Raw genomic sequence first — 57671 nt, 5'->3', positions numbered from 1 at the left:
CCAACTCTTTATTTCAACCTTTACGGTAAAGGCAGCCACCGAGTTAAAAGAACGCTTGGAAAAGAAAATCAGCCAACAAATCCAAGAGACTCAAAATTTGGAGCTAAAAAAACATCTTGGAAGACAATTAGCTGATTTACCAAACGCTGCCATCGGAACTATGGACTCTTTTACTCAGAAGTTCCTGGCTAAACATGGTTATCTGATTGACCTCGCCCCAAACTTTCGGATTCTTGAGAATGAAAGTGAACAACTTCTCTTAAAAAATGAGGTTTTTCGCCAAGTTTTTGAACAGCACTACCAAGGCAAGGATAAAGATAATTTTAGTCGATTGGTCAAAAACTTTGCAGGTAGAAGCAAAGACGCACGTGGACTACGTAAACAGGTCTATATGATTTATGACTTTTTGCAATCTACTAGCAATCCTCAGACTTGGCTACAGGATTCTTTCCTAAAAGGTTTTGAAAAGGCTGATTTTACGGTTGCTAAAGAAAAACTTGCAGAGGAAATAAAAGAAAGACTTTGGGATTTAGAAAGCTTTTTCCGTTACCATTTGGATAATGATGCCAAGGAATTTGGTAAAGCAGCTTACCTAGAATCTGTCCAACAAGTCCTTGATGAAATCGGTGCTTTAACGACTGAATCGAATTTTAATCAATGTCAGGAAGTTCTTGATAGAATAGTAAATAATATTGGTAATGGTCTTGTCAATCGTAATCGTAATGCCGACCTTAAAATTTTAAGAGAGGCCTATAATGAAGAAAGAAAAGCAAAATTTAAAAAACTAAACTCTCTTCAAAACGAAATTACGTTACTAAAATTCCAAGAAGATTATCATCAAGAGTCTTGGGACTTGGCTAAGACTTTCCAAGTTTTCATGAGTGATTTTGTTGATGCTTATCGACAACGGAAGCGCGAAGAAAATGCCTTTGAATTTGCGGATATTAGTCACTATACCATTGAGATATTGGAAAACTACCCTCAGGTTCGTCAAGAGTATCAGGAACGTTTCCACGAAGTCATGGTCGATGAGTACCAAGATACCAACCATATCCAGGAGAGGATGTTAGAACTCCTCTCAAACGGTCATAATCGTTTTATGGTAGGAGATATTAAGCAGTCTATTTATCGTTTTAGACAGGCCGACCCACAAATTTTCAACGAAAAATTCCACAGCTTCGCTCAAGATGACAAAGAAGGTCAGTTAATTCTGCTTAAAGAAAATTTCCGGAGCAGTTCAGAGGTTCTTGATGCTACGAACGATGTCTTTAAACACCTCATGGACGAGGAAGTAGGAGAGATATCTTATGACGGTATGCATCAACTTGTTTTTGGAAATACTGATATTCAATCAAATCCAGAAAACAAGGCAGAAGTTCTCTTGTACGATAAGGATGATGATAGCGATTCTGATGATGAGGAGGAATTTGCAACTAATAAACTGACTGGTGAAATGCGAATGGTCATTAAGGAGATATTGCATCTTCATCATGATAAAGGTGTCCCTTTCAATGACATTGCTCTATTAACTGCTAGCAGAACCCGCAATGATCAAGTTTTACTTGCCTTGTCAGAATATGGGATACCAGTTAAAACGGATGACGCTCAAAATAATTATTTGCAATCTTTAGAAGTGCAGGTTATGTTGGATACTCTTCGTGTCATCCATAATCCTTTGCAAGACTTCGCTTTGGTAGCTCTGATGAAGTCTCCGATGTTTAGCTTTGATGAGGATGAATTAGCTCGTCTCGCACTTCAAAAATCTGAGAATAAGATTCAAGAAAACTTTTATGAAAAACTAGTCAACGCTCAAGCTCAAACTAGTCCTCAAAAATATTTGATAAAATCTGAACTCCATAAAAAACTCAACCTTTTCATGGAAACTGTTAATTCTTGGCGTTTGTTCTCAAAAACGCATTCGCTTTATGACCTTATTTGGAAAATTTATAGCGAACGTTTCTACTATGATTATGTTGGTGCCTTGCCAAATGGTCAGGCTAGACAGGCCAATCTCTATGCACTAGCTCTACGAGCTGACCAGTTTGAAAAGAGTAATTTTAAGGGCTTATCTCGTTTCATTGCTATGATTGATCAAGTCTTAGAAGCTAAGCATGACCTTGCCAGTGTCGCTGTAGCTCCACCTAAGGATGCTGTAGAGCTGATGAGTATTCACAAGAGTAAGGGGCTTGAGTTCCCTTATGTCTTTATCCTCAATATTGATCAGCAATTTAACAAGCAAGATTCCATGTCTGAAGTTATCCTAAGTCGTAAAAATGGCCTTGGTCTTAAATACGTAGCTAGAGTAGCTACAAATGCAAAAGAGGAATATCTTCCATCTACTATTAAGTTATCCATCCCAAGCTTGACTTATAGTCAAAATGAGGAGGAGCTCCAATTAGCAAGCTATTCTGAGTTGATGCGTTTACTTTATGTAGCCATGACTCGTGCTGAGAAAAAACTCTATCTAGTCGGAAAGGGATCAAGAGAAAAGTTAGAGTCTAAAGAATACCCGACAAATGGGCAAGGTCTCCTAACTCGTCAAACCAGGTTAGATGCTCAAAATTTCCAAGACTGGATTTGGGCCATCTATCAAGCTTTTTCTAAAGAGGACTTACACTTTAGTGTTCGTTTCAAGGGTGAAGAACAACTAACAGAAGAAGCTATCGGAAAATTGGAACATAAAAGTCAACTTCAAGATCTATCCCAAGCAGACAACCGTCAGTCAGAAACCATCAAAGATGCGTTGGAAATGCTAAAAGAAGTGGAAGTGTATAACGAGATCCACCGTGCAGCAATCAATCTTCCAAGTGTTCAGACACCGAGTCAGATTAAAAAGTTCTATGAACCGGTCATGGATATGGAAGGAGTTGTAGTAGCTGGTCAAAGTAAACCAAAAGAGACGACTGTTCAGTTTGAGCTTCCAGATTTTTCAAAAACTGAAAAAGTTACAGGGGCTGAGATTGGTAGTGCAACCCACGAACTCATGCAACGAATTAACCTCAATAAGAAGCCTACTTTGAAAACTCTATCAGAAGCCTTAGATCAAGTGCAAGCAAGTCCTACCGTTAAGGAGAAAGTCAATCTAGAAAAAATCCTATCCTTCTTTGATACAATTCTTGGTCAAGAGATTATTGCTAATCAAGATAAACTATACCGAGAACAACCCTTCTCTATGTTAAAAAGAGATGCTAAGAGTCAGGAAGACTTTGTTGTCCGTGGTATTTTAGATGGTTATCTCCTCTACGATGATAAGATTGTTCTATTTGACTATAAGACAGACCGATACGATTACGCTAGTCAACTGATTGATCGTTATCGTTGTCAATTAGAATTATATGCTGAGGCTCTATCTCGTTCTTATCAGATAGATAGAATTGAGAAACATCTAATTTTACTTGGCAAGGATACTGTAGAAGTAGTCGAGGTTAACTAACCTATTAAAACTATTGCCTTTTTGGCAGTAGTTTTTATTTGTTTTCAGTTATGGTATACTAGTTTCAGAAAAGGATGTAAAAGAATTAATGCCAAAAGAAATCGATATTGAATACTATCATCAATTAGCGCTACAAAAACAAAAGGAACACAGAAAATTTCTAGGAAACCTAAAGAAGAAAGCTCCTAAAAATTTGGATAAGATTGCACTTGAGATTCACCAAGAGGTTTTTGAGGAAATTGATTGTACAGCCTGTGCTAACTGTTGCAAGAGCCTTGGACCTGACTTTAAGGAAGCAGATATCACTCGCATTGCCAAGTACTTTAAAATGAAATTACCAGCCTTCGAAGACGAATTTCTCCAAGTGGATGAAGACGGTGATAAGGTCTTTAAATCTATGCCTTGTCCATTTCTAGGTGGCGATAATCTATGTTCTATATATGATGTTCGTCCTAAGGCTTGTAGAGAATTTCCACATACCGACCGAAAAAAGATTTATCAAATCAATAATCTGACTATCAAAAACACTTTAACCTGTCCTGCGGCCTATCTCTTCGTTGAGAAATTAAGAGAAAAAACCGAATGAAGGAGTCTTAATTAGGTAATTGCTTGTAAACTAAGCGCTTACATAGTATAATGTATGTGATAAAATTATCAATCTATCGGATTTTGTTAATGCATGATCCCTTTCATATAAGGAGAAAAAGTGTATGAAAAAACTCACTAAATTTGGCATTATCACAATGTCTGTTTTTGTTCTAAATCTGGTATCACAGTCAGTGGTTCAAGCTGATGAAACTAATAGCGAACCAGCAAATGTTTCAGTGACACCAGGTATTACTAATTCAACTGATGCTGAGAACACTTCTTCAGTAGACAATATGGTTGCACCAGACCCTACTAGTGACACCTCACTAAAATCAGACGAAGAGGGTGCCAATGCTTCCTCACCAAAAACTATGGTTGCACCAGACCCTACTAGTGACACCTCACTAAAATCAGACGAAGAGGGTGCCAATGCTTCCTCACCAAAAACTGAAGAAATCTCAACTAATAGCGAAGCTACAACTGGCGGGAAAGAAGATTCAACTTCTCCTTCTGGGACTTCAACAGGCTCTGTCCCAGGCGCTAGTTGGGAACCAGATGGTAGCAATATCATTGATGAAGGTGGTTACGTCAATGTTGAAGGACTTCCAGCACATTTTAGTGAAGATGGTAAAAGTGTAGTCTACAATTACACTGTATCCTTCAAAGGAATGCACTCAAGTGATCGTGGCCAAACAGTCCGTGACATTCGTGTTCGTATTCCTAAAATTGCAGGTGCAAAGGCTGATTTCACTTTGATTGGAACACGTGATGCTAATGAAAATCCTGTAGATGTCAATGTTCCAATGAAAGAGCTTAAGTATGATGAATATGATGCGTATTCTGATTGGGATGCGATTGTTCCAACTGCTGAGGAACTAGCAGCGGGTAAGAAACCATCTATTGTAGATATGCAAGATTATGATTTCGGTGATGGAACTGTTAATTTATATGCTGTCAGTTCAAAAACATTGAGATCAACTGCTCTTCGAGTATCTGTAACCGTACCCTTGGAGGAAGCCAAGAAGATCAAGTACTTACCAATCGACGCGAGATTTGCTTGGAAATGTTCTCAAGAAGGTGGGATTGGTTCATTTGAAGAAGGTTGCCAAAGTCTAGAAGAATATCATCGAATTCAACCATATTATCCAGATAGCAATGGGAAAATGACTTATGGCGCCCTAGCTAATCCAAGCTTAGTAGATGATACTTATGTTCAGAATGACCATCTAGTTAGGTCAGTTTCAAACCCAACTACTCATATCACACCAAATAACGGTGACTGGAAAACTATTCCTCATGATGTTAATATTAATCCTGAGACCTTCTTTAATTATGTTAAAACTTTTACTTTGAAATACAATCCTGCTGTTAAATACTATGCTTCAGAATTTGAAGATATGGCTGACCAGGATGTTTCTACGCTTCACTATGGAGATGTAGTGGTGGATTATGTGATCAAAGGAACAAATCAATCTATCAAGGAAACATATAAAGACACACCATTAACTTCTATTTATGGATCTGATGGAAATCTTGTGACCTACAATGCTGCTGAAAACGCAGATGAGCGTCCGTCTTCTATCACTGTAGATGGTAAAAAATACAATCTAGTTGGTGTTTCTTCAACATCTGCACCAGAAACAGGTGAGCTAAAAGAAGGAACAACTCATGTTATCTATGAGTATGAGAAAGAACCAGATTCAGAGCCGACTCCAGATCCGAAACCAACCCCAGATCCAGAGCCAACTCCAGATCCAGAGCCAACTCCAGATCCGAAACCAACTCCAGATCCAGAGCCGACTCCAGATCCAGAGCCAACTCCAGATCCGAAACCAACCCCAGATCCAGAGCCAACTCCAGATCCAGAACCAATTCCAGATCCAGAGCCAACTCCAGATCCAGAACCAACTCCAGATCCGAAACCAACCCCAGATCCAGAGCCAACTCCAGATCCGAAACCAACCCCAGATCCAGAGCCAACTCCAGATCCAGAGCCAACTCCAGATCCAGAGCCAACTCCAGATCCGAAACCAACTCCAGATCCGAAACCAACTCCAGATCCGAAACCAACTCCAGATCCGAAACCAACTCCAGATCCAGAGCCAACTCCAGATCCGAAACCAACTCCAGATCCAGAGCCAACTCCAGATCCAGAGCCAACTCCAGATCCAGAGCCAACTCCAGATCCGAAACCAACTCCAGATCCAGAGCCAACTCCAGATCCGAAACCAACTCCAGATCCAGAGCCAACTCCAGATCCGAAACCAACCCCAGATCCAGAGCCAACTCCAGATCCAGAGCCAACTCCAGATCCAGAGCCAACTCCAGATCCGAAACCAACTCCAGATCCAGGAAGCAAATCAGAAGAAACACCGAAACCTATTCAACAAGATAAAGTTCAATCTTCTGAGCAAAAAGTAGCTCATGAAAAAGCTCAGTTACCAAATACAGGTACTTCTGATTCGTCATTAACTATGAATCTTCTTGCTATTATAGCTGGAATCTTCGGTATTTCACTTTTCAAAAAAAGTAAAAAAAAAACAAAGAATTAAGTGAATAGTTCTATAAAAAGCCATCTAAATTGGATGGCTTTTTAGCATAGTCTACTATTTTTCTATAGTTAAAGTCTGTATTTAACAGGCTTTAATTTTTTGATTTTTGTATATTTATCAATCTTATCTAATCAAAAATCGTCTACTTGTCTTAAAGTTTCTTTAACTTTTTCTTAAAGAAAACTGATATAAGGTATCTTTAAGCGATATTCTGTATAGTTATGCCATTACTAAGAAAGGAGTGCCGGTATGAACTATATAGTAATTCCAGCTTATCAACCTGATAATAAACTTATCAAACTCATCGAAAAAATCAATGAAAAGAGTGATTTTCATATTCTAGTTATCGACGACGGCAGTTCAACAAAGTGTCAAAATATCTTTGATAAAGCCGAGCAATATGCTACGGTACTCCGTCACGAAGTGAATCAAGGTAAAGGGCAGGCGCTTAAAACAGCCTTTTCTTATATCCAAGAGCAAAACATTTATGGAACTGTCGTAACAGCAGATGCGGATGGGCAACACAAAATTTGGGATATTTTCCGTGCGGCTAACAAAGCTTCTGAAAATCCTAACAAGCTAATCTTGGGTGTGCGTGCCTTTACAGGTAAGGTTCCACTCCGTAGTCGTTTTGGGAATAGCTTGACAAAAGTACTCTTTAAATTACAAACAGGAGTAGGAGTAACAGATACTCAGACAGGCCTTCGCGCCTTTACAACAAATCTCATTCCTTTTATGCTAAAGATCGAAGGTCAACGTTATGAATACGAAATGAACATGCTTCTGGAAGCAAGCAAAGAATATGAAATCTTAGAAGTACCAATCGAAACGGTCTATATCAATGATAATGAGGATTCACACTTCCGACCAATAAAAGATGGGCTCATGATTTATAAAAATATCTTTAAATTTGCCTTGTCATCTCTCAGTAGTTTTGTTGTAGACTATATCGTTTATGCTATTGCAATCTTGTTTTTACCAACAACGCCAACAAGTTTCCGAATTTTCCTAGCTAACGGACTAGCCCGTGTGACCAGCTCGATTTTTAACTATTCAACCAATAAAAAACTAGTCTTTAAAAACGAAGATAGCCTTGTGAAAACAGGGATGGGATACTTCGGTCTGGCAGTAGGACTCTTTGTCTTAGACACGCTACTGATTCGTCTCTTCTTTACAGTCTTTGGTATCAACCTTCTGATTGCTAAAGTTATCGTCGGCATCCTTCTCTTCGCTGTCTCTTGGACAGTGCAGAAGAAATTCATCTTTAAGGAAAGGACATCAACTGTATTATGAAATTTTTAAAGAAACGCTATGCTTACGCCTCAGTTCTTGGTTTACTCTTGACAGGATCCTTTAGCTACTCCATGCTGAAGACTTTTGTCCTTGCTGAGACTATTTCGACAGTTGCCACAACTAGCACAAGCTCCAATGCTGCAGCAGCAAGCCAAGCTGCTAAGACAGCTACTGTCACTGACTCTAGTTATAAAGATGACAATATTTCTGTTAATTTGTCTGAAACGACGGTTAATCATACCCAAGTGTATGTTGCAGATATTAGGGTAAGTTCATCAGAATATCTAAAAACAGCATTCGCTCAAAATGCCTTTGGGACCAACGTAACTGCAAAAACTTCTGAAACAGCTGCTGATAACAATGCTATTCTAGCAGTCAATGGAGACTACTACGGTGCCAACTCAACAGGATATGTTATCCGTAATGGAGTCGTCTATCGTGATAGTGTACGAGAAGATTCTAGCAATGGTGATTTAGCTATTTATAAGGATGGTTCTTTCAAGATTATTTACGAGGATCAGATTTCAGCTGAGAAACTAGTTAAAGATGGTGTTGTCAATCTCTTGGCTTTTGGACCAACTTTAGTTGAAAATGGTGAGATTGCAGTAGGAACAAATGAAGAAGTTGGACAAGCTATGGCATCAAATCCTCGTACTGCGATTGGAATTATTGATGAAAACCACTATATTATCGTAGTTTCAGATGGACGTACTACTGAAAGCAAGGGTCTCTCACTATACCAAATGGCTGAAGTTATGAAATCATACGGTGTAAAAACGGCCTACAACCTTGATGGTGGTGGATCATCTACGCTTTACTTCAACGGTCAGGTTATTAACAAGCCAACGACTGGAGGAAATAGAATTTCAGAAAGGGCGGTGAGTGATATTGTCTACATCGGTTATTAATCCTAACAAAAAACGCTTTAAAAAAACTGTCATCTCTTATACTCTAATTACGATTTTCTTCTTTGCTTTTTCTAGAATTTATGAAGCATTTAGTTTTGGAGAGACATCAGTTCATATGCATTACTTGTTTGCTGTTCCTCTGGTGGGTGGGATAATACTAGCAATTTTGCTCAAAGTCCTTCCGTATTTGTCCAGAATTAGCCTTAATTTATGGAATTCTGCAGTAGCTATTGTTACAACAGGCACACTATTCCGAGGTATTGTCAATCTATCTGGTCGTTCAACCACACTCGATGCACCATATTGGTATGTAGGTATTAGTTTTGCAATCATAGCTATTCTATCTATATTTATAAATCCGCTTCTAACTAATAAACGTACCAAAGTAATAGAAGGTTAATTATTAGAATAAAATAAGTAGTCGTTCAGATATTGTTCGACTGCTTTTTGTTGACTTTTATTTCTAAATTGTTTTAACAATATTACAACTTTCTTTCTTCTTAAAGATGTTACTTTTATATTTGAAATTATATTGTATAATAAAATGGATAATTCTCGTCTGTAATAGAGATAAGCAAGAAATAAAGAATATGAATTTATAAAATTGAAAGGATAAAATAATGAAAAAGTTATTGCTGGCTAGTACAGTTGTTCTTTCCATAGCAGGGATTTCAAAAAACAACGTCCTGGCTGAAGAAAACCAAGCTACAAACAAAGTACAAAGTTCAGAAAAAACTGTAGCAAATGGAACGAGTAAGGAAGCTAAAGAGAAAAAGCAAGCTCAAGGTCAAGAGCAGAACGATAAGCAGAATCAAAACTCAAATCAACAGAATCCTGAAAAAGAATCTTCTCATACCACACAGAAACCGGAAACAGCTGTTACTAAGGATAACTCTTCAACAGAAGAAATTACTGAAGAAGTCAACAAAGAAGGTTGGCAAAAAGAGAATGGTCAATGGCGTTATTATGAAAATAAAAAGGCTGTTACGAATTGGAAAAAAATAGCTGGTCACTGGTATTATTTTAACCAAGACGGTACCATGCTTAGCAATAAAGTTTATGATGACTATCTCTTTAACAAAAGCGGAGCTATGGTTGAAACTTCTTGGGTAAAAATGGATGAAAAATGGTATTATGCCACAGAATCAGGAAAGATTATCCGCAACAAATGGGAAAAAATTAACGGTTTTTGGTATCGTTTCGACGAAACTGGTGCCATGTTAACCAAAACCATTTATAACGACTACCTTCTTCAAAGTAGCGGTGCTATGCATGAGAAGGGTTGGGTAAAGATGGATGATAAGTGGTATTATGCTACAGAATCAGGAAAGATTATCCGCAACAAATGGGAAAAAATTAACGGTTCATGGTATCGTTTTGATGAAACTGGTATCATGTTAAGCAAAACCATTTATAATGACTATCTTCTTCAGACTAGCGGTGCTATGGCTGAAAAGAACTGGGTAAAAATGGATGAAAAGTGGTACTATGCTACTGATTCAGGAAAAGTCGTTCGTAATAAATGGGAAAAGATTAATAGCTCTTGGTACCTATTTGATAAAGACGGGGTCATGTTGAGTAGTCAATGGAAAGATAAATACTACCTAAAAGATAGTGGCGCCATGGCTCAAAATGAATGGTTCTTTGATAAAAAATACAATAGTTGGTTCTACTTAAAATCAGATGGTTCTTATGCTGAAAATCAATGGCAAGGGTCCTACTATCTCAAATCATATGGTTATATGGCCAAGAATGAGTGGATCTTTGATAAGAGTTACAATGCTTGGTATTATCTAAAAGAAGATGGACTATATGCTACTGGAACACTCAAAATCAATGGTAAAAATTATAGCTTTGAAAATAACGGGAAGTGGATCTCTAACCCATCTAGTTATTATAAAGTAAAACCAATAACAGCCTATGTTTATAGTGCTTCTGGAGCTAGACTTAGCTATATTTCTCAAGGTACTATAGTTGCTGTTTCTGACACAGAGTCTCAAGGTGACCGACTCCCAGTCCAAATTTCTGGACTTTCAGGCTTTATGAATAAGAGTGACCTTGCAGCTGTTAACACTAATAATGAGTTTATCCCTCATTACACAAGTGATGGTCGTTACGTTTATCACGAGTTATCACCTTATACAAGTATTCGTGTAGCACCTCATAGTTCATCGATGGCTATTGGTACAAAATACTATTCAGCAGATGGCGTTAACTTCGATAACTTTAAAGTTGAGAATCCATTCTTATATAGAGATCTAAGGAAGCCAACAAATTATACAGCAGCTGAACTAGATAAAGTTTATTCTCTTATGAATATTCAGGGGAGCCGACTTGCAGGTAAAGGAGAGGTCTTCAAAGAAGCGGAGAAACGTTATCAGGTCAACGCACTCTATCTAATGGCCCACAGTGCTCTGGAAAGTGCATGGGGACGTAGTCAAATTGCTAAAGATAAGAATAACTTCTTTGGTATTGCCGCCTATGATACAACTCCATATGATTCTGCAAAGAGTTTTGACAATGTTGATAAGGGAATCTTGGGTGCAGCTAAATGGATTCGAGAAAATTATATTGATGAAGGTAGAACCTATCTTGGTAACAAATCATCTGGTATGAACGTTCTTTACGCTTCCGATCCATATTGGGGTGAAAAGATTGCTAGCATTATGATGACAATCAATAGTAAACTTGGTGAAAAAGATTAAAATATTTTAAAATCGATAACTTTAAAATGGTTATCGATTTTCTCTATTATAAATCATAAAAAATAAAGGGTTTACTTTTTTAGTAAACCCTTTTTTGGCTGTGAACTTAAATCATATAAAATTAGACCACTTTAATTGTGTTCATTAAAATTAGTTATTTTTAGATTTAAGTGAGTTTCTAACAACTAGAATTGATGAAACAAGGATGATAGTACCAAGAATTGTTACAAATGTTCCTTTTCTTTCACCAGTTTTTGGAAGCCCTGGCTTATCTTCAGTTGTAGTTGTTGTAGTTGAAGTAGCCTTAGGTTCTACAGTTGTAGTTGTTGTAGTTGAAGTAGTCTTAGGTTCTACAGTTGTAGTTGTAGGCTCTTCAGTTGTAGTTGTAGTTGAAGTAGTCTTAGGCTCTTCAGTTGTAGTTGTTGTGCTTGAAGTAGTCTTAGGCTCTTCAGTTGTAGTTGTAGTTGAAGTAGTCTTAGGCTCTTCAGTTGTAGTTGTTGTGCTTGAAGTAGTCTTAGGCTCTTCAGTTGTAGTTGTAGTTGAAGTAGTCTTAGGCTCTTCAGTTGTAGTTGTTGTAGTTGAAGTAGTCTTAGGCTCTTCAGTCGTAGTTGTTGTAGTTGAAGTAGTCTTAGGCTCTTCAGTTGTTGTTGTAGTTGAAGTAGTTGTAGACTCTTCAGTTGTTGTTGTAGTTGAAGTAGTTGTAGGCTCTTCAGTTGTTGTTGTAGTTGAAGTAGTTGTAGGCTCTTCAGTTGTTGTTGTAGTTGTTGAAGTAGTTGTAGGCTCTTCAGTCGTAGTTGTAGTTGAAGTAGTTGTAGGCTCTTCAGTTGTTGTTGTAGTTGTTGAAGTAGTTGTAGGCTCTTCAGTCGTAGTTGTAGTTGAAGTAGTTGTAGGCTCTTCAGTTGTAGTTGTAGTTGAAGTAGTTGTAGGCTCTTCAGTTGTAGTTGTGGTTGTGGTTGTAGTTGTGGTTGTAGTAGTTGAAGTTTGATCGCCATCCACACCACCGTTTGCATTGATGTTTGCCACAGATGCGTTTACTTCTTTGGCCACAACCGCAGTTTCACCTTTGACTTGGTACCAAACTTTTGTGTTGTTCTTGAAGTCTTTTTGCTTTTCATTTTCTAATTTTGTACGATAGAAAATTAGAACGCCAGTCTTGTTGATCAAGTCTTTTGGAATTGTAACAGTGATTTTTCCAGAAGCATCAATTGTGAATGTTGATCCAGGAAAGGCCGCTAAGAAATCGTCGATAGCAGTTGCACCACCGTAATATCCAGGTTTATTACCTGTTGTAGTAATACTGAAGCTATCTTTTACAAGTGAATGACCACCTTGGATTTCATCTTCCACACGAACGTCGCCGTCCACTTCTAAGTTCATTGCGTTGATTGTCAATGTCCAAAGAATGTGTTCAGGATCATTAGCGTGCATATCCCCAGCTTTTAAGTAGAATGGAGCGTGGTTTTCGCCAGTCGCCTCTTTCTTAACGCTTAGATCTACTGTCTTATCTCCACTGATGATAGTAAATTTACCAACATGTTCTTTATCAGTTGCTGTATCATTATGAACTTCAATCTCAAATTCACCCCAACCACGGATGTTTTGAAGGTTTTTGATAGCTTCGTTAAAAGTAACAGTAGCAGAGCCATCAGTAATGACCATGTCTCCAACGTAAGTTCCGTCGATGTTTAGAGGAATAGTCTTTTTAAAACCTACCCCATAGACTGTACCAGAACTAGTCCAATTAACTTTTAATGTATCACCTGGTTGGATTTTTTGTGCGTGCTCGTCAAATGTAAACTTAACAGTTGTTTGTCCACCATTTGTGAGTTCATTTGATGAAACAGTCAGTGAGCTAATATTATTACTGACATCTCCAGCTTTTACCACATCAGACTGCGAAAATACTATGAACAATAAGGGTAAAAATACAAGAAAGAAGACTTTTGCAAGTCTACTTAGATTATTTTTTTTCATTTCCTTCTCCTATTTGTCTCCAAATTTTTACACTTATTTGTATGTTAAAACCAAAACTTACAAATATATGCATAATTATATAGGTTACTTTTTCAAGACAACACTACTAAAAATGCACCTCCTACTAGTCAATTATCAAAAAAATATCCTATAAGGTGAATTATATCACAAATAAATAAAACTTCAAGTATTTAACTGTTTTAATTATAAAATTATATTAAATTCTCTGAAAAAATTTAAACATTTACTTTGAACAATGTTTGTAAGCAATGATTCATTCGTCGAGGAAATGAAAAAGGACTATTTTTGAAATAGTCCTTTATATAGTTAATCAATCTTTAACCTTATTCTTTTTCATTTTTACGTAAGAATGCAATGGCACCGATTGATGAAATGAGAGTTACAAAACCAATGATAGTAACTAACGTTCCTTTGCCTTCACCAGTATTAGGAAGTCCTGGTTTGTCGTTTGTTGTTGTTACTGTAGATTTAGGTTCTTCACCAGTGGTTGTTGTAGTTGTTGTAGTTGAAGTAGTCTTAGGCTCTTCAGTTGTTGTTGTAGTTGAAGTAGTCTTAGGCTCTTCAGTTGTTGTTGTTGTGCTTGAAGTAGTCTTAGGTTCTTCAGTTGTAGTTGTTGTGCTTGAAGTAGTCTTAGGCTCTTCAGTTGTAGTTGTTGTGCTTGAAGTAGTCTTAGGTTCTTCAGTTGTAGTTGTTGTAGTTGAAGTAGTCTTAGGCTCTTCAGTTGTAGTTGTTGTAGTTGAAGTAGTCTTAGGCTCTTCAGTTGTAGTTGTTGTAGTTGAAGTAGTCTTAGGCTCTTCAGTTGTAGTTGTTGTGCTTGAAGTAGTCTTAGGCTCTTCAGTTGTAGTTGTTGTGCTTGAAGTAGTCTTAGGCTCTTCAGTTGTAGTTGTTGTGCTTGAAGTAGTCTTAGGCTCTTCAGTTGTAGTTGTTGTAGTTGAAGTAGTTGTAGGCTCTTCAGTTGTAGTTGTTGTAGTTGAAGTAGTTGTAGGCTCTTCAGTTGTTGTTGTAGTTGAAGTAGTTGTAGGCTCTTCAGTTGTTGTTGTAGTTGAAGTAGTTGTAGGCTCTTCAGTTGTTGTTGTAGTTGAAGTAGTTGTAGGCTCTTCAGTCGTTGTTGTAGTTGTAGTTGTAGTTGTAGTTGTTGTAGTAGTAGTTGTTGTTTCTTCTTTTGGATTCACAATTGTTTTAGTTACTGAATGATCAGCTCCAAAATCGTCAACGTTAACTTCTGTATCCGCATCCTTGATGATATAGCCGGATGGTGCTTCAACCTCAGTGATGATATATTTGTCTTTTAACAGTTTGTTAACAGCAATATTACCATTATCATCTGATACATACTCACCAATAACTTGGTTATTAGCTTGACGAACTAGTTTAAATTTAGCACCCTTAAGTGGCTGATTCGCCTCATCTACTTTATGGATATTGATTGAGTAAACATAACCTTCACCAACCCCACCAGCAATTTGAACTGCAGCAGCATTAATTACGCTCGTACTTTCAATACCAACACCTTTAAGAGTTGCTTCATTTCTCAAGACTTCTCTATCTACAGGATCATAATTTAGACGAACGTTATAAGAAATACGATACTGATCTTGATCTGTAATGTCACCTAGTTCGATAACGAAGGATTGGCCGTCTTCACTAACTGTAATTTTATGTTGATCAGTAACATCAACGCGGTTTGAGAATACCCATTCACCGGTTTCATAAGAGAATTTACCTTTGATAACCTTAATACTATCTTTTACATAGCTAGCGTTTGTAAATTGCAAGTGGTCCTCAATCGTTACACCTTGAATATTCTCTTTTGTACGATTGACTGAAATAGTGTATTGGACCTCTCTTTTATCACCTTCATTAACCCAACTAGTCTTTGTTAAAAGTTTTGGATCTCCATCTCCGATACCTTTAAATGTTATCTTTCCAGCAGGTTTTGTTTCCTTGTTTATCGTGATTTCAACTGGAATTTCTCCTTGTTGAGGGTGTTTTTTGAAATCGACACGAGCATAGAAGACGAAAGAGCCATTTGTATCAGAGTGTTTTTCAACATAATTCGTATAAGTTAAAGAAACGGACTTGTTATCCGCATTTACTTTAGCGTAAGCGATAATCTCATTTGTACCGCGAGCACGAATTTCGAATGATTGTGAAGTAATCACCAAAGCGTCTGGTACAGTCATAACAGTAGTATCCCCTGCTTTGACGTTTTTACCTTTTAAATCAAATTTTGCATTGATACCGAATGTAGCCCATTGCGCTAAATCCCAAGTTAGATCTCCACCTTCATTATTTACAACTTTGACATCTGTAATTGCATCTACAAATTTTCCAGTTACTGAAATCTCAGGAGTTTCAGCAAATGTCTTATTCAAACTAAATACAAAGACAGTTGTCAATAAGCAAATAATAAAAGAAAAGATTCCCAATTTCTTTTTGTTCTTCATTATTTTCCTTCCTTTTGTTAGATTGGTATTCTTAAGATACAAAAAAATTGTACTTTAAGTAATACTCCCTGAGTAAATTATTATATATAGGATGATTTTATAGACACCCTTATTACTGGCCTCCTCCTAGTCTATTACTAAAACTATCCTATAAGCGAATTATATCACATTATAATGTGTACATCAATAATATATATGTGGAATTTGCTATAAATAAAAAAATTCACAAAAACTTAGAATTTATTTGTTTCTTAAGAATTAAAATAATATAAAAACCGCTTACATTCTTTGTTTTATCACGTTTAAACTTTTTAGTGTTTCATCTAATGATAATAAAAATTATTTCAACAATTTACAAAAATCTAAGAATTACCTATTTTTGAATACTAGAAATTTTATATTAAATTTTATTATTTATTATATTTTTAAAATTACTTATTTGAAAATCAATCGTGTGAGGATTTATTATTCTATCTGTTTGTGCTATACTTTGAAGTATATTAAGACTATTGAATACAGGACAATAAATTAATGACTTATAAATTTTTACTTTTCGACCTCGACCATACCTTACTTGATTTTGATGCTGCTGAGGATGTAGCCTTATCGCAACTCCTAAATGAAGAAGGAGTAGAGGATATCCAAACATACAAAAATTATTATGTACCTATGAACAAAGCACTTTGGAAGGATTTGGAGCAGAAAAAAATCACAAAGGTAGAGTTGGTTAATACTCGTTTTGAAAAATTGTTTGCTCACTTTGGCATTGAAAAAGATGGCGCCTACTTAGCAGCGCGCTACCAGTTTTTCCTGTCTAAACAGGGACAGATTTTCCCAGGTGTGGAAGATTTATTAAAAAAATTGATAAGTCGAGGCTATGAACTCTATGCTGCGACAAATGGAATTACCTTTATTCAGACAGGTCGTTTGGAACAATCTGGTATCGAACCATTTTTCAAGGAGATTTTCATTTCAGAACAGCTCAATACTCAAAAACCAGATGCAGCATTTTATGAGAAAATTGGAGCTCGTATCCCTAACTTTGATAAAAATCATGCCCTTATGATTGGCGATTCTTTGTCAGCTGATATTCAGGGTGGAAATAATGCTGGCATCGATACTATCTGGTACAATCCGAATCATTTGGAAAATAAAAGCCTAGCCCAGCCAACTTATGAAGTCGACTCTTATCAGGCTTTGCTAGAAATCTTAGATAAACTGTAAAAAGTGGTTTCAATAGCCACTTTTTGCTATAATAGAGGCAGTAAAAATAAAGGAATGGTAAACGATGTCAAGACCAGAACTTTCTCTTTATGAACCATTGTATACACTAAAGGAAGTTGATCAAAATATCTGGATAGTAGATGGTGATTTGATTCAAATGGACATGAAGGTCTTCAAACTTCCTTTTCAGACACGTATGACGGTGATTAAGTTAAATGATGGTAAACTTTGGATTCATTCTCCTATTGCGCCAAATGAGAAACTTTTTAATGAACTAGACGCTTTGGGCAAAGTCGCTTACCTGATTTCACCAAATAAGATTCACTACGCCTATATTGCAGATTGGAAACAAAGATATCCTCATGCGCAAGCATTGTCTAGTCCAGGAGTAGAAGAGAGAGCGAAAAGTCAGAATGTCAAGGTTGTATTTGATGCTCCCTTAACAGATAAAGCTCCTGACTTATGGTCTGATGAGATAGATCAACTCATTTTTAAGGGAAGTTCAGTCATTGAAGAGGTGGTGTTTTTTCATAAATCAACTAAAACACTAATTGTAACAGACCTCATAGAGAACTTTGAACAGGAAAAAATAGCTAGTCCAATTCGCAGAAGATTCTATCGTTTAGCTCGTGTAACAGCTCCTGATGGTCAAACTCCTATTGACTATCGGATGACTTTTATAGGAAGGCAAAGGGAAGCAAAGGTTTCCTTTGCCCGTATGTTAAACTGGAAACCGGATAAGATCATTCTTGCACATGGTTTATGCTTTTTTAAAAATGGTACGGATGAATTAAGACGTGCCTTTAGATGGATACGATAAAGGAGTTGGCGATGCAACACTCATCTTGGCATGCTTTGATTAAGGAGCAATTACCTGAAGGTTATTTTGGGAAAATCAATCAATTTATGGAACAGGTCTATGCTCAGGGAACTGTTTATCCACCTAAGGAGAAGGTTTTTCAGGCTCTTTTGACGACTCCGCTGGAAGAGGTTAAGGTAGTGATTCTGGGGCAGGATCCCTATCATGGGCCTGGTCAAGCTCAGGGCTTGAGTTTTTCAGTTCCAGATTCTATTCCAGCACCTCCTTCTTTGCAAAATATTTTAAAAGAACTTGCGGATGATATTGGGGTAAAACCGTCTCATGACTTGACCTCTTGGGCGGAGCAGGGTGTTTTGCTTCTCAATGCTTGCTTGACAGTCCCTGCTGGCCAGGCTAATGGTCATGCTGGTCAGATATGGGAGCCATTCACGGATGCAGTGATTAAGGTTGTCAATAATTTAGATAGACCTGTGGTTTTTGTACTCTGGGGTGCTTATGCACGTAAGAAGAAGGCTTTAGTGACCAATCCTCAACATTTGATTATTGAATCAGCCCATCCAAGTCCTCTTTCTGTTTACAGAGGATTTTGGGGTTCCAAGCCTTTTTCTAAGGCCAATGCATTCTTAAAAGAAACAGGACAAGAGCCAATTGATTGGCTTAGATAAGGAGAGAATATGCCTCAGCTAGCGACAATTTGCTACATTGATAATGGAAAAGAATTGCTCATGCTTCATCGCAATAAAAAGCCTAATGATGTCCATGAAGGAAAATGGATCGGTGTAGGTGGCAAGTTAGAGCGTGGAGAAACTCCACAAGAATGTGCTGCTCGTGAGATTTTAGAAGAAACTGGTCTAAAAGCAAAACCAGTATTAAAGGGAGTTATCACCTTTCCTGAGTTTACACCAGACCTGGACTGGTACACCTATGTGTTTAAGGTGACTGAGTTTGAGGGTGAATTGATTGATTGTAATGAAGGGACTTTAGAATGGGTTCCTTATGACGAGGTTTTAAGCAAACCAACCTGGGAAGGAGACCACACCTTCGTAGAGTGGCTTTTAGAAGATAAACCATTCTTTTCAGCCAAGTTTGTTTATGATGGTGATAAGTTATTGGATACCCAAGTGGATTTCTACGAATAAAGGAGAAAGCAGATGTTACTAATTAAAAATGGTCGAGTAATGGATCCTAAGTCTGGTTTGGATCGAGTGTGTGATGTTTTGGTTGAAGACGGTAAAATTGTTCAAATTGCTTCTGAAATCCAGGAAGAAGGCGCTCAAGTAATAGATGCTACTGGTCTTGTAGTTGCACCCGGTTTAGTGGATATCCACGTTCATTTTCGTGAACCTGGTCAAACTCATAAAGAAGACATTCATACAGGTGCTTTAGCAGCTGCAGCTGGTGGTTTTACGACAGTTGTCATGATGGCTAATACCAATCCAACCATTTCAGATGTTGAGACTTTGCAGGAAGTTCTTCAGTCTGCCGCTAAGGAAAAAATTAATGTTAAGTCTGTAGCAACGATTACCAAGAACTTTAATGGCCAAGACTTGACTGACTTTAAGGCGCTTTTAGAAGCTGGAGCCGTTGGTTTTTCAGATGATGGTATTCCTCTTGAAAGTAGTAAAGTAGTTAAAGAAGCTATGGAAGAGGCTAAAAAACTCAACACTTTTATCAGTCTGCACGAAGAAGATCCTGGCTTGAATGGTACACTTGGTTTTAACGAGAATATCGCTAAAGAGTACTTTCATATCTGCGGTGCTACTGGGGTTGCAGAGTACGCTATGATTGCACGTGATGTTATGATCGCCTATGCAACAAAAGCCCATGTTCATATTCAGCATTTGTCTAAGGAAGAAAGTGTCAAGGTTGTGGAGTTTGCTCGAGGTTTAGGAGCAAATGTAACAGCCGAAGTTGCACCGCAACATTTCTCTAAGACTGAAGCGCTTCTCTTGACTAAGGGAAGCAATGCTAAGATGAATCCACCACTTCGCTTGGAGTCTGATCGCCGTGCAGTTATCGAAGGACTCAAGTCAGGTGTCATTTCAGTAATTGCGACAGATCACGCGCCGCACCATGCTGATGAAAAGAACGTCGAAGATATTACCAAGGCACCCTCAGGTATGACCGGTTTAGAAACTTCTTTGTCGCTTGGTTTAACCTACTTAGTCGAAGCTGGTGAGCTGAGCTTGATGGAATTATTAGAAAAAATGTCCTATAACCCAGCTAAACTTTATAACTTTGAAGCAGGTTATCTATCTGAAAACGGTCCAGCTGATATTACAATTTTTGATGATAAAGCGGACCGAATCGTGGATAGTCATTTTGCTTCTAAAGCAGCGAATTCACCATTTATCGGTGAATCTTTGAAAGGGCAGGTCAAATACACCATCTGTAATGGACAGATTGTCTATAAGAACTAGGTGAAATCTGCTCTTTCGAATCATTAATTAGAGAGAGACGATATGTATCCAACCCATCATTTTAAAGACAAGTTCATTTTATTTCTTAAGATTTTCTTCCCTATTTTGGTTTATCAATTCGCAAATTATTCGGCTTCTTTTGTTGATACGACAATGACTGGCCAGTATAATACGATAGATTTAGCTGGCGTATCAATGGCGACTAGTTTGTGGAATCCTTTCTTTACTTTTTTAACTGGGATTGTTTCGGCTTTAATTCCAATAATTGGACATCATTTAGGACGAGGGAAGAAAAATGAAGTAGCTTCTGATTTTTATCAATTTCTTTATCTTTCGCTTGGCTTATCCATCTTTCTATTTGTTTTAGTTTTTCTTGCTGCTCCTCTAGTTCTAAATAATATGGGGCTAGAAGCAGCAGTAGCAGATATAGCAATTCGTTATCTATGGCTTTTAGCTATTGGAATTATTCCTCTATTACTCTTTAGTGTTATTCGTTCATTACTTGATGCACTGGGATTAACTAAGCTATCCATGTATTTAATGCTTTTATTGCTACCTCTCAATAGTGGTTTTAACTACCTCTTAATCTACGGAGCTTTTGGCTTCCCTGAGTTGGGAGGAGCTGGAGCGGGACTTGGGACCTCTATGGCTTATTGGGCATTATTGGGGATTTCAATCCTAGTCCTTCTTAAACAGGAAAAATTGAAAGAACTGCATTTAGAGAAACGATTACCCTTAGACGGTGATAAAATAAAAGAAGCGATAAAACTGGGGTTACCTATTGGTGGAACTGTATTTGCGGAAGTTGCTATTTTTTCAGCCGTTGGCTTGATTATGGCGAAGTTTTCATCGTTGATAATAGCTAGTCATCAGTCTGCCATGAACTTTTCATCTCTCATGTATGCCTTTCCTATGAGTATTTCAACAGCAATGGCTATCGTTGTTTCTTACGAAGTTGGTGCTAAACGTCTAGAGGACGCTAAGAGATACATTAAAATTGGACGACTATCAGCTATGGCATTCGCAATTTTAACGCTTTCCTTTCTGTATGTTTTTAGAGAGAATGTTGCCAGTCTATATGGCCATGATCCAGAGTTCATTCAATTAACTGCAAGTTTTATGACTTATAGCTTGTTTTTCCAGTTAGCTGATACATTTGCGGCGCCATTACAAGGGATTTTAAGAGGCTACAAAGATACTGTCATACCTTTCTGCCTTGGTCTCCTTGGATACTGGGGAGTTGCTATACCTCTTGGTGTATTTCTAGATTATTCAACAAATCTCGATGCTTACTCATATTGGATAGGTCTCATCGTAAGTTTAGTTGTCAGTGGATTACTCTATCGGTGGCGTTTACAAGTTATTATGAAAAGATTCAAATAATTTGATGAATATATCCTTAAAAATTAGTTTGTGAAATAGTTGTTTTATGTAAAGAAAAGTCTTGATTTTACAGACTTTTCTTTTTTTATATTGTGAAAAAATAGCAAGCATATTCTTTGACTCTCATTAACCTATAAGTTAGAATAGAACTATAAGAAATTAAACATAGAAAGGCAAGATTATGTCAACTCTAGATAAAAATCTTTTGCTTGAGATGTTCCGTAAGATGGAAGAAATTCGTCGTATGGATTTAAAAATTGCTCAATTAGTAAAAAAAGGTAAAGTGCCCGGTATGACGCACTTTTCTGTTGGTGAGGAGGCTGCTAACGTTGGGGCTATGTTAGCTCTTAATGAAGATGACCTTATCACATCAAACCACCGTGGTCACGGTCAAGCCATTGCTAAAGGTATTGACCTCAATGGAATGATGGCTGAAATCCTTGGTAAATATACAGGGACTTGTAAGGGTAAAGGTGGATCAATGCACATCGCCGACCTTGATGCAGGTAACCTTGGTGCTAACGGTATCGTAGGTGGTGGCATGGGGATTGCAGTAGGTGCAGCTCTTACTCAACAAATGAAAAACACTGGTAAAATCGTTGTCTGCTTCTTTGGTGATGGAGCGACTAACGAAGGTGTCTTCCACGAAGCTGTTAACATGGCTTCAATTTGGAATCTTCCAGTTATTTTCTACTGTATTAATAACGGTTATGGAATCTCTGCTGATATTAAGAAAATGACTAATGTGGAGCATATTTATGAGCGTAGCGCTGCTTACGGCATTCCTGGAATGTTTATTCCTGATGGAAACAATGTAATTGATGTATACGAAGGATTTAAGAAAGCAGTTGACCATGTTCGTTCTGGCAAAGGCCCTGTCTTAATCGAAAGTGTAACTTACCGTTGGCTTGGTCATTCATCATCAGACCCTGGTAAATACCGTACACGTGAAGAAGTCGATGAGTGGAAGGAAAAAGATCCAATCGAAAATCTCCGCAAGTACCTTGTTGAAAACAAGATTGCTAGTGCAGAAGAACTTGAAGAAATTCAGGCTCAAGTCAAGGAAGCAGTGGAAGCATCTGTTAAGTTTGCAGAAGAAAGTCCATTCCCTCCGCTAGAATCAGCTTTTGAAGATATTTACGCAGACTAAGGAGAAGTAGAGAAATATGGAAACAAAATTAATGTCTTTCCGCGATACCATTATCCTTGCAATGTCTGAGGAAATGCGTCGTGATGAAAATGTACTCTTGATGGGTGAAGATGTCGGAGTTTTCGGTGGAGACTTCGGAACTTCTGTAGGTATGTTAGAGGAGTTTGGGCCAGAACGTGTACGTGACTGTCCAATCTCTGAAGCTGCAATTTCTGGTGCAGCAGCAGGTGCTGCTATGACAGGACTTCGTCCAATCGTTGATATGACCTTCATGGATTTCTCTGTTATTGCCATGGATAATATTGTCAACCAAGCAGCTAAAACTCGTTACATGTTTGGTGGAAAAGGGCAAGTACCAATGACAATCCGCTGTGCCGCTGGTAATGGGGTAGGTTCTGCTGCTCAACACTCACAATCATTGGAATCTTGGTTTACTCATATCCCAGGATTGAAGGTTGTAGCTCCAGGTACACCTGCTGATATGAAGGGCCTTCTTAAGTCTTCAATCCGAGACAACAATCCTGTTATTATTCTTGAATACAAATCAGAATTTAACCAAAAAGGTGAAGTACCTGTTGATCCAGACTATACTATCCCACTTGGTGTTGGAGAAATCAAACGCGAAGGAACTGATGTAACAGTAGTAACATACGGTAAAATGCTTCGTCGTGTCATGCAAGCAGCTGAAGAATTGGCCGAAGAAGGCATCTCAGTAGAAGTAGTAGACCCACGTACTTTGGTTCCACTTGATAAAGACATCATTATTAATTCAGTTAAGAAGACTGGAAAAGTAGTTCTTGTCAACGATGCCCACAAGACAAATGGTTTTATCGGTGAAATCTCAGCTATTATTTCAGAATCAGAAGCATTTGATTACTTGGATGCACCAATCCGCCGTTGTGCAGGGGAAGATGTGCCAATGCCTTACGCACAAAACCTTGAGAATGCAATGATTCCGACAGTTGAAAGCATCAAAGATGCAATCCGTAAAACTCATAACAAACAATAATACATAAAATAAATTATGTAATATATGATAAATCAGACGAGAAGCTTTGTATCTTTTAGGTGCAGAGTTCTCTGCGTCCTTGATATCTTAGATTAGAGCACGGGCTAAAAGCCCTTTGCATCATAAAATTGAACTCGGGCTAAAGTCTGGATGAAAAAGATCAACTTTTCTAGAAACTAAAGTTTCTTCGTCAAGTTTCCTATTTTCACTGTGACTTTTAACGCCCTTGATATCTTAGTATAGAATAGGAGAGGTCATGGCTGATGATAAGCTAAGAGCGACTCCTGCGGCTAGAAAATTAGCGGATGATTTAGGGATCAACCTCTATGACATTTCTGGCTCAGGCGCAAACGGTCGTGTCCACAAAGAAGACGTGGAAACATATAAAGACACTAACGTGGTTCGCATTTCACCACTCGCAAAACGAATTGCACTAGAGCATAATATTGCTTGGCAAGAAATTCAAGGAACTGGTCATCGTGGTAAAATCATGAAGAAGGACGTTTTGGCCTATCTTCCTGAAAATATCGAAAATGACACCATTAAATCACCTGCTCAAATTGAGAAAGTGGAAGAAGTTCCAGACAACGTAACGCCTTATGGAGAAATCGAACGCATTCCGATGACTCCTATGCGTAAGGTTATTGCGCAACGTATGGTTGAGTCATACTTAACTGCTCCAACCTTTACACTTAACTACGATGTTGATATGTCTGAAATGTTAGCACTTCGTAAGAAAGTTCTTGATCCAATTATGGAAGCAACTGGTAAGAAAATCACTGTTACAGACTTGCTTTCTCTAGCGGTTGTTAAGACTCTTATGAAACACCCATACATCAACGCTTCACTGACAGAAGATGGTAAGACAATTATTACTCACAACTATGTAAATCTTGCAATGGCAGTTGGTATGGATAACGGTCTTATGACACCAGTTGTCTACAACGCTGAAAAACTCAGCTTGTCTGAATTGGTTGTTGCATTTAAAGATGTCATCGGACGTACTTTGGATGGTAAACTATCTCCTAGCGAATTGCAAAATTCAACCTTCACCATCAGTAACTTGGGAATGTTTGGGGTTCAATCATTTGGTCCTATCATCAACCAACCGAACTCAGCCATCCTCGGTGTTAGCTCAACAGTTGAGAAACCGGTTGTAGTAAATGGTGAAATCGTGATTCGTCCAATTATGAGTCTTGGATTGACAATTGACCACCGTGTCGTAGATGGTATGGCTGGTGCTAAGTTTATGAAAGACTTGAAAGCTTTGATTGAAAACCCAATCTCAATGTTGGTTTAAAATATTTGTTTTAGAAATATAGATAAAGGAAGTAAGATATGGCCTTAGAAGTAATTATGCCAAAAGCCGGCGTGGATATGACAGAAGGACAAATCGTCCAATGGAATAAAAAAGTCGGAGAATTTGTAAAAGAAGGAGAAATCCTTTTGGAAATCATGACTGACAAAGTCAGCATGGAATTGGAAGCAGAAGAAGATGGTTATTTGATCGCTATCCTGAAAGGTGACGGCGAAACTGTTCCTGTTACTGAAGTTATCGGTTATCTTGGTGAAGAAGGGGAAAATATCCCAACAGCTGGAGCAACTGCACCAAAAGCTAGCCCAGCACCTGCAGCAAGTGCCTCAAACGATGATGGTAAGAGTGATGATGCTTATGATATCGTTGTTATTGGTGGTGGACCTGCTGGTTATGTTTCTGCCATTAAAGCAGCTCAATTAGGTGGTAAGGTTGCTCTTGTTGAGAAATCTGAACTTGGTGGAACTTGTTTGAACCGTGGATGTATCCCAACTAAGACTTACCTTCACAACGCCGAAATTATTGAAAATATCGGTCATGCAGCTAATCGTGGTATCGTAATTGAAAATCCTAATTTTACAGTTGATATGGAGAAACTTTTAGAAACAAAATCTAAAGTTGTCAATACCCTTGTTGGTGGTGTTGCAGGACTTCTTCGTAGCTATGGAGTTGATGTTCATAAAGGTATCGGTACTATTACTAAAGATAAGAATGTCTTGGTAAATGGTTCTGAATTGCTTGAAACCAAGAAAATCATCCTTGCTGGTGGTTCTAAAGTCAGCAAGATTAATGTTCCAGGTATGGAATCACCACTTGTGATGACTAGTGACGATATTCTTGAAATGAATGAAGTTCCAGAAAGCCTTGTGATTATTGGTGGTGGTGTCGTTGGTATCGAACTTGGTCAAGCCTTTATGACATTTGGTTCAAAAGTTACTGTTATCGAAATGATGGACCGCATTGTACCAGCTATGGATGCTGAAGTATCTAAGAACCTACGTCTAATCCTAGAACGTAAAGGTATGACTATCTTGACAGGTACTAAACTCCAAGAAATTATTGAAGAAGATGGCAAACTCCGTATCAAAGTTGAAGGAAAAGATGATATCATCGCGAATAAAGCCCTTCTTTCAATCGGTCGTGTTCCAGACCTTGAAGGTATCGGAGATGTTGAGTTTGAGTTAGACCGTGGTCGTATCAAGGTTAATGAATACATGGAAACTTCTGTTCCAGGTATTTATGCACCAGGTGACATCAATGGTACCAAGATGTTGGCTCACGCAGCCTTCCGTATGGGTGAAGTAGCTGCTGAAAATGCCCTAAAAGGAAATCACGTTGTTGCTAAGTTGAACCTAACTCCTGCAGCTATCTATACACTTCCAGAAGTAGCAGCAGTTGGTTTGACAGAAGAACAAGCTCGTGAGAAATATGATGTCCAAATCGGTAAATTCAATTTTGCTGCAAACGGACGTGCCATTGCATCAGATGCGGCTCAAGGATTTGTTAAAGTTATTGCAGACAAGAAATATGGTGAAATCCTTGGTGTTCACATCATTGGCCCTGCAGCTGCAGAGTTGATCAACGAAGCGTCAAGTATCATCGAAATGGAAATCACTGTAGAAGAAATGCTGAAGACAATCCACGGACACCCAACATATTCTGAAGTTATGTACGAAGCATTTGCGGATGTTCTTGGAATGGCTATCCATTCACCTAAGAAAAAATAAACAAGTCTCTCAATAAAATTTTCTTAAAGTAGTACGGACGGCAGCGACCTCTATTAGAGTTCCATGCCTAAAAATTGAGCCTCTTGTCTCAATTTTTCTGAGAAATGTAACGATATCTCGTTACATTTCTTTTTACCACTTTAGAAAATTGGATTGCTATGAACAGAATTTAAAAACTAGATTTTTGGAAATACTATGAAATACATTATCAATCATTCAAATGACACTGCCTTTAATATTGCTTTAGAGGAATATGCTTTTAAACACCTTTTGGACGAGGATCAAATCTTCCTTCTTTGGATCAACAAACCATCTATCATTGTAGGTCGTCACCAAAATACGATTGAAGAAATTAACCGTGACTATGTTCGTGAAAATGGAATTGAAGTAGTCCGTCGAATCAGTGGTGGTGGAGCTGTTTACCATGATTTGAACAACCTTAACTATACCATCATTTCAAAAGAAGATGAAAACAAGGCCTTTGACTTCAAGAGCTTCTCTACTCCAGTTATCAATACTTTGGCTGAACTTGGTGTTAAAGCTGAATTTACAGGCCGTAACGACTTAGAAATCGACGGTAAGAAATTCTGTGGAAATGCACAAGCCTATATCAATGGCCGTATCATGCACCATGGTTGCCTTCTCTTCGACGTTGATTTGTCAGTCCTTGCTAACGCACTCAAAGTTTCTAAAGATAAGTTCGAATCAAAAGGTGTTAAATCCGTTCGCGCACGTGTAACCAATATCGTAGATGAATTGCCAGAAAAAATCGCCGTTGAAGAGTTCCGTGACTTGCTTTTGGAATACATGAAAAAAGAATACCCTGAAATGACAGAGTACGTTTTTTCTGAGGAAGAATTGGCTGAAATCAATCGTATTAAAGATACCAAGTTTGGAACTTGGGACTGGAACTACGGTAAATCACCTGAATACAATGTCCGTCGTGGAACTAAATTCCCAAGTGGTAAGGTTGAAATCTTCGCAAACGTCATTGAATCAAAAATTCAAGATATCAAGATTTACGGTGACTTTTTCGGTATCGAAGATGTTGCAGCAGTAGAAAATGTTCTTCGTGGTGTCAAATACGAACGTGAAGATGTCCTCAAAGCCCTTCAAACCATTAACCTAGGTCGATACTTCGCAGGAATCACTGCAGAAGAAATTGCTGAGGCAGTTGTAGAATAAAATCAAAAGAGATCCATATGCTATGGATTTCTTTTTTTAAAACTTGATAATCAATCATTATGAGAGTATAATGTAGTGGAAATTTAAAATAAAAGAGGCCTAACATCAATGATAAAGATTCCAATTGAAAATCTCGGACTATTTGAACAGTTAGATCGTACTGTGGTAGCTTTTTTTAAAAATCAAGAATCTACAAATCCTTACGATTTGCATATTAGTATCACACAAGAACACTTCGATAAGAAAAGACAAGAGTTAGAACCATTAGGTTTGCAAGCTGTCCAAATCCCACTGGGAATGGCTTTAGACAATGTTATTCAGCAAGCACATTTTAAAGCCCTAATTATTGGTGGTCTTGCTCCTGAGGAAATAATCGTTAGCAAAGATGCGTTAATGTCAATGAAAGATATTGTTGATAGTTTTTGTATTATGTATGCTGCAGCTAATAAACGCCTTGAAAATAGTAAAGCTTATGAATTAATGAAAGATAAAACGGTCTACTTTATTGGAAAACTGCTTACTGACATTCCTCAAAAAGGTGATGAAATTGCTTATATGGGCATTGATCGTACAGCTAGTGATGGTACGCCATATGAAGCTGTTAAATGTTTTTTAACGAAAGAAAGTGCTGAGAAGTACAACGAAGAAAAAAGACCCGTTACCCCTGCAAATCTGGCTTATCTAAAGTCATTTTGGGGAAAACCAGTCATTATTGAGCCACACCGTAATTATTGGATCGAATTTTTATAGAATAATAAAAGAGCGTAAGATTCGATAAAAAATCCTACGCTCTTTTTCTAACTCTAAAACACTACATAATTTATGTTATGTATCTTACAAACTATCCAGGGCATTCTTTTGCTCATCATTAACGATATGGGTATACAAGTCGGTAACTTGTGTGCTTGCATGTCCCAGCTGGTGACTGACCAGAACCTGTGATTTGGTTGCATCATATAGACGTGTTGCAAGCGTATGGCGTAGTTTGTGGGGGGTTACGCGAACTTTAAAGTCTTCCGAATACTTAGCCACCATCTTTTCAACACTAGAAGCATCGATACGGTTTGGAACACCTCGATACAAGGTCAGAAAGAGAGCTGTATCAGTCTTTTCTGTCTTATAACGTTTGTCTCTTATAGCAAGATATTGTTCTAAATAAGGCTTAGCAAAGGCAGCAACATTGACTGAGTCTCGTTTTCCCCCCTTTCGAGTGACGTCAATCACCATCATCTTTAGATTGAGATCTCGAAGGTCAAGGTTAACGGCTTCGGAGAGACGGACACCAGAGGCGAGAAGAAGGGCTATAATCGCTAAATCACGTTCTTTGTTCTTGTTAAAGGACGATAAGGCTCGATTTGAGAGAGTTTTAGGGTATTCCTCATCTATATAATTCAAAAATCCCTCTGTTTCATCACCTAAAAAGAGCTTTTGTTTGATATTTTCAGCTCGCGCAGCCAAGGTTTCTTTCTTTTTCTTGGTAGCAACCTTCTTCATGACGTTGCGGTAGAAATAAGGTTCTCCTTGCTCATTTTCAACTTCCTCAGTCAAATACTTATAAAGGCTAGACAATGCTGATAAAGTTCGGTTAATAGTTGTTTGGGAGACACCATTCTTTGTCGTATTAGCATTGAGTAAAGGACGTTCACGTAAGTAAAGAATAAAAGATTCCATGTCTTTCTTGGTCATGTTCTCAAGAACATCCAAAGGAATATTTGCCATAGTATCAGCATCCGATATACCAGATTCCAAAACCCAGGTGAAAAATCGATCGTATTCCTTTAAGTATTCATACAAGGTCGTAAAACTGTATGGAACAGCTAGTTTTGATTGATAGTATTCCAGAACGTACCAGGGCATGACTTGTTTGAGTTTATCAATACGTTCTAATAAGATCTCGCGTTTCATGTTTTTCTCCAAATCTTTCTATACTAGTAGTATAGCATAGCTATATATTTTTTTCAAGAAAATTATAGTTTTTCGGAAAGATGTTATAGGTGATATATGCAATATCTAAATCTTTAAAAGGATAACCAAAAAAATTTTTTAAGCCAATTATACTCAATTATGTACTTTATCTAAGTGAAAACTGAAAATTTTTCAAATGTACATTTTGACAATATAAAAATACTTTATATTACTTAAATAAAGTGTTCTTATTTTTTTATATCTTTTTTAAACTGTATAAAATGTTCTTGCTTTCTTATGTAACCTTTGCAAATCGAACATGCCTTTTTATTTCGTTTTCTGTACGCCATTCTTTCTTTAACTTGAATTTTATAACGATGATCTGAGTTTTCCTGACATATCCACCATACAGACATATTACTCAACTCTGTGATTTCAGTTGGACTTGTTATTAGGAGGTTATTTTCATAATCCCACTTTTTCATTAGACTTTGTTGAGTTATTGCTAAGTCGTTAAATCCTTTTAAAACTTTTTGATTCGTGCACAAGTGTGTAAATATTGTAAAACAATTTCAAAATATGGTAGACTAAATATGAATTTTGATGGACGATAATTAGGTCAGAGAAAAGGTTACAGATGGAAAAATTAATTTTTATCGGAATGCTAGTGTTCTTGGCATTTGTGTTTATTGGAATATTGATTTGGCTACGTTTTAGAATGAAGAACACTTTTGAGAACGGTGTTCCAGTGTACGATGCCCCAGCAAATAATCAGACTAGGACGAGTAAGCTAAGCGTAGGAGAGTATGCAGTGCACATAATTTTAATACTAATTAGCGCTGTAATTGCCTTTAAGGTCATGAGCATGTTCCCTCATGGGGGGGCGGCGCCAATTGGTGCTGCTATAATCACGCCTTCTATACTGTCGCTTTTCAATGCACGAAGGAGAACCGGGAAATCTTGGATAGGTATTGTTGCAGTGCTTATGGTATTTGTATTTTTGATGTTCGCATACATACTGATAGGTTTACCTGATAACGCAGCTCCACTTAAAATTGACGGAACTGAAATTCATCTTACAGAGACTAAGATTTCGGATTTGATAGACCAGGGGTTTGAAATCTATGTGTCAAATGGTAGACATGATTATCCTAATTATAATGATCTTTTGACAACGGGAAGCTATTCTAAATACCAAGGATCGGGGGTTAGCGTACCAAACGGCTTTAAGTCATATGACTCAGCAGTTACGCGATCTACCTATCTTCTTGTAAAGAAGAATGTAGTTCTCGGATGTATAGGTGTTTACGGAGATAAGAGGAAGAGTACGGAGCTGAAGGACTGTGTGGTTACGCAGGTTTGCTTCGATTCTGAATGCACAGCTGCTGCTAAAAAATATGGTATTTCATATAATATAGATGGTATAGATTTGCTAAAGAAGCTTGATGAAAATAAGTTCACGAAAGTATTTGGGAAAAAAATATGGCTGACTCCAAGCGAGCTAAGAGATGAATATTTGGGTCATTATGGCGTGCAGTGGGGAGCAGGTAACAATGAATTCTTTTGGAATCATTATTTTATGAATTTAGACCTTGATTCGAATAATGATATAGTTAATTTTAATTTTAGTTCTAATATTGCAGCAGAGCGATAGAAGAATTTGCAGGGATAATTAGGCAAAATGAAAAAGAAAAAAGTACTAAGTAAGACAAAGTATGCTATTTATCTTCTGATGGTCCACCTTATATGCATACTTTTCACTATAAGCAAAATAATGATACCTTCATGGGGGCACTGGTTAGAGACGACACGTTTTCTTTGGACAAGCTTTCCTACCTATGTATGCGTGTTAATAGCCATTTTCCCAATGGTATGCTTTTGGCCATATTTGATTAGTGCAGATTTTAAGCCGGGTACATCAAAGACCTTGCTTGCTACTTTTGGTCTAATAGTAGGTAACGTGACTCTGATTTTGATATATACGACTATTTTGCACAAGGTATTATAGGTATAAAAGAATCCCTTTTTATAGGGATTTTTTGATTGCTTCAAGTAGCTCGTCATATTCTTCAAATGCTGGAACCTCAGGATGCTCCTTCTTGATTGATTCGGTGCTTCTAAACAAGAATCCTTGTGGGTGTCTCCTTGAAAGAAGTCGGTTTAATCGACGGTCAAGGCAGTTGATGACTTACTAGAAAATTGTTCTCAACCCTATGTTTTAGCTGATTTAGCTTATCTTAGCTATGAACTCAGAGAACAGTTGAAACAGAAAGGTTACCATCTTTGGACGCCTTTACGTCAAAATATGGCAAGAGCTAAACAACATAATCATTGGAAACTAATGGCTATGAGACGGATTATTGAAACTCGATTTTCAGAACTTTGTGCTTTTTTTGATGTCGAACAAACACTAGCTAGAGGCTTTACAGGATTGCAGTTGAGAATGGAGCAAATTGTACTGACTTATAATCTGAGATACTTTGAGATTAACTAGCACCACGAGTAAAAATCTATATCTTACTATCAATAAGTCCTTAAATGAGTAGCCAAAAATGTACAATTGAACCACTACTTCTTCTGCACCTATTAGAGTAAAAATGTACAAATCAATTCCTTAAATCAGATGATGTTATGAACTAGAAAATATACAAAATAACACTTCAAAATAATGTACAAAATAAAAATAAAGTACACTCCTTAAAGAATGTACTTTATGCTTCTAATTCAGTTGTATCAATAGTTTAGCTCACGTTAAGTCAATTGTACATAAACTTTTAGTTTTGCTAGTGTATAGTTTGTAACCAAAATTTTTTAGTTTTTCTTTTAATTAATTTATTATGATTAAAATTTTTTATACTGTTTGCTAACTGCTTCTCCGTCAATCTTCAATTCTAATAAATGTAATTCAGGTAAAATTTGATTCTTATTATCTATCATAAAAACCAAATCAAATTTGATTTGGTTTTGGAGTTTTATATTTCATTTTATAAAAATGAATAGTTTACCAATACAATCAGTTACGACTATACTCTTCTTTTCTATTCATTACCATATAGCATGATACTAAGATGACGAAGATTTTGATTAAGTAAGTTTCGTATTGATTAGTATCTATGGTTAGTTGAGACAAGACATTAATAATTGAATGAGTCATTACACAAATCCAGAGATTGTTTGTTTTAATATATAGTGCTGATAGTATGAAAGAATTTGTCAGTAATCCAATTAAAAACGGCGTCAATTGTAATATTGCCAGAGAACCATCTATGTAAAAGTACAACAGATGCCAAATAGCCCAACTAAAAAAGGTTAAGATTGTTGAGAGGAAATACGGCAAATGTTCTTGTAAAATTGGTTGAAATACATATCGCCATCCAATCTCTTCTATTCCTCCAAATAAAATAAATTTGAAGAACATCAAAAAAGGGAGATACCAGTTAAATTCTAACATTTTCCCACCAAACAATATGAAAGAAAAATCAAATATAATTAGGAAGAAAGATAATAAATAGTGTTTATAACTAGTATGAATGTTAAAAAAATCTTTTAAAATCTTCTTAAAATGAATATGAAAATATCGATTAGCAACAATTATTCCCCAAAGAGCTGAAGAAATTCCACCTAGAATGATTCCTGAAATAGTTAATAAATTAGACTGAACAGAATAACGATTCAATAGAAAGAAAACTAGACAAACTGATACTAATTGGATAAATGTTCCTAGCAAATATACCAAAATTGCCTTATTTTTTTTCATAGAGAAACCTTTCAAAATATGTTATAACTTTTCGTAATAAAAATTATGTAAATTAATACTGCTATAAAAGCAAATCTTTTACTTTTCCAATTTCACTTTTTGGAATCACGAGATGAATCATATCACCTAGATACATTCTTGTTGATCCATTAACAGTCTTACTTTTACCGTTATGTACTTGGGTTGTGATAAGCACGTTGTGTGGTAAATTGAGTTCGTGTACCTGCTTACCAGCAATTTTATCTGAAACGGGGATTTCAATTAGAGTAACTTCACCATCATCAGTTGCTGACTCAGGTAACATTTTCTCCAGCATTGCTTCATAGACAGGTGCCCCTTTGAGCAGATCCATGACGATGTAAGCTACTAGGGTTACCATTCCTAAAGGCATGAGATTTCGGATGTCACCAACCATTTCCGTCACAAGAATCATAGCTGTCAAAGGTGCTTTTGAGATAGCCCCAAAATAACCGCTCATTCCAAGAATTACAAAGATAGGAAATTGCTGTTGGCTAACAAGTCCAAGATTGACACAAATAACGCCTACTAGAGCCCCAAGTAAAGAACCTAATGCTAAAATCGGTAAGAAAATACCTCCTGGCAGTCCACTTCCGTAACTGATCATACTCCAGATAAAGCGAATGATAAAGTAAAGTAAGAGAATTTGGAAACTAAAATTTTGTTCTGTTAAGGATAATACAACTTGATTTCCGCCACCAAGTATCTGAGGTAGAAAAATTCCTACTGGAATAATAAGAATAAAAGCAAAAATCGGATGATAAGCTTTATCAATGTGAAGCCTTTGGCCAATCCATTCATAAACTTTTCCGACATTAAGAACCGCTTTCTCATAAAGAAAACCTGAGAGTCCAAGAAAAATTCCCATTACCAGATAAATCCAATATTGACTAAGACTCATAAGAGGGATATCATCCGGCATATCCAAAACAGGTGTTAAGCCAAAGATGAGAAGGGAAACAAAGTTTGCTACTAGACTGGCTGCCAAGGTAGAAACCCAAAAGAATCGTGAAAAATGGTGATAGACTTCTTCTACTACAAATAATAACCCCGCAATCGGTGCATTAAAGGCAGCAGCAAGTCCAGCAGCAGCTCCGCTAGCAATCAAAGAACGCTCCTCAACAGGGCTAGACTTGAGCCATTTGGCAATTCCTTTTCCTCCTACGGCACCTAGCTGAATACTGGGACCTTCACGACCGAGCATGAGTCCGCTCGCAATGGCCAAGATACCTAGAATGTATTTCTTCCAGAGGACACTCCACCAATTGAGAGACATGAGACCTTTTAACTCCGCTTCAACTTGAGGAATACCAGAACCTTTAATATCTTTTTCTGAGCGTGTTAATTTGGCACTAAGCAAGCAAATTAGAATATAAAACAATAAAATGATCAATAGATTTCGAAGTAGATTTTTTTGGTCTAGATATAGTCCTTGAACGACATGAAAGCCTTTTTCAATCAAAAAACGAAATGACCCAACAATAAGTCCTACGACTAATCCAACAATAATACCTCGCCCTACTTGAGCTAAGATCGTACTGGACGCGAAGGCAAATTCTTTCTTGGAACTAAGTATTTCCGACTGTTCCTCCATAATTCTCTCCTTTAATTATCTTTTACTAGTTTCTGAAATGTTCGTTTTAATCGGTTCAAAACTTGTGCGATGAATGGGTGTAACACCGCACTTTTCTAAACCTTCTAAATGTTTAGCCGTTCCATAACCAGCGTTTTGTGAAAAATCATAACCTGGAAATTTCTGGTCATAGTTGGCCATGATCTTATCTCTCGTAACTTTAGCTATAATTGATGCTGCTGCAATGGATAGAGAATTAGCATCTCCTTTGATGATGGATGTCTGAGTGATTGGTAAATCCAATTTCATAGCATCAATCAAAAGGTGTTCTGGTTGAGGTTCAAGTTGAGAGATAGCTTCTTTCATGGCTAGTTTCGTTGCTTCATAGATATTGACTTGGTCAATGACATGATTGTCCATAATGCCAATACCGATTGCTAGGGCATTCTCTTTGACAGCCTGAAAGATCTCTTCATGTTTTTTCTTAGGAATTTTTTTGCTGTCATTTAAACCTTTAATTTTACAATTTTGAGGTAAAATAACTGCAGCAGCCACCACTGGACCAGCAAGCGGACCACGTCCAACCTCATCTACACCTGCAATTAGGTTAATCCCTTGAACGTAAAGCACTTTTTCATATCGAAGCATAGCTTCTAAGCGCAAATTTTCATCAATTTCAGCTTGAATGGCTTTCTTACGCTTTTCAATTTCCTTTTGTACACCTGAACGAGAATCTTTTTCAAACTCCTTAAACAGAGGACTATCAAGATCGGTTATATTTGCTAATGCTTCTTTTATTTCTTTAATCGTTGCCATTGAGGTCTTCCAATGTATCTAAGGTATAGTTACCTAGTTTTCCATCACGAACTTCCTTGACGAAAAGGTTGTAAAAGCGATCATAATCATCACGGAAACCAAGGATACGAGTCATGTCCATGATGATTTCAGGAGCTTCATCGTCCAGATTCATTTGTTTAAAACGTTCTTGAAGCTTATCAGGATAATGTGTTTTAAAATAATTAAGACCGAAAATTGTCACTTCATCCATTGGGAGCAACTGGTCCTTGATAGCTCCAGTTAAAGCCAACTTTAAAGCAACGGTTTCATCTTCAAATTTTGGCCAGAGAATCCCTGGAGTGTCCAAGATTTCCAAATCTTTATTTGTTTTGAGCCATTGTTGGCCCTTTGTCACACCTGGTTTGTTACCAACTACAGCAATTTTCTTACCAGCCAAACGGTTCATCAGCGTTGATTTACCAGCGTTTGGAATCCCAATGATCATGGTACGCAAGGTCTCGATTTGAATCCCACGTTCTTTTTGACGAGCGATTTTATCTGCCATGAGTTTCTTAGCAGCGTCTGTTACGACTTTAACTGTAATTTGCTCTTTAGAATTGATTGCCAGTGTTTGAATTCCTTGGGATTCGAAGTACTGACGCCATTCTTTTGTCAATGCTGGGTCTGCAAGGTCTGCCTTGTTTAAAATCAATAATCTAGGTTTGTCTCCGATGATTTTAGTCAGCATCGGATTTTGACTAGACAAGGGCAAACGTGCATCTACTAAAACTGTTACAAAGTCAACAAATTTTAAATTTTCCTGGACCTGACGGCGCGCCTTAGACATATGTCCAGGAAACCATTGAATAGTTGCCATTTTATTTCCTTTTCTTCATACAAACTTGTTCTATTAAACATAGATGATTACTGACTATTTTACCATATTTTGGCTATTTTTGCAGATGAATGATATCTCTAATAATGGGAAATCCCCCTTAACCAAGCGGAAAAGAGGGAATGGATTCTTATTGATGAACAGCCTGTGCTGCAGTGATAAGAGTTAATTTGTAAACATCATCAGAGTTACATCCGCGAGAAAGGTCGTTTACAGGTTTGTTAAGTCCTTGCAAAACCGGTCCAACTGCAGCAAATCCACCAAGACGTTCTGCCATCTTGTAACCAATGTTACCAGCTTCGATACCTGGGAAGATAAAGACATTAGCTTGTCCCGCTACATTACTTCCTGGAGCTTTAAGAGCGGCAGTTTCTGGAACAAAGGCAGCGTCAAATTGCAATTCGCCATCAATTTCAAGATCTGGACGAAGCTCATGAGCGATTTTTGTTGCTTCAACAACCTTATCAACACTTTCACCAAAACCTGACCCCTTAGTTGAATAGCTAAGCATAGCAATCTTAGGTTCGATGCCGAACATCTTAGCTGTGATAGCTGAGTTAATCGCGATTTCAGCTAGAGCATCAGCATCTGGGTTGATGTTGATAGCACAGTCACCGAAAAGGTATCGTTCTGTTCCACGAACCATAAGGAAGGCACCTGATGTACGGCTAACATTTGGACGAGTCTTGATAATTTGAAGAGCTGGACGAACTGTTGAAGCTGTAGAGTGAATAGCACCTGAAACCATACCATCAACCAAGCCCATATAAACTAACATAACACCAAAGTAGTTTACATCGTTGCTGAGCACTTCTCTCGCTTCTTCTTCAGTCATTTTTCCTTTACGACGTTCAACGAGTGAAGCGACCATATCTTCAAATTGTGGGTAATGTTCTGGATCGATGACTTCGTAACCTTCTGTAATTCCTTCGATTTCGAGATAGATTTTAATCTTGTCAGGGTTTCCTAGGAGAACTGGGATAACTTCTGTTTCTTTAACCAAACGCTTCGTTGCTTGTAGGATACGTGGTTCTTCACCTTCAGGTAGAACGATGCGAGCATTTTTACCAACTAGGTTGGCTTTCAAACTTTCAAAAACTTCCATGAGTTTTGACTCCTTTTAAGATAAATTATTATTTGATAACTGTGTAATAAGTGTGTCGAAATCATCCGGCAGTGGGCATTCTAGCACTAACTGTTCTTCTAAGAATGGATGATAGAACGATAAGTAATGACAATGAAGCGCTTGACGCTCTATGCCGTGGTCTAAACTTCCACCATAAAGGTCATCTCCGAGCAATGGAAATCCAATATGAGAAAAATGAACCCGAATCTGGTGAGTTCTCCCAGTATGGAGACGAATATCAACTAAGTGAATATTCCCATAAGATGCCACGATTTGATAGGACGTATGGGCATATTTCCCACCCTTTGCTACTCGTCGAGTGATGATAGAATCTTCATCTCGAGCTATTGGAGCGATGATTTCTCCCTTTGGTTCCAGATGTCCATCTCCCTTGACTAGGGCGTAATAACGCTTTTCAATAGCCTTTCTTTGCAATTGCTTGTCTAACCTAGCATGCGCATAGCCGTGTTTAGCAAAAAGCATCAATCCAGAGGTATCTCTATCAAGCCGAGTCACAATATGAACCTGCTGATTCTCATAGTTTTGTTTTACATAGTAGCCCTTAATAAAGTTGGCAATGGTATTGGAATGATTGACACTAGGGATTGAAGCGACTCCAGAGGGTTTGTTAATAATCAAGAAATGATCATCTTCGAATAGAATATCTAGAGGATAATCAATTGCTTCAAGTGTCTCGAATCCTTCCTCTGGCGGAATATCAATGACGACCTCATCTCCGATATCTAAGAGATAGGTTGCATTCTGCGGATGCCCGTTGACTCGAATATCACCACCTCGAAACTTAATCTTGGCAAGTAACCCTTTTGAAACTTCATGTTTTTTCAGAAAGGTTTTGACCTTGACATGTTCGTCGGCAATAAACTGAAACCTCATTCGTCCACCTCGCCAATAAAGGCATCTTTAACACGATTCCAAAAACTGGTGTGGCTTGGTGTGGCTACAAAATGAATCTTGTGGTGATCAATCTGATACTCTATTTTCTCAATATTTCGGAAAGAATAGATACTATTATCGATTGAGATTGTGTGATAGTCATTTCGAGTTGGTATCAATTCAATCTTGTCTTTTTTAGGAACAATAATTGATGAACCAAGTGTTCGGTAGATTCGGTTGTTCAAACTGGCGATTTCAGCTAATTGAAGGGCTTCTATGGTAGGATGTAGTACTGCTCCACCAAGTGATTTATTATAAGCTGTACTTCCAGTCGGCGTTGAAACTGTTAGGCCGTCACCACGGAAACGTTCAAAGGGAACATGGTTAATAATGACATCAGCAACCATAGTTCGATCCGCTCGACGAATGCTAGCTTCGTTTAGTGCTCGGAAAGACTTAACTTCACCGTTTTCAAGAAAGATTTTAACACTTAGGAGTGGATAAGAAACTTGAGCTCCATTATCCAACTGTAAATTTGTAACCAATTGGTCCAACTCAAAATCACGATAATCCGTATAAAAACCTAAATGTCCCGTATGAACCCCAACAAAACGAACCTTATCCAGTTGGTTTTCATACTTATGAAAAGCAGATAACAACATGCCATCACCACCAATAGAGACGACGATATCTGGATTTTTATCGTTCAGAATAAAATTATTCTTTTTTAATCGTTCTTTTAACTCGAATAGAACTTTCTGACTCTGAGGCTTACGGTTGGCAATTAGGTCAATTCGTTTACCTGTATTCTTCATCGGTATCGTCACTGTTTCCTACCCCGTCATTTAACTTTCTGTGCAAAGGATCAAAGAGCGCTTGTGCTTCCTGGATATCAGCGCGTATTTTACTCATTTCTTCGTCTAGCTGATGTGAAATTCTGGCTGTAATCTCAAGTCGTTCTTTGATTTCTTCTGGGAAATCTCCTTGATATTTATAATTGAGAGAATGCTCGATTGTAGCCCAAAAGTTCATAGCCAAGGTACGAATTTGAATCTCAACTAGAATAGTTTTCGCACCGTAAATCGTATCAACCGTATACTCAATAATCACATGGTAAGAACGATAACCTGAGGCCTTTCGATGAGTAATGTAATCACGTTCTTGAACAACTCTCATGTCCTGTCTTTTACGAAGGATAGAAACAACCTCGTTTACGTCGTCTACGAATTGAACCATGACACGTAAACCTGCAATATCTTGCAAATCCTGTTCAAGCGTGTCATAGCCAATACCTCGACGTGCCATTTTTTCTTTGATACTTTCAATCGGTTTAACCCGACCCGTGACAAACTCGATTGGAGAATGTCGGTTTTGTTTTCTATATTGTTTTCGGATTCCTCGGAGTTTTATTTTTAATTCTCCGACAGCTTGAATGTAAGGATCTAAAAATTCTTCCCATTCTGTAATCATATAACTCTTACGTCCAATTCTCTATGCAGTTTAATTTATCTAGTTTTTGATTTTCTCATGAAAATCATATACAATAAATACAATGCTTATTATACCATAAATCGCTTTCAAATATAAAGAAAAGGTTGAAAAAATGAAACATTTAGAAATTGAAATGAAAACACTTCTCAGTAAAGAAGAATATCAGAGATTGCAAGGTCAGTTTTCAGAAATTACACCGATTACACAAAAAAATTACTACTTAGATACACCTGATTTTTATCTTCGTCAACATAAGATTGCCATGCGCATTCGTACATTTGAAAATAGCGCCGAATTGACCATAAAAATCCCACAAACAGTTGGAAATATGGAATACAATCAAGCCCTTACTCTTGAGGAAGCCAATGCTTGTCTTGAAGAATGCAAACTCCCTCAAGGATTAATTTTAGAAGAACTTTCAAATCGAGGTGTTTCACCAAGTGGCTGGGTTGTCTTAGGTTGTTTAACTACTGTTCGTTATGAGAAAGAGACGTCTATCGGACTCATGGCACTTGATCAAAGCAGTTACTTCGATGTTGTTGATTATGAACTAGAGTTAGAAATCGAAAATGGAGACCAGGGAAGTCTTGATTTTCAGGAGTTTTTACAAGCAAATGATATCGAATACAAGAAAGCACCTTCAAAATTAGTACGATTTATAGAAAATATGAAAAAATCCTGAAATAATCAACTTTTTTTGATAAAATAAAAGAGATAAAAAATATTAGAATCTGTAACAGAAAACACTTGTTTTAAAATTGTTTTCTTTTCCTGATTCACTTAGTTTATAGAGGACGGTTTATCAATGTCAGATACAAAGAATATGAAGCTTTTTTCACTTTCATCAAACCATGAAATTGCTCAAAAAATCGCAGATGCTGCAGGTGTTCCACTTGGAAAATTATCATCACGTCAATTCTCAGATGGTGAAATCCAAGTTAACATCGAAGAAAGTGTTCGTGGCTATGATGTTTATATCATCCAGTCTACTTCTTATCCTGTTAGCAATCATTTGATGGAACTTTTAATCACTGTTGATGCCTGTGTTCGTGCTAGTGCAAATACAATCAATGTTGTCATGCCTTATTTTGGTTACGCTCGTCAAGACCGTATCGCTTCTTCTCGCGAACCTCTTACGGCTAAACTTGTTGCAAATATGTTGGTTAAAGCTGGAGTTAGTCGTGTATTGACACTTGATCTTCACGCTGTTCAGGTTCAAGGTTTCTTTGATATTCCTGTTGACAACCTCTACACAATTCCTCTTTTTGCAAAACATTATTGTGATAAAGGTTTGACAGGTTCAGATGTGGTTGTTGTTAGCCCTAAAAATTCAGGTGTAAAACGTGCTCGTAGCCTTGCTGAGTACCTTGATGCACCGATTGCTATCATCGACTATGCTCAAGATGATTCTGAACGTAGCCAGGGATATATTATCGGTGAGGTTGAAGGTAAGAAAGCAATCTTGATTGATGATATTCTAAATACAGGTCGTACTTTCTCTGAAGCTGCTAAAATCCTAGAACGCGATGGAGCGACTGAAATCTATGCAGTTTCAAGTCATGGACTTTTCGTTGACGGCGCTGCAGAATTGCTTGATGCAGCTAATATCAAAGAAATCTTGGTTACAGATTCTGTTGTAACAGAAAGTAAAAAACCTAAAAACGTACAATACATTACTGCAAGCGAATTAATTGGTGATGCCATGGTTCGTATTCATGAAAGAAAACCAGTTAGTCCACTATTTAAGTTTAAATAGAAATTAGGTGAGTTTTTGATATATTTAGATAATGCTGCTACGACTCCAATGTCACCTGCAGCTATCTCAGCGATGACTCAAGTCATGCAAGAAACATATGGGAACCCTTCTAGTATTCATAGTCATGGACGCCAAGCAGGTAAATTATTACGAGAAGCGCGTCAAGAGTTAGCGAGTTTACTAGGAACAAAGCCACAGCATGTTTTCTTCACCTCTGGTGGTACAGAAAGTAATAATACTGCAATTATCGGCTACTGCCTTCGCCACCAAGGGCGTGGGAAACACATCATTACTACTGCTATTGAGCATCACGCAGTTCTTGAACCAATTGAATATTTGGTTGAAAATTTCGGGTTTGAAGTAACTGTTTTGAAACCTGTAAATCAAGAAATCACAGCAGACCAAGTCAAAAATGCTCTTCGTGAAGATACCATTCTAGTTTCAACTATGTTTGCAAACAATGAAACAGGAACTCTATTACCGATTGCTGAAATTGGTGAGGTTTTAAAAAATCATCCAGCTTCTTATCATGTTGATGCAGTTCAGGCGATTGGTAAAGTAGAGATTCTTCCCGAAGAATTGGGAATTGATTTTCTTAGCGCTTCTGCACATAAATTCTATGGTCCCAAAGGCGTAGGTTTCCTATACGCTTCTTCTACAGATTTTGATTCTTATCTACACGGTGGAGATCAAGAACAGAAAAAAAGAGCAGGAACAGAAAACCTTCCTGCAATTATAGGGATGGTCGCAGCACTTAAGGATGATCTTGAACATTTAGAAAGTAATTTTTTAAAAGTTCAAAAGTTACAAGAAACATTTCTAACTGAAATGGATGGATTAAACTACTATCTAAACCAAAGTAAAGAGCAACTTCCCTATGTCCTCAACATTGGTTTCACAGGACAACGAAATGATCTGCTACTACTTCGCCTGGATCTAGAAGGCATTTCTATTTCAACAGGTTCAGCATGTACCGCTGGTATTGTTCAGGTTAGTCATGTTCTTCAGGCTTTTTATGGAGAAGACTCGCCTCGCTTACACGAGTCTGTTCGCGTCAGCATTTCACCTCAAAATACAGAACAAGAAATGATAACTCTTGCTAAAACTCTTAAAAATATCATCGGAGGATAACTCAATGGCATTCGAACAAACGATTAAACTAAAAAATTGCCGTTACGATTACACACTTAGCCCAACTGTAAAAAAATTTACACTTAAAGATAATACTTTTTTTGAAACTAAAGTTGGTAACTATGAATTAACACGTCTTCTTGAAAAAGTACCAAATAGTGGAGATGGATTCCAACTTAAGATTATCATTAACAAAGACTTAACAGGTGCAAAAATCAATATTACTGATAAATTTGGTCTACGTTTAGTTGACATTTTTAAGTCTGAGGAAACACATATTCACCAAGAGAAATTCTACTTTTTGATGGATAGTCTTGTTGAACGTGGCGTATTTACAAAAAGCGAAAGATAGAAGATTATTATGTTTCGATTAACTTACAAGGACTCATATCAAGTAGAGCGTGTGCAAGAATATGAAGACTATGAAGCTCTTATGCTCTCTCTATCGGGTTGTGTAACCCTTCCTGATACGACTCTTATCACTTCATTAACACACAATGGAGTTGAAATCTATCAAGGTCTTCTTGGGAACCTCTATCGTTTTTTAACAACCTATCACGAAAATACCTAAACTAAGATTTTTCTTAGTTTTTTTTCGTTATTGTTGCAATTTTCACAAACTTTCTATAAAATAGTAAATAGAAAGGTTGTGATTTTGTGAAAGAAAAACAGTCTGCTATTCCTAAAGCAACAGCAAAGAGACTTTCTCTCTATTACCGTATTTTTAAAAGATTTAATGCCGAAAAAATTGAAAGAGCTAATTCCAAACAAATTGCAGAAGCGATTGGAATTGATTCTGCCACTGTTCGTCGTGACTTCTCTTACTTTGGCGAACTTGGACGTCGTGGATTTGGCTATGATGTCAAAAAGCTCATGAACTTTTTCGCTGATCTTTTAAATGATAATTCTATTACCAATGTTATGCTGGTAGGTATCGGAAATATGGGGCATGCCCTCCTACACTACCGCTTTCATGAGCGTAACAAGATGAAAATCATCATGGCTTTTGACCTAGATGATCATCCAGAGGTTGGTACCAAAACACCCGACGGTGTTCCAATCTATGGAATCTCTCAAATAAAGGACAAAATTAAGGATAGTGATGTTAAAACTGCTATTCTTACTGTTCCTAGTGTTAAATCTCAAGAAGTTGCGGAACTTTTGGTTAATGCTGGTATCAAAGGTATCCTCAGTTTTTCTCCTGTTCACCTACATCTTCCTAAAGACGTAGTTGTTCAGTATGTCGATCTTACTAGCGAACTTCAAACCCTCCTCTATTTCATGCGAAAAGAGGATTAGAAAGCGAATTGATTTATGAAAAAACCAGTTATTGGGATTACAGGAAATGAAACCCCGCATCCAGATGATGATCTTATGATGAGTTATGCTGCCAAAGGCTTTGTTGAAGGAGTTAAGGAAGCTGGAGGTATCCCCATTATCCTACCAATTGGTGATGAAGAAATGGCTGGTTACTACATCAGCCTAATTGATAAACTCATACTAACAGGTGGGCAAAATGTTGACCCAAAATTCTATGGTGAACCTAAATCTATCGATAGTGATGACTACCATCTTCAAAGAGACATTTTTGAACTAGCACTCATCAAAGAGGCCATCAAGCAAAAGAAACCAATTTTTTCTGTCTGTCGTGGTACTCAACTTTTTAACGTAGCCATGGGCGGTTCTCTTTATCAAGATATCGAAGATCATTGGCAAGATACTTCCGCTGAATATACCACTCAGCGACTTGTCACCGAACCAGATACTATTCTAAGAGAAATCTATGGAGAAATCTCTCATATCAATTCTTTCCACCATCAGAGCATCAAAGATTTAGCCCCTAATCTTAAGGTTGTAGCACACGATCCTAAAGATGGTATTATCGAAGCTGTTACAACTACGGACGGCTTCCCTTATCTTGGTGTTCAATGGCATCCTGAATTTCTCTTTGAAAATCGCCCTAAAGATAAAACACTTTTCGACTATGTCGTTAATGAATTGTAAAACCTGTATATGATGCAGGTTTTTTATAACATATCCGTCTTCTCACGGTAACTAAAATAATCTGAATGTGAGACAATTAGATGGTCCAATAAGACCAATCCCATCAATTCGCAGGCTTCTTTAACAAGCTTCGTAACATGGTCATCATTGGGGCTAGGAACTACTGCACCTGATGGATGATTGTGAACCAGAATCACAGATGTTGCCATGTGCTTTAGGGCGTAGTGGAGAATTTCTCTCGGTTCAGCAATACTTCTCGTGGCAGACCCAATAAAAATAGTCTGCTGATGAATGATTTGATTTTGAGTATTCAGATAGAGCGCCACTAGGTGCTCTTGTTTTTTATCTCCAAGCTCAGCCTGCATCTTTTTAGCTAATTTACGACTGCTAAGAATATTCTCCATTTCCACTGTTTCCCTTTTATGAATACGGTAGCCTAATTCGATAACAGCTTGTAATTCGATAGCCTTAACACGTCCAATACCCGATAGAGTCTGCAATTCCTGTAGGCTCATTCTTTTTAGGTCGGTTAAACATGTTAGCTGATTTAAAACCTTCTGTGCTATTTCAAAAACATTGGACTGTTTTGTTCCTGTCCTTAGTAATATTGCCAGTAATTCTTGATTGCTGAGTGCTTCTACTCCCTCTCTTACTAATCTTTCTCTCGGTAAGAGTGAATCTTCTTGAAATGAAATACTATACATAAAAATCCTCCTCACTCTATTATTCGTGAGAAGGAAAATTAATTCGATAAAAACTAGTTATTTTTAGATTTTTTCAAGCGCTAGTCGCAAATCTTCAATCAAATCATCAGCATTTTCAAGACCGATTGAGAGACGGATTTGATTTTTTGTTACTCCTGCTGCTTCTAGATCAGAGTCTGACAACTGAGCATGTGTTGTAGTTGCGGGATGAACCACCAATGATTTAGCATCTGCTACATTGGCTAAGTTTGAAAAGATTTCCAAGTTGTCAATCACTTTACGAGCTTCTGATTCTCCACCTTTAACATGGAAGGTAAAGATTGAACCAACACCTTTTGGTAAGTATTTTTCAGCCAAGGCATGGTAAGGACTATCTGGAAGTTTTGGATAGTTGACCTTTTCAACCTTTGGATGGTTTACAAGGAAATCAACGATTTTTTCAGCATTTTGGACATGACGTTCAACACGAAGAGAGAGAGTTTCAAGTCCTTGTAAGAGCAAGAATGAGTTAAATGGTGATAGGGCAGCTCCCATATCGCGAAGTAACTGAACGCGAGTAGCGACGATAAAGGCTGCGGCACCAACATCACGAGTATAACTGATATTGTGATAACTTGGATCTTCTTCGACTAATTGAGGGAATTTCCCTGAAGCAGCCCAGTCAAACTTACCACTATCAACGATGACACCACCAATAGTTGTACCGTGACCGCCTATAAACTTAGTTGCTGAGTGAACTGCAATGTCTACACCATGAGAAAAGACATTGATGAGATAAGGTGTTGCAAAGGTATTGTCTGCAACCAAAGGAATCTGGTGTTTATGAGCAATTTCAGCGATTTTTTCGATATCAGGAATGTTGATAACAGGATTTCCCAAGGTTTCAATCAATACAAGTTTTGTATTGTCTTTAATCGCTGCCTCTACTTCTTCTAGATTATCAATATCAACAAAAGTTGTGGTGATTCCGTAACGAGGAAGGGTTTCTTTCAAGAGGTTAAAGGTACCACCATAGATGGTTGATGCTGCAACGACGTGGTCTCCTGCGTGAGCTAGAGCTAAAATCGTGTAAGTAATAGCTGCCATCCCTGACGCAGTTGCAAGTGCACCTACACCACCTTCAAGGGCTGCGATACGCTCTTCAAAGGCTGATGTTGTTGGGTTTGTGATACGAGTATAGATATTACCAGCCTTTTGAAGAGCAAAGAGATCTGCACCCTCTTGTGTATCTTCAAATACAAAAGATGTTGTTTGGTAAATTGGAACAGCACGAGACTTGGTAGTCGCATCTACCACTTGTCCTGCATGCAATTGAAGAGTTTCAAATTTAAATTCACGAGTCATATTTAGACCTCCAAAGATTTCATTAGGTTCATTGTATCACCTAATTCGTTCAGTTACAAGTACAACTTTGTTATATATTGGCATAAGAAATAGCTATGGTTATTATTAGAATTGTAGAACTTTTTTCAGATAGTTTAAAAAGTTTGTATTCACTTCTCCTATACTTTATAATGTTTAAAAAGGAGAAAACTATGTCAGAAATTACTCATGAAATTGATGCAAACTTTGCTGGCCGTTTAAATATCTTGCGTGCTGGTGTATTGGGAGCTAATGATGGAATCATCTCTATTGCTGGAGTTGTTATCGGGGTTGCCAGTGCTACAACTAATATCTGGATTATCTTTCTTTCGGGATTAGCTGCAATCCTTGCTGGAGCCTTTTCTATGGCTGGTGGCGAGTATGTATCCGTATCTACTCAGAAAGACACTGAGGAAGCCGCTGTAGCCCGTGAACAACTACTTTTGGATAAAGATATGGATGCTGCTAAAAAATCACTCTACGCAGCCTATCTTCAAAATGGTGAGTGTGAAACTTCAGCACAACTATTAGTTAACAAGGCTTTTTTGAAAAATCCACTAAAAGCCTTGGTTGAGGAAAAATACGGCATCGAGTATGAAGAATTCACCAATCCTTGGCATGCTGCAGCATCTAGCTTTATTGCCTTTGTTCTTGGAAGTCTTCCACCCATGCTTTCAATAACTATCTTCCCAAGCGACTATCGAATCCCTGCTACCGTTGTTATTGTAGCAATTTCCCTTTTGATTACTGGATATACCAGTGCAAAACTTGGAAAAGCTCCCACTAAAACAGCTATGATTCGTAACCTTTGTATCGGCCTTTTGACCATGGGTGTTACTTATCTATTTGGACAATTGTTTAGCATTTAAAACATAAAAATACCTCGAAAAAATCGAGGTATTTTTTATTATAGCTGGATAATCTTACGATAGCTTCTTGAAGTAATCATAAAGATAAGTACGTAGATGAGGGCAAAGATACCACAAATAGAAAGTGTTACACTTAACATCATAGCTGTATCTACTACCCCAATGACCTTAAGAATCAAACTTAACATATGATAGGCAAAAGCCAAGTGTAGGAAAGCAAAGATTACAGGGAGGAAGAAAACAGTCAAGACCTGCTTGTTAATGGTTTGTTTGATTTGTTTTTGATCCAAGCCCACTTTTTGTAGGATGACAAAGCGTTCGCGATCCTCATAACCTTCTGAGATTTGTTTATAGTAGATAACGAGTACAGTTCCAATCATAAAGATGATAGAGAGGAAAATACCAATAAAGAGAACTCCTCCAAAGAGAGCATTCATTTGGGCAATTGCGTCACTTGCAGTGCCTCCACCATAAACCATGCCGTCTTCATTTTTGAGATTATGACTAAAATTATTTACAAACTCCTCAAAATCATCAGATAGCTTTAACTGTTCCTCTAGACTAGCTGTTACATCCATACCACCGTAGAGCTGTGTGTATACAGCTGAATCCTGGTACTGTTCCAAAAAACTTTGAATATCAGCTACTACAAGATAGTTATAATCCGATACCAATAGTACATAGGGATTAGAAACATGATTGGCAATAAAATCCTGCTGGATTGCTTCCTTGATTGTATAGTTCTGATTGTTCAGACTAAATGCTTTCTGATTTTTAAGTTGGTCATTTCGAGCCCAAAGTCCTACTTCGTTACCAGTAAGGTTCAGCTTTTGTCCAGTCATTTTTTCATAATCTTTTTGATCAAAAACCAGGAAGACTGTCTTAGGCATGACATTGTTTTGCCCTTTTTCAAAGATGGTTAATTTGGTCCCCTCTTGACTCGAAAGACCGAAACTTGCATAATTGAGGACGTCCTTATTGCTGATGGTTAGGTTCTTTTCGCTAGCGTATTGAGTCAAAAGCTTGTCTAAATCCTCAACTTCTACATGTTGTCCCTTAACATCAAAATCGTGAGGATACATGAGTTTTTTCATATTCTCAGATCCGTTGTAGATACTAGTGGCTGCAGACATGGTGATTAAAACCATGGTTGAAAGGATGGCAATGGTTGCTAAACCGACAGCATTTTTCTTCATACGGAAGATGAGGTTAGAAACAGAGATGAGGTTGTTGGGTTGGTAGTAATATCTCTTGTTTTTCTTGAGCAACTGTAAGAAAACTGTAATACCAGCATTGAATAAGAGATAGGTCCCTACAATAACTAACATAACCGCAATAAAGAAAGTAGCGACAGCTTTGAAAGCATCTGTTACGCTTAGAGCTAGATAGTAACCACCACCTAGAGTAATTAGCCCTACAAGTGTCTGAAGAACTAGGAAACGCCCCTTCTTCTCACCCTTTGCTTTTTCTCTAGAAAGCTGTAGAGCATCCATACGGATAATGCGTACAGCGTTCAGGAAAACGATGACTAAAAAGATAAAACCGAATACCAGAAGGATTGAAAGCACTACAGACCATTGGAAAGTTGCAACTAACTCTACCTTCATCTTTGCAAGTTTAAGTAGTAAAGCGAAAATCAGATTATCAAAGAGGGCACCAATTCCAATCCCGGCAGTGACTGTTACTAGCCCAAATATCAAGAGTTCCTTAAAAGTCATACCAATCAAATGGCGTTTTTCTAAGCCCAACATGCCATATACACCCAGTTCTTTTGAGCGATTTTTCATGACAAAACTGTTGGCATAAAGAACGATAATGGCAGATGCAAGTGTCACAACGACAAGCCCTAGTTGTAGGGTAAATTGTATAGAAGATGCACCACGCAAATCCACAATTTTAGGATTAAAGGCTAGAGAGTAAAAGAGATAGCTGATAGTGACTGCCAAAATGACAGATAAAGCAAACGGATAATAGAGTTTGCGGTTTTTAATTAAGTTGGATATGGCCAACTTATTGGTTAATCGAAACATACTAGTTCACCTCACTTGCCATAACAGTCAAGGTGTCAGAGATTTCTTGGAACATCTGACGATCCGTCTTTTCACCACGATAGATTTGATTATAGAGAATACCGTCCTTGATGAAAAGAACACGTTTTGCACGGCTAGCAGCTGCTGTTGAGTGGGTCACCATGAGAATGGTTTGCCCTTGCTCGTTGATCTGATCAAAGATATCAAGGAGGGCTGCAGATGACTTAGAATCTAGAGCTCCTGTTGGCTCGTCTGCAAGGAGAATTTCTGGCTCTGTGATGATAGCCCGTGCAACTGCCACCCTTTGTTTTTGTCCACCAGAGATTTCATAAGGGTACTTCTCTTGCAATTGATTGATGCCAAGATTTTCAGCCGTCACGACTAATTTTTTCATCATTTCTGTAATAGGCTTTCTAGACAATACCAAAGGGAGTAAGATATTGTCTTTGACAGAAAGCGTATCTAACAAATTAAAGTCTTGGAAGACAAAGCCTAACTTTTCACGACGGAAACTTGATGCTTCAGAATTTTTAATGGTAGCTGTGTCTGTTCCGTTAAGGAAAACCTGGCCACGAGTTGGCTTGTCTAGCATGGCGAGAATATTGAGTAAAGTAGATTTCCCAGAACCAGATTCACCCATGATAGCAACGTAATCGCCTTTTTCTACAGTAAAGTGAATATCTTTCAAGGCTTCTACTTGGTTGCCTTGAAAGCGAGTTTTATAAATCTTTTGAACGTGTTTTACATCTAATAGCGTCATTTTAACATCTCCTTTTTAATATCCCATTAATTGAAACTGAGCCTGTATAATAGCGCAACCGAGCTGAACTCGCTCGATATCCTTTGGACTCGGCTTACTTGTATGTTTCTTTTGTAAAATATTTTTCATAGTTTTGCTCCTTTATCTTTATGATATAAGTGTACTCTAAAAAAGGAGACGGTTCCATAACATAACCTTACAAATGGAGCTTTAATCTTACATTTTTGTAAGATAGAGATATTTTTTGAAATCAACTACTATTAGTTTACCACAAATTTTCAAGCAAAAGAAAAACCCTTGTAATTACAAGGGTTTAATACTTCAAATGAATGGTGAGATGGTTACCAAAACCAACCTTCGTCATCATTGATAGGCTGGGCTTCCTTGATCTTGCGTGGGCCAGTTCCGTACATCTCCGCTTCGATATCTTCCTTAGTTGGCAGGATATAGGCTAGGATGATGTAGATGATGATTCCGAGTCCAAAGTTTGCGATTGTAAAGATTACAAAAAGGAAACGAACTAGGGTTACATCAAGATTCCACTTATCAGATAGACCTGCAAGTACACCTGATACCATACGATTTCTTCTCATTTTATAAAATTTTGTATTCATGGTTTGTACCTCTTTCGATATTCTTGAAATAAGTATAACATGAACTAAAGATCCCTGCATCAGTCCTTGGGCTGATTTTTAAGAATAAGCTTCCCATGACAAAGACCACATCGATAACGTTTGGTGTCGATTCGTCGTTTTCTTTGATAGGGTTGGCCACAAGAGTGACATTTATAAACCAAAGCTGGTTTTTGAGAAGCAGTTGATAGAGGAGGAACAAAGCGGAGTCCATCCACTTCTTTTAGCAGTTCCTTAAAGGCTAAATCCTTATGTTTATAACCTTTCCCCTCATAGTATAGATGATAATGACAGAGTTCGTGGCGAACAATCTTCCGAAAAACATCTAACCCTAGCTCTTGATAGACTTTAGGATTAAAGTCTAAATGCCCATCCTTTGGGAAAAATCGTCCACCTGTCGACCGCAGACGAGTATTCCATTGAGCCTGGTGTTTGAATGGTTTCCCAAAGTCTTCTAAAGAGACTTGCCTAACGTAATCAGTTAGATTCATCTGGTGCAATGAGCGACAGATTTACTTTTTCACGTTGAACATCGATTTTCTTTACCCAAACTGTTACCAAATCACCAACTGAAACGACTTGACTCGGATGCTTGATGAATTTCTTACTCATGTGAGAGATATGAATGAGACCGTCCTCGTGAATACCAATATCAACAAAGGCACCGAAGTCAACAACATTGCGAACTACTCCCTCTAGCTTTTGACCGACTTTTAAATCCTTGATATCCAAGACATCTTGGCGTAGAACTGGAGCATCGAAAGAATCACGGAAATCACGACCAGGTTTAAGAAGGTCTGCGATAATATCTTTAAGTGTTTCTTGACCGAGGTCTAGCTCTTGAGCCATTTCTTTGATAGAAATAGATTTGAGTTTGGCTTGTGCTTCTTCATTTAGGTCTTTAATGTCCAAACGTTTGAAGAGTTCCTTGACAGCAGCATAGTTTTCAGGGTGAACACCTGTATTATCAAGGATATTGCTACTTTCTGGGATACGGAGAAAACCTGCAGCCTGTTCAAAAGCCTTAGCACCTAGACGAGGAACCTTCCTGATTTGGGCGCGTGAAGTGATTTTACCTTCTTCTTCACGATACTTCACGATATTTTCTGAAATCGTTTTGTTAAGCCCTGCAACATGGGAAAGTAGGGCTGGACTGGCCGTATTGACATTGACACCGACTTGGTTAACCACTGTATCCACCACGAAATCAAGACTTTCAGATAGTTTTTTCTGACTTACATCGTGCTGGTACTGGCCGACACCGATAGATTTGGGATCAATTTTAACCAATTCTGCAAGTGGGTCTTGCAAACGACGAGCGATAGAAATGGCTGAACGTTTTTCAACGGTTAAGTCAGGAAACTCTTGACGAGCAAGTTCACTAGCTGAGTAGACAGACGCACCGCTCTCATTAACGATGACATAACTAACTTCTGGAAAATCCTTAAGCACTTCAGCAACAAAAGCTTCGCTCTCACGACTGGCAGTACCATTTCCGATAGCAATAATTTCAACACCGTATTGGCCAATCAAATCAGCCAAATCACGCTTAGCTTCCTCAATCTGACGAGCTGAAGCTGGTTTTACTGGGTAAATGACTTGTGTCGTCAACATTTTACCAGTCGCATCTACAACAGCAAGCTTAGCCCCTGTACGAAAGGCAGGGTCAAATCCAAGAACCACGCGCCCTTTTAGTGGTGCTACGAGAAGGAGATTACGAAGGTTTTCTGAGAAGAGTTGGATAGCTCCTTCTTCTGCCTTTTCTGTTAGCTCAGTGCGAATACGACGCTCAATAGCTGGTAATACTTTTTTCTTAACAGATTGCTGAATAACTTCGTCAATATAAGCATTCTTAACCTTGAAACGAGCAGCAAAGAAGGCTTGGATACGATCAACTGCATGCTCAAATCCAATCTTCAAAATGCCTAGCTTTTCACCACGATTAAGGGCAAGCGTACGGTAACCTTGCATGTTTGCAACTGTTTCTGAGAAATCGTAATAAATCTGAAAGACTTGTTTTTCATCAAGACTCTCATCTTTGACTTGAGAAGTAATCTTAGAGCGTCTAAGTACCTCTTGATATGTCATTGAACGCAAATGAACATCCTCGGATAGTGCTTCAACCAAGATGTCTACAGCCCCAGCCAAAGCTTCTTGAGGAGTTTCGAAACCTTCGCAGACAAATGCTTCTGCTTCTCTTTCTAGGTTAGAAACATTTTGTAAAATTAAACGAGCAAGTGGAAAAAGTCCAGCCTCACGCGCAATCGTTGCCTTGGTCCGACGTTTCTCCTTATAGGGAAGATAGAGTTCTTCTACATCTGCGAGTTTTTCAGCTGCTAAAATAGCTTCTTCCAATTCCTTTGTTAGCTTACCTTGCTCTTTAATTTTTGCTAAGACCGCTTCCTTACGATCATTTAGAGCAGTTAAACTCTTATCGAGGTCGATAATAGCTTTAATAGCAACTTCATCCAAGCTACCTGTCATGTCTTTCCGATAACGAGCGATAAAGGGAATCGTAGCCCCTTCAGTTGTCAAAGATAAGACTGTATCAATTTGCTTTAAGGTTACACCCAAATCTTGGGAAATTTTTTCATATTTTTTATCCATGAAACTATTATACCATAAGGAAGAAAGCTTGTTTTCATTAATTTGTTCCTTTATTTCAACTTTATAAAGATAAAAAGGAAGTTGATTATAAAATATAACTATTTCCCAGAAATAATAGTATAATAGAGGTAACATAAAGAATCGAGGTATGCCTTATGGCTGTTAAATTTACAAAAACTGATGACTTAGATAAAATGTTCGAAGAGTTTGCCAAACTTCCTGATTTGAAACAAGTAACATTTCCTGATGACAAAGAAAAGAAAGAAAAAGCAGAAAAGAAAAAATAGATGGATCTCTTTCAAAACCTGCCTTCAAGTGTTTTACAAGCTGGTGCCATTTTTCTATCAATTATCATTGAAGCTTTACCCTTTGTCTTAATTAGTAGCATCATCTCTGGTGCCATTGAAATCTATGTGACTCCTGAGAAGGTTTATACATTTCTCCCTAAAAATCGTTTGGGGAGAATCTTTTTTGGTACCTTCATTGGTTTTCTCTTCCCTTCTTGTGAATGTGGAATTGTTCCGATCATCAATCGTTTTTTAGAAAAGAAGGTTCCAAGCTATACAGCTATACCCTTTCTAGTAACAGCTCCTATCATCAATCCTATCGTACTCTTTGCGACTTATTCAGCTTTTGGTAATTCATTTAAAATGGTCTTACTACGAGTTTTGGGTTCGATACTTGTTGCTATGATATTGGGTATCTTGCTTGGTTTTGTCTGGGAGGGACCTATTCAAAAGGAAAATAGACTAACTTGTCAAGAACATGATTTTTCTCATTTAACGAAAGGTCAGAAACTTCTTCAAGTCTTTATCCAAGCTATTGATGAGTTCTTCGATATGGGGCGTTACTTGGTCTTTGGCTGTCTTTTTGCAAGCCTAGTACAAGTCTATGTACCAACTCGAATCTTGACAACTATCAGCGCTACCCCACTGCTTGCTATTATTCTATTGATGCTCTTATCCTTCCTACTATCACTCTGTAGTGAAGCGGATGCCTTTATCGGGTCTTCTCTTCTATCAAGTTTTGGTCTAGCTCCTGTTTTAGCCTTTCTGGTTATAGGTCCCATGCTTGATGTCAAAAATCTACTCATGATGAAGAATTATCTCAAAACGCGATTTATTTGGCAATTCATGACAATTGTAACTCTTGTTGTTCTTGTTTATTCTTATATAGTTGGGGTGATGCTATGATTCGATTTTTTATCTTATTTGGCTATTTTATCTTAACCCTTTATCTACAGCTATCAGGTAAACTAAATCAGTATCTAAACCTCCACTATTCTTATCTGGCTTATATTACTATGGTTTTGTCATTGTTACTAGCCATCGTTCAAGCCTATATTTGCTTCAAGCGTTTGAAAGAACATAGTCACTTGCATAGTTTTTTAGCCAAGTTTGCTAGTTTTGTCCTCTTAAGTTTACCCTTGTTAGTTGGATTTACATTTCCAACTGTCACTCTGGATTCACAAACAGTATCGGCAAAAGGATATTATTTCCCTTTGTCGGAAGGAACTGACAAGGCTATCCAAGCAAGTGAAGGAACAAGCAGTCAGTATCTTAAGCCAGATACCAGTCGTTTTTATTCACAAACAGCTCATGAGAATATTATTCGGAAGAGTGCTGATAAATACTTAGCTAAATCAAGTATTGTTATCAAGGATGAGAATTACCTGGAGGTCATGGAAGCTATCTATGATTATCCCAATGAATTTGAAGGTAAAGAGATTGAGTTTATTGGCTTTGTCTATAACGATCCTAGTCACAGCGATAGTCAATTTGTCTTTCGCTTTGGTATCATGCACTGTATCGCTGATTCAGGTGTTTTTGGACTTTTGACCACTGGAAACACTAATAAGTACGAAAATAACACCTGGGTAAAAGTCAAAGGTAAGATTAACAATCGCTATCACAAGGAACTCAACCAGGTTCTCCCAACCCTTGAAGTCCAGTCTTTCATCAAAGTGGATAAACCTGAGAACCCTTATGTTTATAAAGAATTTTAAAAAAGTAGCCTGAGCTGGCTACTTTTTCTTGTTTAACAAATCTTTAACTTCTTGAGCTCCAACCTGATCGCCTGCTTTTTCAAAAAGATCGATAGCTTGCAAAAAATTCTCTTGCGATTTTTCAGGTTTTTCTATAGAATAAATCTCTCCCAATCCTCTATAAGCGCAGGCCTGAGCGATAAGATCATCTGTCTTTAAGGCTGAGTCTAGCGACTGCTGCATATAAAACTCCGCTTCAACTAGTTGACCTAACTTTAATCGTAAATAACCTTGCTCATAGTCATTAACAGAATTTTTGAGAGAATCCCCTGAAAAATCTTGTTCAATAACTTCTCGCTCTTTTTCGATATAGCTAAGAGCTGTCTGAAAATCATTCATTTCACGATAGACCATGGCCAATTGATGATACGCGATGTGTTCATTTTCACGATCCTTTTCTGTAATAGCCAAGTGGAGATAACGTTGGTAAACCTCTAAACAGTGTTCATACTTTTTTTCGTACAAATAGATATAACCCATCAAGTTTAAAAGACTGTAATCTTTACAAGTTGTTAGGCAAAACTCTGCTTGAACTAATTGCTTAGCTTCATTAATTTTTCCCTCAAATAATAATTCCCAAGCTTGATTCATTAAAAGACTCCTATCTATTCTAGAACGATAATTACCTAAACTAAAAATACAAACGATTATCTCACAATATCTTTATACATGTCTGGTCTTCTGTCTCTAAAGAGACCCCAGTTAAGTCGCTCATTTGCTCCTTTATCGAGGTCATAGGTAGTCAACAAAATTGCTTCAGCTTGTCTATCTGCTTGAGTCAAGATAGCTCCTGTTTCATCGGTCATAAAGGATGAACCGTAGAAATTCAGACTTGAACTTTGTCCTCCATTTTCCTCGCAAGGTTGTACTTCTTCCAAGCCATAACGATTGGCAGCAATAACTGGGACAATATTTGCTGCTGCGTGCCCTTGCATGGTACGTTGCCAATGCCCACAACTATCTGTATCCAAAATCGGCTCTGAACCGATGGCAGTTGGATAAAAGAGCAATTCTGCACCATTTAAAGCAAGGCAACGGGCTGTTTCAGGGAACCACTGATCCCAGCAGATCCCAATACCAATCTTGGCGTAGCGAGTATCCCAAACTTTGAAGCCTGTGTTTCCAGGAGTAAAGAAGAATTTTTCTTGATAATAATGGTCATCTGGTATATGCGTCTTGCGG

At 37.7% G+C, this 57671-nt stretch carries 52 protein-coding genes and 1 pseudogene (2 of these 53 cut by a window edge); 32 read left to right on the top strand and 21 right to left on the bottom strand.

The window, feature by feature from the left end; translation table 11 throughout:
• The 7 genes from addA to QM810_RS01905 form a co-directional block, all read left to right on the top strand.
• On the top strand, positions 1-3433 hold the 3' portion of the coding sequence (addA, locus tag QM810_RS01935) for a helicase-exonuclease AddAB subunit AddA (protein WP_414253667.1). The gene continues 206 nt to the left of window position 1, outside the view; 3433 of the gene's 3639 nt are visible here — the last part of the coding sequence; the start codon falls outside the window, past its left edge; it ends in the stop codon at positions 3431-3433.
• Between the two features lie 88 nt (positions 3434-3521).
• Positions 3522-4019, top strand: a complete 498-nt coding sequence (locus QM810_RS01930) for a YkgJ family cysteine cluster protein (protein WP_414253666.1) — start codon at positions 3522-3524, stop codon at positions 4017-4019.
• Positions 4020-4143: 124 nt separating this feature from the next.
• Complete coding sequence (locus QM810_RS01925; protein WP_414253665.1) at positions 4144-6573, top strand: LPXTG cell wall anchor domain-containing protein; 2430 nt, start codon at positions 4144-4146, stop codon at positions 6571-6573.
• A gap of 249 nt (positions 6574-6822) precedes the next feature.
• Complete coding sequence (locus tag QM810_RS01920; RefSeq protein ID WP_414253664.1) at positions 6823-7866, top strand: glycosyltransferase; 1044 nt, start codon at positions 6823-6825, stop codon at positions 7864-7866.
• Positions 7863-8774: a phosphodiester glycosidase family protein gene (locus QM810_RS01915; RefSeq protein ID WP_414253663.1), complete on the top strand. Its 912-nt coding sequence runs from the start codon at positions 7863-7865 to the stop codon at positions 8772-8774. The genes QM810_RS01920 and QM810_RS01915 overlap by 4 nt, the downstream gene beginning before the upstream one ends.
• Positions 8749-9174, top strand: coding sequence for a hypothetical protein (locus tag QM810_RS01910; protein ID WP_414253662.1), 426 nt, complete (start codon positions 8749-8751; stop codon positions 9172-9174). Before QM810_RS01915 ends, QM810_RS01910 begins: the two co-directional genes overlap by 26 nt.
• A 220-nt stretch (positions 9175-9394) precedes the next feature.
• Entirely contained in the window at positions 9395-11479 is a 2085-nt protein-coding gene (locus QM810_RS01905; RefSeq protein ID WP_414253661.1) for a glucosaminidase domain-containing protein, read from the top strand.
• 150 nt (positions 11480-11629) lie between these two features.
• Here the strand turns inward: QM810_RS01905 and QM810_RS01900 are convergent, their stop codons facing one another.
• Positions 11630-13453: an LPXTG cell wall anchor domain-containing protein gene (locus QM810_RS01900; RefSeq protein ID WP_414253660.1), complete on the bottom strand. Its 1824-nt coding sequence runs from the start codon at positions 13451-13453 to the stop codon at positions 11630-11632.
• Between the two features lie 344 nt (positions 13454-13797).
• Complete coding sequence (locus tag QM810_RS01895) at positions 13798-15921, bottom strand: Ig-like domain-containing protein (RefSeq protein ID WP_414253659.1); 2124 nt, start codon at positions 15919-15921, stop codon at positions 13798-13800.
• Positions 15922-16452: 531 nt separating this feature from the next.
• Between QM810_RS01895 and QM810_RS01890 the strand changes: the two genes are divergently transcribed.
• The 12 genes from QM810_RS01890 to QM810_RS01835 all read left to right on the top strand — a co-directional run bounded on the left by QM810_RS01890 (position 16453) and on the right by QM810_RS01835 (position 28904).
• Entirely contained in the window at positions 16453-17145 is a 693-nt protein-coding gene (locus tag QM810_RS01890; RefSeq protein WP_414253658.1) for a YjjG family noncanonical pyrimidine nucleotidase, read from the top strand.
• Between the two features lie 64 nt (positions 17146-17209).
• Positions 17210-17965 (top strand): DUF4336 domain-containing protein, encoded by a 756-nt coding sequence (locus QM810_RS01885; protein ID WP_414253657.1) that lies wholly within the window; start codon positions 17210-17212, stop codon positions 17963-17965.
• A gap of 11 nt (positions 17966-17976) precedes the next feature.
• Entirely contained in the window at positions 17977-18630 is a 654-nt protein-coding gene (locus tag QM810_RS01880; protein WP_414253656.1) for a uracil-DNA glycosylase, read from the top strand.
• Between the two features lie 9 nt (positions 18631-18639).
• Complete coding sequence (locus QM810_RS01875; RefSeq protein WP_001135775.1) at positions 18640-19104, top strand: NUDIX hydrolase; 465 nt, start codon at positions 18640-18642, stop codon at positions 19102-19104.
• Positions 19105-19116: 12 nt separating this feature from the next.
• Complete coding sequence (locus QM810_RS01870; protein ID WP_414253655.1) at positions 19117-20385, top strand: dihydroorotase; 1269 nt, start codon at positions 19117-19119, stop codon at positions 20383-20385.
• Positions 20386-20427: 42 nt separating this feature from the next.
• Complete coding sequence (locus tag QM810_RS01865) at positions 20428-21768, top strand: MATE family efflux transporter (protein ID WP_414253654.1); 1341 nt, start codon at positions 20428-20430, stop codon at positions 21766-21768.
• Between the two features lie 181 nt (positions 21769-21949).
• A complete protein-coding gene (locus QM810_RS01860) occupies positions 21950-22918 on the top strand; it encodes a thiamine pyrophosphate-dependent dehydrogenase E1 component subunit alpha (protein WP_178895002.1) in 969 nt (322 codons plus the stop codon).
• Between the two features lie 16 nt (positions 22919-22934).
• Positions 22935-23927 carry an alpha-ketoacid dehydrogenase subunit beta gene (locus QM810_RS01855; protein WP_414253653.1) on the top strand — a complete coding sequence of 331 codons (993 nt, stop codon included), beginning with the start codon at positions 22935-22937 and terminating at the stop codon, positions 23925-23927.
• A gap of 256 nt (positions 23928-24183) precedes the next feature.
• Positions 24184-25227: a dihydrolipoamide acetyltransferase gene (locus tag QM810_RS01850; RefSeq protein ID WP_178895004.1), complete on the top strand. Its 1044-nt coding sequence runs from the start codon at positions 24184-24186 to the stop codon at positions 25225-25227.
• Positions 25228-25265: 38 nt separating this feature from the next.
• Entirely contained in the window at positions 25266-26969 is a 1704-nt protein-coding gene (lpdA, locus tag QM810_RS01845; protein WP_414253652.1) for a dihydrolipoyl dehydrogenase, read from the top strand.
• A gap of 195 nt (positions 26970-27164) precedes the next feature.
• Complete coding sequence (locus QM810_RS01840; protein WP_414253651.1) at positions 27165-28154, top strand: lipoate--protein ligase; 990 nt, start codon at positions 27165-27167, stop codon at positions 28152-28154.
• A 108-nt stretch (positions 28155-28262) separates the two neighbouring features.
• The gene (locus QM810_RS01835; protein WP_414253650.1) at positions 28263-28904 is read left to right on the top strand and encodes a hypothetical protein; all 642 of its coding nucleotides are present in this window, start codon (positions 28263-28265) and stop codon (positions 28902-28904) included.
• Between the two features lie 84 nt (positions 28905-28988).
• On the opposite strand, the gene xerS is transcribed toward QM810_RS01835, so the two are convergent.
• Both xerS and QM810_RS01825 read right to left on the bottom strand, forming a co-directional pair.
• Positions 28989-30059: a tyrosine recombinase XerS gene (gene xerS, locus QM810_RS01830; protein WP_049509685.1), complete on the bottom strand. Its 1071-nt coding sequence runs from the start codon at positions 30057-30059 to the stop codon at positions 28989-28991.
• Between the two features lie 248 nt (positions 30060-30307).
• The gene (locus tag QM810_RS01825; protein WP_414253649.1) at positions 30308-30544 is read right to left on the bottom strand and encodes a zinc-ribbon domain-containing protein; all 237 of its coding nucleotides are present in this window, start codon (positions 30542-30544) and stop codon (positions 30308-30310) included.
• 152 nt (positions 30545-30696) lie between these two features.
• Between QM810_RS01825 and QM810_RS01820 the strand changes: the two genes are divergently transcribed.
• Positions 30697-31713, top strand: a complete 1017-nt coding sequence (locus tag QM810_RS01820; RefSeq protein WP_414253648.1) for a hypothetical protein — start codon at positions 30697-30699, stop codon at positions 31711-31713.
• Between the two features lie 516 nt (positions 31714-32229).
• A pseudogene (locus QM810_RS01815) lies at positions 32230-32553 on the top strand (transposase); the annotation flags it as partial.
• 519 nt (positions 32554-33072) lie between these two features.
• On the opposite strand, the gene QM810_RS01810 reads toward QM810_RS01815, so the two are convergent.
• The 8 genes from QM810_RS01810 to QM810_RS01775 all read right to left on the bottom strand — a co-directional run bounded on the left by QM810_RS01810 (position 33073) and on the right by QM810_RS01775 (position 40569).
• Positions 33073-33816 carry a CPBP family intramembrane glutamic endopeptidase gene (locus QM810_RS01810; RefSeq protein ID WP_414253647.1) on the bottom strand — a complete coding sequence of 248 codons (744 nt, stop codon included), beginning with the start codon at positions 33814-33816 and terminating at the stop codon, positions 33073-33075.
• 61 nt (positions 33817-33877) lie between these two features.
• Positions 33878-35428: a chloride channel protein gene (locus tag QM810_RS01805; RefSeq protein ID WP_414253646.1), complete on the bottom strand. Its 1551-nt coding sequence runs from the start codon at positions 35426-35428 to the stop codon at positions 33878-33880.
• Between the two features lie 15 nt (positions 35429-35443).
• Positions 35444-36223 carry a ribonuclease HII gene (locus tag QM810_RS01800; RefSeq protein ID WP_414253645.1) on the bottom strand — a complete coding sequence of 260 codons (780 nt, stop codon included), beginning with the start codon at positions 36221-36223 and terminating at the stop codon, positions 35444-35446.
• Positions 36210-37061, bottom strand: coding sequence for a ribosome biogenesis GTPase YlqF (gene ylqF, locus QM810_RS01795; RefSeq protein ID WP_414253644.1), 852 nt, complete (start codon positions 37059-37061; stop codon positions 36210-36212). Before ylqF ends, QM810_RS01800 begins: the two co-directional genes overlap by 14 nt.
• A gap of 148 nt (positions 37062-37209) precedes the next feature.
• A complete protein-coding gene (pta, locus tag QM810_RS01790; RefSeq protein ID WP_178895014.1) occupies positions 37210-38184 on the bottom strand; it encodes a phosphate acetyltransferase in 975 nt (324 codons plus the stop codon).
• Positions 38185-38199: 15 nt separating this feature from the next.
• Positions 38200-39099: an RluA family pseudouridine synthase gene (locus QM810_RS01785; protein ID WP_414253643.1), complete on the bottom strand. Its 900-nt coding sequence runs from the start codon at positions 39097-39099 to the stop codon at positions 38200-38202.
• Complete coding sequence (locus QM810_RS01780) at positions 39096-39914, bottom strand: NAD kinase (protein ID WP_004252947.1); 819 nt, start codon at positions 39912-39914, stop codon at positions 39096-39098. Before QM810_RS01780 ends, QM810_RS01785 begins: the two co-directional genes overlap by 4 nt.
• Positions 39898-40569, bottom strand: a complete 672-nt coding sequence (locus tag QM810_RS01775; RefSeq protein ID WP_036754017.1) for a GTP pyrophosphokinase family protein — start codon at positions 40567-40569, stop codon at positions 39898-39900. The genes QM810_RS01780 and QM810_RS01775 overlap by 17 nt, the downstream gene beginning before the upstream one ends.
• Positions 40570-40702: 133 nt before the next feature.
• On the opposite strand from QM810_RS01775, the gene QM810_RS01770 reads away from it, so the two are divergent.
• From QM810_RS01770 to QM810_RS01740, 7 genes are all read left to right on the top strand, one after another.
• Positions 40703-41272: a CYTH domain-containing protein gene (locus QM810_RS01770; RefSeq protein ID WP_414253642.1), complete on the top strand. Its 570-nt coding sequence runs from the start codon at positions 40703-40705 to the stop codon at positions 41270-41272.
• A gap of 123 nt (positions 41273-41395) precedes the next feature.
• Entirely contained in the window at positions 41396-42346 is a 951-nt protein-coding gene (locus tag QM810_RS01765; protein ID WP_016465844.1) for a ribose-phosphate diphosphokinase, read from the top strand.
• Positions 42347-42361: 15 nt separating this feature from the next.
• Positions 42362-43477, top strand: coding sequence for a cysteine desulfurase family protein (locus QM810_RS01760; protein WP_414253641.1), 1116 nt, complete (start codon positions 42362-42364; stop codon positions 43475-43477).
• A 4-nt stretch (positions 43478-43481) separates the two neighbouring features.
• A complete protein-coding gene (locus tag QM810_RS01755) occupies positions 43482-43829 on the top strand; it encodes a DUF1831 domain-containing protein (protein WP_254730197.1) in 348 nt (115 codons plus the stop codon).
• A 9-nt stretch (positions 43830-43838) separates the two neighbouring features.
• A complete protein-coding gene (locus QM810_RS01750) occupies positions 43839-44048 on the top strand; it encodes a DUF4649 family protein (RefSeq protein WP_006150724.1) in 210 nt (69 codons plus the stop codon).
• Between the two features lie 86 nt (positions 44049-44134).
• Positions 44135-44776 (top strand): redox-sensing transcriptional repressor Rex, encoded by a 642-nt coding sequence (locus QM810_RS01745; RefSeq protein WP_049496213.1) that lies wholly within the window; start codon positions 44135-44137, stop codon positions 44774-44776.
• 15 nt (positions 44777-44791) lie between these two features.
• The gene (locus QM810_RS01740; RefSeq protein ID WP_414253640.1) at positions 44792-45481 is read left to right on the top strand and encodes a gamma-glutamyl-gamma-aminobutyrate hydrolase family protein; all 690 of its coding nucleotides are present in this window, start codon (positions 44792-44794) and stop codon (positions 45479-45481) included.
• 23 nt (positions 45482-45504) lie between these two features.
• Here the strand turns inward: QM810_RS01740 and radC are convergent, their stop codons facing one another.
• A complete protein-coding gene (gene radC, locus QM810_RS01735) occupies positions 45505-46185 on the bottom strand; it encodes a RadC family protein (RefSeq protein ID WP_414253639.1) in 681 nt (226 codons plus the stop codon).
• Between the two features lie 63 nt (positions 46186-46248).
• Positions 46249-47529, bottom strand: a complete 1281-nt coding sequence (locus QM810_RS01730; protein ID WP_414253638.1) for an O-acetylhomoserine aminocarboxypropyltransferase/cysteine synthase family protein — start codon at positions 47527-47529, stop codon at positions 46249-46251.
• 191 nt (positions 47530-47720) lie between these two features.
• Here QM810_RS01730 and QM810_RS01725 point away from each other — a divergent pair, with 191 nt between their 5' ends.
• The gene (locus QM810_RS01725) at positions 47721-48416 is read left to right on the top strand and encodes a VIT family protein (protein ID WP_006150694.1); all 696 of its coding nucleotides are present in this window, start codon (positions 47721-47723) and stop codon (positions 48414-48416) included.
• 38 nt (positions 48417-48454) lie between these two features.
• Here QM810_RS01725 and QM810_RS01720 read toward each other — a convergent pair whose 3' ends face one another.
• The 5 genes from QM810_RS01720 to QM810_RS01700 form a co-directional block, all read right to left on the bottom strand.
• On the bottom strand, positions 48455-50446 hold the full coding sequence (locus tag QM810_RS01720) for an ABC transporter permease (protein ID WP_414253637.1): 1992 nt from the start codon (positions 50444-50446) through the stop codon (positions 48455-48457).
• Between the two features lies 1 nt (position 50447).
• Positions 50448-51206 carry an ABC transporter ATP-binding protein gene (locus QM810_RS01715; protein ID WP_006152604.1) on the bottom strand — a complete coding sequence of 253 codons (759 nt, stop codon included), beginning with the start codon at positions 51204-51206 and terminating at the stop codon, positions 50448-50450.
• Positions 51207-51547: 341 nt separating this feature from the next.
• On the bottom strand, positions 51548-51820 hold the full coding sequence (locus QM810_RS01710; RefSeq protein WP_414253636.1) for a PspC domain-containing protein: 273 nt from the start codon (positions 51818-51820) through the stop codon (positions 51548-51550).
• 59 nt (positions 51821-51879) lie between these two features.
• Positions 51880-52329 (bottom strand): SprT family protein, encoded by a 450-nt coding sequence (locus tag QM810_RS01705; RefSeq protein ID WP_414253635.1) that lies wholly within the window; start codon positions 52327-52329, stop codon positions 51880-51882.
• The gene (locus tag QM810_RS01700) at positions 52316-54445 is read right to left on the bottom strand and encodes a Tex family protein (protein WP_414253634.1); all 2130 of its coding nucleotides are present in this window, start codon (positions 54443-54445) and stop codon (positions 52316-52318) included. Before QM810_RS01700 ends, QM810_RS01705 begins: the two co-directional genes overlap by 14 nt.
• A gap of 155 nt (positions 54446-54600) precedes the next feature.
• Here QM810_RS01700 and QM810_RS01695 point away from each other — a divergent pair, with 155 nt between their 5' ends.
• From QM810_RS01695 to QM810_RS01685, 3 genes are read left to right on the top strand one after another with little or no spacing between them, the layout of a single operon-like run.
• Positions 54601-54732 (top strand): SPJ_0845 family protein, encoded by a 132-nt coding sequence (locus QM810_RS01695; RefSeq protein WP_148131582.1) that lies wholly within the window; start codon positions 54601-54603, stop codon positions 54730-54732.
• Positions 54733-55638, top strand: a complete 906-nt coding sequence (locus tag QM810_RS01690; RefSeq protein WP_414253633.1) for a permease — start codon at positions 54733-54735, stop codon at positions 55636-55638.
• Positions 55635-56450 carry a TIGR03943 family putative permease subunit gene (locus QM810_RS01685; protein ID WP_414253632.1) on the top strand — a complete coding sequence of 272 codons (816 nt, stop codon included), beginning with the start codon at positions 55635-55637 and terminating at the stop codon, positions 56448-56450. Before QM810_RS01690 ends, QM810_RS01685 begins: the two co-directional genes overlap by 4 nt.
• An 18-nt stretch (positions 56451-56468) precedes the next feature.
• Here QM810_RS01685 and QM810_RS01680 read toward each other — a convergent pair whose 3' ends face one another.
• Positions 56469-57080, bottom strand: a complete 612-nt coding sequence (locus QM810_RS01680; RefSeq protein ID WP_414253631.1) for a hypothetical protein — start codon at positions 57078-57080, stop codon at positions 56469-56471.
• Positions 57081-57136: 56 nt separating this feature from the next.
• On the bottom strand, positions 57137-57671 hold the 3' portion of the coding sequence (gene aguB / locus QM810_RS01675) for an N-carbamoylputrescine amidase (RefSeq protein WP_414253630.1). Its footprint extends 341 nt past the window's final position; only the last 535 of its 876 coding nucleotides appear in the window; its start codon lies off the right edge, out of view; the stop codon is at positions 57137-57139.

It is taken from the genome of Streptococcus infantis (genome assembly GCF_047464155.1).
Taxonomy (GTDB): domain Bacteria; phylum Bacillota; class Bacilli; order Lactobacillales; family Streptococcaceae; genus Streptococcus; species Streptococcus infantis_U.
The sequence above is the reverse complement of the archived record's forward strand: the minus strand, read 5'-3'. Positions and strand labels throughout refer to the sequence as shown.

Coding starts and splice junctions, on each gene's coding strand:
- QM810_RS01820 (WP_414253648.1), top strand. CDS start 30,697: ATGGAAAAATTAATTTTTATCGGAATGCTAGTGTTCTTGGCATTTGTG.
- QM810_RS01705 (WP_414253635.1), bottom strand. CDS start 52,329: ATGAATCTAACTGATTACGTTAGGCAAGTCTCTTTAGAAGACTTTGGG.
- QM810_RS01835 (WP_414253650.1), top strand. CDS start 28,263: ATGATAAAGATTCCAATTGAAAATCTCGGACTATTTGAACAGTTAGAT.
- QM810_RS01755 (WP_254730197.1), top strand. CDS start 43,482: ATGGCATTCGAACAAACGATTAAACTAAAAAATTGCCGTTACGATTAC.
- QM810_RS01890 (WP_414253658.1), top strand. CDS start 16,453: ATGACTTATAAATTTTTACTTTTCGACCTCGACCATACCTTACTTGAT.
- QM810_RS01810 (WP_414253647.1), bottom strand. CDS start 33,816: ATGAAAAAAAATAAGGCAATTTTGGTATATTTGCTAGGAACATTTATC.
- QM810_RS01870 (WP_414253655.1), top strand. CDS start 19,117: ATGTTACTAATTAAAAATGGTCGAGTAATGGATCCTAAGTCTGGTTTG.
- QM810_RS01825 (WP_414253649.1), bottom strand. CDS start 30,544: ATGAAAAAGTGGGATTATGAAAATAACCTCCTAATAACAAGTCCAACT.
- QM810_RS01900 (WP_414253660.1), bottom strand. CDS start 13,453: ATGAAAAAAAATAATCTAAGTAGACTTGCAAAAGTCTTCTTTCTTGTA.
- QM810_RS01875 (WP_001135775.1), top strand. CDS start 18,640: ATGCCTCAGCTAGCGACAATTTGCTACATTGATAATGGAAAAGAATTG.
- QM810_RS01895 (WP_414253659.1), bottom strand. CDS start 15,921: ATGAAGAACAAAAAGAAATTGGGAATCTTTTCTTTTATTATTTGCTTA.
- radC (WP_414253639.1), bottom strand. CDS start 46,185: ATGTATAGTATTTCATTTCAAGAAGATTCACTCTTACCGAGAGAAAGA.
- QM810_RS01855 (WP_414253653.1), top strand. CDS start 22,935: ATGGAAACAAAATTAATGTCTTTCCGCGATACCATTATCCTTGCAATG.
- QM810_RS01775 (WP_036754017.1), bottom strand. CDS start 40,569: ATGATTACAGAATGGGAAGAATTTTTAGATCCTTACATTCAAGCTGTC.
- QM810_RS01700 (WP_414253634.1), bottom strand. CDS start 54,445: ATGGATAAAAAATATGAAAAAATTTCCCAAGATTTGGGTGTAACCTTA.
- QM810_RS01805 (WP_414253646.1), bottom strand. CDS start 35,428: ATGGAGGAACAGTCGGAAATACTTAGTTCCAAGAAAGAATTTGCCTTC.
- QM810_RS01750 (WP_006150724.1), top strand. CDS start 43,839: ATGTTTCGATTAACTTACAAGGACTCATATCAAGTAGAGCGTGTGCAA.
- ylqF (WP_414253644.1), bottom strand. CDS start 37,061: ATGGCAACTATTCAATGGTTTCCTGGACATATGTCTAAGGCGCGCCGT.
- QM810_RS01730 (WP_414253638.1), bottom strand. CDS start 47,529: ATGACTCGTGAATTTAAATTTGAAACTCTTCAATTGCATGCAGGACAA.
- xerS (WP_049509685.1), bottom strand. CDS start 30,059: ATGAAACGCGAGATCTTATTAGAACGTATTGATAAACTCAAACAAGTC.
- QM810_RS01865 (WP_414253654.1), top strand. CDS start 20,428: ATGTATCCAACCCATCATTTTAAAGACAAGTTCATTTTATTTCTTAAG.
- QM810_RS01905 (WP_414253661.1), top strand. CDS start 9,395: ATGAAAAAGTTATTGCTGGCTAGTACAGTTGTTCTTTCCATAGCAGGG.
- QM810_RS01725 (WP_006150694.1), top strand. CDS start 47,721: ATGTCAGAAATTACTCATGAAATTGATGCAAACTTTGCTGGCCGTTTA.
- lpdA (WP_414253652.1), top strand. CDS start 25,266: ATGGCCTTAGAAGTAATTATGCCAAAAGCCGGCGTGGATATGACAGAA.
- QM810_RS01885 (WP_414253657.1), top strand. CDS start 17,210: ATGTCAAGACCAGAACTTTCTCTTTATGAACCATTGTATACACTAAAG.
- QM810_RS01930 (WP_414253666.1), top strand. CDS start 3,522: ATGCCAAAAGAAATCGATATTGAATACTATCATCAATTAGCGCTACAA.
- QM810_RS01740 (WP_414253640.1), top strand. CDS start 44,792: ATGAAAAAACCAGTTATTGGGATTACAGGAAATGAAACCCCGCATCCA.
- QM810_RS01920 (WP_414253664.1), top strand. CDS start 6,823: ATGAACTATATAGTAATTCCAGCTTATCAACCTGATAATAAACTTATC.
- QM810_RS01925 (WP_414253665.1), top strand. CDS start 4,144: ATGAAAAAACTCACTAAATTTGGCATTATCACAATGTCTGTTTTTGTT.
- QM810_RS01765 (WP_016465844.1), top strand. CDS start 41,396: ATGTCAGATACAAAGAATATGAAGCTTTTTTCACTTTCATCAAACCAT.
- QM810_RS01840 (WP_414253651.1), top strand. CDS start 27,165: ATGAAATACATTATCAATCATTCAAATGACACTGCCTTTAATATTGCT.
- QM810_RS01710 (WP_414253636.1), bottom strand. CDS start 51,820: ATGAATACAAAATTTTATAAAATGAGAAGAAATCGTATGGTATCAGGT.
- pta (WP_178895014.1), bottom strand. CDS start 38,184: ATGGAAGTTTTTGAAAGTTTGAAAGCCAACCTAGTTGGTAAAAATGCT.
- QM810_RS01695 (WP_148131582.1), top strand. CDS start 54,601: ATGGCTGTTAAATTTACAAAAACTGATGACTTAGATAAAATGTTCGAA.
- QM810_RS01780 (WP_004252947.1), bottom strand. CDS start 39,914: ATGAAGAATACAGGTAAACGAATTGACCTAATTGCCAACCGTAAGCCT.
- QM810_RS01685 (WP_414253632.1), top strand. CDS start 55,635: ATGATTCGATTTTTTATCTTATTTGGCTATTTTATCTTAACCCTTTAT.
- QM810_RS01850 (WP_178895004.1), top strand. CDS start 24,184: ATGGCTGATGATAAGCTAAGAGCGACTCCTGCGGCTAGAAAATTAGCG.
- QM810_RS01690 (WP_414253633.1), top strand. CDS start 54,733: ATGGATCTCTTTCAAAACCTGCCTTCAAGTGTTTTACAAGCTGGTGCC.
- QM810_RS01715 (WP_006152604.1), bottom strand. CDS start 51,206: ATGACGCTATTAGATGTAAAACACGTTCAAAAGATTTATAAAACTCGC.
- QM810_RS01800 (WP_414253645.1), bottom strand. CDS start 36,223: ATGGCAACGATTAAAGAAATAAAAGAAGCATTAGCAAATATAACCGAT.
- QM810_RS01860 (WP_178895002.1), top strand. CDS start 21,950: ATGTCAACTCTAGATAAAAATCTTTTGCTTGAGATGTTCCGTAAGATG.
- QM810_RS01680 (WP_414253631.1), bottom strand. CDS start 57,080: ATGAATCAAGCTTGGGAATTATTATTTGAGGGAAAAATTAATGAAGCT.
- QM810_RS01720 (WP_414253637.1), bottom strand. CDS start 50,446: ATGTTTCGATTAACCAATAAGTTGGCCATATCCAACTTAATTAAAAAC.
- QM810_RS01770 (WP_414253642.1), top strand. CDS start 40,703: ATGAAACATTTAGAAATTGAAATGAAAACACTTCTCAGTAAAGAAGAA.
- QM810_RS01915 (WP_414253663.1), top strand. CDS start 7,863: ATGAAATTTTTAAAGAAACGCTATGCTTACGCCTCAGTTCTTGGTTTA.
- QM810_RS01785 (WP_414253643.1), bottom strand. CDS start 39,099: ATGAGGTTTCAGTTTATTGCCGACGAACATGTCAAGGTCAAAACCTTT.
- QM810_RS01880 (WP_414253656.1), top strand. CDS start 17,977: ATGCAACACTCATCTTGGCATGCTTTGATTAAGGAGCAATTACCTGAA.